The 57,671-nt window shown below is 38.6% G+C and carries 40 protein-coding genes, 1 pseudogene and 1 riboswitch (1 of these 42 running past the window's edge); of the genes and pseudogenes, 6 read left to right on the top strand and 35 right to left on the bottom strand.

Features of this window, described 5'->3' with window-relative positions:
* Window positions 1-4: the start of an S-layer homology domain-containing protein gene (locus tag JCM10596_RS10990; RefSeq protein WP_025027180.1), read on the bottom strand. The gene continues 3,785 nt to the left of window position 1, outside the view; only the first 4 of its 3,789 coding nucleotides appear in the window; it begins with the start codon at window positions 2-4; the stop codon falls past the left edge of the window.
* Between the two features lie 140 nt (window positions 5-144).
* Window positions 145-3,624, bottom strand: a complete 3,480-nt coding sequence (locus tag JCM10596_RS10985) for a copper amine oxidase N-terminal domain-containing protein (RefSeq protein WP_025027179.1) — start codon at window positions 3,622-3,624, stop codon at window positions 145-147.
* Window positions 3,625-3,884: 260 nt separating this feature from the next.
* Window positions 3,885-3,974, top strand: a riboswitch (cyclic di-GMP riboswitch).
* Between the two features lie 113 nt (window positions 3,975-4,087).
* Here JCM10596_RS10985 and JCM10596_RS10980 point away from each other — a divergent pair.
* Window positions 4,088-4,759, top strand: coding sequence for a GumC domain-containing protein (locus tag JCM10596_RS10980; RefSeq protein WP_025027178.1), 672 nt, complete (start codon window positions 4,088-4,090; stop codon window positions 4,757-4,759).
* A gap of 241 nt (window positions 4,760-5,000) precedes the next feature.
* Entirely contained in the window at window positions 5,001-6,479 is a 1,479-nt protein-coding gene (locus JCM10596_RS27805; protein WP_159102345.1) for a stalk domain-containing protein, read from the top strand.
* Window positions 6,480-6,564: 85 nt separating this feature from the next.
* Here the strand turns inward: JCM10596_RS27805 and JCM10596_RS25030 are convergent, their stop codons facing one another.
* The 3 genes from JCM10596_RS25030 to JCM10596_RS10960 all read right to left on the bottom strand — a co-directional run bounded on the left by JCM10596_RS25030 (window position 6,565) and on the right by JCM10596_RS10960 (window position 14,684).
* Window positions 6,565-8,769 (bottom strand): FAD-dependent oxidoreductase, encoded by a 2,205-nt coding sequence (locus JCM10596_RS25030; protein ID WP_025027176.1) that lies wholly within the window; start codon window positions 8,767-8,769, stop codon window positions 6,565-6,567.
* 160 nt (window positions 8,770-8,929) lie between these two features.
* The gene (locus JCM10596_RS10965) at window positions 8,930-11,077 is read right to left on the bottom strand and encodes a stalk domain-containing protein (RefSeq protein ID WP_025027175.1); all 2,148 of its coding nucleotides are present in this window, start codon (window positions 11,075-11,077) and stop codon (window positions 8,930-8,932) included.
* A gap of 187 nt (window positions 11,078-11,264) precedes the next feature.
* Window positions 11,265-14,684: a copper amine oxidase N-terminal domain-containing protein gene (locus tag JCM10596_RS10960; protein WP_025027174.1), complete on the bottom strand. Its 3,420-nt coding sequence runs from the start codon at window positions 14,682-14,684 to the stop codon at window positions 11,265-11,267.
* A gap of 341 nt (window positions 14,685-15,025) precedes the next feature.
* Between JCM10596_RS10960 and JCM10596_RS10955 the strand changes: the two genes are divergently transcribed.
* Window positions 15,026-15,835: a hypothetical protein gene (locus tag JCM10596_RS10955; RefSeq protein WP_025027173.1), complete on the top strand. Its 810-nt coding sequence runs from the start codon at window positions 15,026-15,028 to the stop codon at window positions 15,833-15,835.
* Window positions 15,836-16,073: 238 nt separating this feature from the next.
* Here the strand turns inward: JCM10596_RS10955 and JCM10596_RS10950 are convergent, their stop codons facing one another.
* A complete protein-coding gene (locus JCM10596_RS10950; protein WP_025027172.1) occupies window positions 16,074-19,067 on the bottom strand; it encodes an S-layer homology domain-containing protein in 2,994 nt (997 codons plus the stop codon).
* A gap of 565 nt (window positions 19,068-19,632) precedes the next feature.
* Between JCM10596_RS10950 and JCM10596_RS10945 the strand changes: the two genes are divergently transcribed.
* Complete coding sequence (locus tag JCM10596_RS10945) at window positions 19,633-20,286, top strand: YigZ family protein (protein WP_025027171.1); 654 nt, start codon at window positions 19,633-19,635, stop codon at window positions 20,284-20,286.
* On the opposite strand, the gene JCM10596_RS10940 is transcribed toward JCM10596_RS10945, so the two are convergent.
* The 8 genes and pseudogenes from JCM10596_RS10940 to JCM10596_RS25025 all read right to left on the bottom strand — a co-directional run bounded on the left by JCM10596_RS10940 (window position 20,283) and on the right by JCM10596_RS25025 (window position 28,361).
* On the bottom strand, window positions 20,283-21,005 hold the full coding sequence (locus tag JCM10596_RS10940; RefSeq protein WP_051541273.1) for a WecB/TagA/CpsF family glycosyltransferase: 723 nt from the start codon (window positions 21,003-21,005) through the stop codon (window positions 20,283-20,285). The genes JCM10596_RS10945 and JCM10596_RS10940 overlap by 4 nt on opposite strands.
* Before the next feature lie 14 nt (window positions 21,006-21,019).
* The gene (csaB, locus tag JCM10596_RS10935) at window positions 21,020-22,126 is read right to left on the bottom strand and encodes a polysaccharide pyruvyl transferase CsaB (RefSeq protein ID WP_025027169.1); all 1,107 of its coding nucleotides are present in this window, start codon (window positions 22,124-22,126) and stop codon (window positions 21,020-21,022) included.
* On the bottom strand, window positions 22,123-23,265 hold the full coding sequence (locus JCM10596_RS10930; RefSeq protein WP_025027168.1) for a glycosyltransferase family 4 protein: 1,143 nt from the start codon (window positions 23,263-23,265) through the stop codon (window positions 22,123-22,125). The genes csaB and JCM10596_RS10930 overlap by 4 nt, the downstream gene beginning before the upstream one ends.
* The gene (locus tag JCM10596_RS10925) at window positions 23,262-23,615 is read right to left on the bottom strand and encodes an O-antigen ligase family protein (protein WP_025027167.1); all 354 of its coding nucleotides are present in this window, start codon (window positions 23,613-23,615) and stop codon (window positions 23,262-23,264) included. Before JCM10596_RS10925 ends, JCM10596_RS10930 begins: the two co-directional genes overlap by 4 nt.
* A 2-nt stretch (window positions 23,616-23,617) precedes the next feature.
* Window positions 23,618-24,487, bottom strand: coding sequence for an O-antigen ligase family protein (locus JCM10596_RS10920; RefSeq protein ID WP_025027166.1), 870 nt, complete (start codon window positions 24,485-24,487; stop codon window positions 23,618-23,620).
* Window positions 24,488-24,513: 26 nt separating this feature from the next.
* Window positions 24,514-26,070: a murein biosynthesis integral membrane protein MurJ gene (gene murJ / locus JCM10596_RS10915; RefSeq protein ID WP_025027165.1), complete on the bottom strand. Its 1,557-nt coding sequence runs from the start codon at window positions 26,068-26,070 to the stop codon at window positions 24,514-24,516.
* Entirely contained in the window at window positions 26,054-27,244 is a 1,191-nt protein-coding gene (locus JCM10596_RS10910; RefSeq protein WP_051541272.1) for a glycosyltransferase, read from the bottom strand. The genes murJ and JCM10596_RS10910 overlap by 17 nt, the downstream gene beginning before the upstream one ends.
* A gap of 26 nt (window positions 27,245-27,270) precedes the next feature.
* Window positions 27,271-28,361: pseudogene (locus JCM10596_RS25025) on the bottom strand (glycosyltransferase family 4 protein).
* 236 nt (window positions 28,362-28,597) lie between these two features.
* Here JCM10596_RS25025 and JCM10596_RS10900 point away from each other — a divergent pair.
* On the top strand, window positions 28,598-29,446 hold the full coding sequence (locus JCM10596_RS10900; RefSeq protein WP_025027163.1) for a hypothetical protein: 849 nt from the start codon (window positions 28,598-28,600) through the stop codon (window positions 29,444-29,446).
* A gap of 185 nt (window positions 29,447-29,631) precedes the next feature.
* On the opposite strand, the gene JCM10596_RS25020 is transcribed toward JCM10596_RS10900, so the two are convergent.
* From JCM10596_RS25020 to JCM10596_RS10845, 11 genes are all read right to left on the bottom strand, one after another.
* A complete protein-coding gene (locus tag JCM10596_RS25020; protein ID WP_199900136.1) occupies window positions 29,632-30,477 on the bottom strand; it encodes an NAD-dependent epimerase/dehydratase family protein in 846 nt (281 codons plus the stop codon).
* Between the two features lie 43 nt (window positions 30,478-30,520).
* Window positions 30,521-31,627: an S-layer homology domain-containing protein gene (locus tag JCM10596_RS10890; RefSeq protein WP_025027162.1), complete on the bottom strand. Its 1,107-nt coding sequence runs from the start codon at window positions 31,625-31,627 to the stop codon at window positions 30,521-30,523.
* 74 nt (window positions 31,628-31,701) lie between these two features.
* A complete protein-coding gene (locus JCM10596_RS25015) occupies window positions 31,702-32,715 on the bottom strand; it encodes an LCP family protein (protein ID WP_025027161.1) in 1,014 nt (337 codons plus the stop codon).
* 272 nt (window positions 32,716-32,987) lie between these two features.
* The gene (locus tag JCM10596_RS10880) at window positions 32,988-34,436 is read right to left on the bottom strand and encodes an S-layer homology domain-containing protein (protein ID WP_025027160.1); all 1,449 of its coding nucleotides are present in this window, start codon (window positions 34,434-34,436) and stop codon (window positions 32,988-32,990) included.
* Window positions 34,433-37,594, bottom strand: a complete 3,162-nt coding sequence (locus JCM10596_RS10875) for an Fn3-like domain-containing protein (protein ID WP_304502751.1) — start codon at window positions 37,592-37,594, stop codon at window positions 34,433-34,435. Before JCM10596_RS10875 ends, JCM10596_RS10880 begins: the two co-directional genes overlap by 4 nt.
* Window positions 37,576-38,991, bottom strand: a complete 1,416-nt coding sequence (locus JCM10596_RS10870; protein ID WP_025027158.1) for a S8 family serine peptidase — start codon at window positions 38,989-38,991, stop codon at window positions 37,576-37,578. Before JCM10596_RS10870 ends, JCM10596_RS10875 begins: the two co-directional genes overlap by 19 nt.
* Window positions 38,992-39,303: 312 nt before the next feature.
* Window positions 39,304-42,198 carry an Ig-like domain-containing protein gene (locus tag JCM10596_RS27800; RefSeq protein ID WP_025027157.1) on the bottom strand — a complete coding sequence of 965 codons (2,895 nt, stop codon included), beginning with the start codon at window positions 42,196-42,198 and terminating at the stop codon, window positions 39,304-39,306.
* Window positions 42,199-42,334: 136 nt separating this feature from the next.
* Window positions 42,335-45,106: an Ig-like domain-containing protein gene (locus JCM10596_RS27795; RefSeq protein ID WP_025027156.1), complete on the bottom strand. Its 2,772-nt coding sequence runs from the start codon at window positions 45,104-45,106 to the stop codon at window positions 42,335-42,337.
* 163 nt (window positions 45,107-45,269) lie between these two features.
* Window positions 45,270-46,079, bottom strand: a complete 810-nt coding sequence (locus JCM10596_RS10855; protein ID WP_159102344.1) for an S-layer homology domain-containing protein — start codon at window positions 46,077-46,079, stop codon at window positions 45,270-45,272.
* 8 nt (window positions 46,080-46,087) lie between these two features.
* A complete protein-coding gene (locus JCM10596_RS10850; protein WP_148302568.1) occupies window positions 46,088-46,501 on the bottom strand; it encodes a hypothetical protein in 414 nt (137 codons plus the stop codon).
* A gap of 42 nt (window positions 46,502-46,543) precedes the next feature.
* The gene (locus JCM10596_RS10845) at window positions 46,544-47,239 is read right to left on the bottom strand and encodes a hypothetical protein (RefSeq protein ID WP_025027153.1); all 696 of its coding nucleotides are present in this window, start codon (window positions 47,237-47,239) and stop codon (window positions 46,544-46,546) included.
* A 217-nt stretch (window positions 47,240-47,456) separates the two neighbouring features.
* Here JCM10596_RS10845 and JCM10596_RS10840 point away from each other — a divergent pair, with 217 nt between their 5' ends.
* Window positions 47,457-48,134, top strand: coding sequence for a hypothetical protein (locus JCM10596_RS10840; protein WP_025027152.1), 678 nt, complete (start codon window positions 47,457-47,459; stop codon window positions 48,132-48,134).
* A gap of 111 nt (window positions 48,135-48,245) precedes the next feature.
* Here JCM10596_RS10840 and JCM10596_RS24995 read toward each other — a convergent pair whose 3' ends face one another.
* Genes JCM10596_RS24995 through JCM10596_RS10790 form a run of 10 tightly spaced genes read right to left on the bottom strand, consistent with a single transcriptional unit; the run spans window position 48,246 to window position 57,488 of the window.
* Window positions 48,246-48,731: a VanZ family protein gene (locus JCM10596_RS24995; RefSeq protein WP_025027151.1), complete on the bottom strand. Its 486-nt coding sequence runs from the start codon at window positions 48,729-48,731 to the stop codon at window positions 48,246-48,248.
* Window positions 48,732-48,779: 48 nt separating this feature from the next.
* Window positions 48,780-49,934 (bottom strand): DegT/DnrJ/EryC1/StrS family aminotransferase, encoded by a 1,155-nt coding sequence (locus JCM10596_RS10830; protein ID WP_025027150.1) that lies wholly within the window; start codon window positions 49,932-49,934, stop codon window positions 48,780-48,782.
* A complete protein-coding gene (locus tag JCM10596_RS10825; protein WP_025027149.1) occupies window positions 49,931-50,584 on the bottom strand; it encodes an acetyltransferase in 654 nt (217 codons plus the stop codon). Before JCM10596_RS10825 ends, JCM10596_RS10830 begins: the two co-directional genes overlap by 4 nt.
* The gene (locus JCM10596_RS10820) at window positions 50,584-51,177 is read right to left on the bottom strand and encodes a sugar transferase (protein ID WP_025027148.1); all 594 of its coding nucleotides are present in this window, start codon (window positions 51,175-51,177) and stop codon (window positions 50,584-50,586) included. The genes JCM10596_RS10825 and JCM10596_RS10820 overlap by 1 nt, the downstream gene beginning before the upstream one ends.
* Before the next feature lie 35 nt (window positions 51,178-51,212).
* Window positions 51,213-52,541 carry a UDP-glucose 6-dehydrogenase TuaD gene (gene tuaD, locus JCM10596_RS10815; RefSeq protein WP_025027147.1) on the bottom strand — a complete coding sequence of 443 codons (1,329 nt, stop codon included), beginning with the start codon at window positions 52,539-52,541 and terminating at the stop codon, window positions 51,213-51,215.
* A 5-nt stretch (window positions 52,542-52,546) separates the two neighbouring features.
* A complete protein-coding gene (galU, locus tag JCM10596_RS10810) occupies window positions 52,547-53,437 on the bottom strand; it encodes a UTP--glucose-1-phosphate uridylyltransferase GalU (RefSeq protein ID WP_025027146.1) in 891 nt (296 codons plus the stop codon).
* 27 nt (window positions 53,438-53,464) lie between these two features.
* Window positions 53,465-54,484, bottom strand: a complete 1,020-nt coding sequence (locus tag JCM10596_RS10805) for an NAD-dependent epimerase (RefSeq protein ID WP_025027145.1) — start codon at window positions 54,482-54,484, stop codon at window positions 53,465-53,467.
* A 26-nt stretch (window positions 54,485-54,510) separates the two neighbouring features.
* A complete protein-coding gene (locus JCM10596_RS10800; RefSeq protein ID WP_025027144.1) occupies window positions 54,511-55,656 on the bottom strand; it encodes a glycosyltransferase family 4 protein in 1,146 nt (381 codons plus the stop codon).
* 35 nt (window positions 55,657-55,691) lie between these two features.
* The gene (locus tag JCM10596_RS10795; protein ID WP_025027143.1) at window positions 55,692-56,876 is read right to left on the bottom strand and encodes a glycosyltransferase; all 1,185 of its coding nucleotides are present in this window, start codon (window positions 56,874-56,876) and stop codon (window positions 55,692-55,694) included.
* A gap of 15 nt (window positions 56,877-56,891) precedes the next feature.
* Window positions 56,892-57,488, bottom strand: coding sequence for an acyltransferase (locus tag JCM10596_RS10790; protein ID WP_025027142.1), 597 nt, complete (start codon window positions 57,486-57,488; stop codon window positions 56,892-56,894).
* Window positions 57,489-57,671: the final 183 nt, after the last annotated feature.

Genomic DNA, 57,671 nt, shown 5'->3' with positions numbered 1-57,671 from the left:
TCATGTTGCAAATCCTCTCCTTTTTTATGATGCTTGTCTTATTTTTAATATCGGTAATCATCTCCTTCATTTCCATTGAAGAGAAGGAGATATTTTGAAAATGCTTCAGTGTAACTTTTCCCAATCTCAAACTGATGAGTTAAACTACCTTTCTTTCAACTCAATGGTTTGGGTTGACCCGTCCCAAGCAACATACATCCCTAACTGTTCGGAAACAAAGCGTAGTGGTACCATGGTTCTTCCATTGATGACTTTGGCAGGTGCAGCCAATCGAATCGCTCCTTGAGATGTGTAGACCATATCGCTATCGAGCAGTAGGGCAATAAATTTATCTTCCATTTGAATATCAATTCGTTTTTGATCGGATCGATAATTGACTGTCGCCCCAATCGTTTCAGAGATAAATCGAATAGGAACCAATGTAGTCCCATTTATTAATGTTGGGGCAGCATCTAGAGCTATCGCTTGATTATTTACAAAAGCGGTCGTCTGGTTAATCGTTAATTGAATCGTCTTTCGCCCAAAATCAGGACCTCCTGGATTGATTGGATTAGGGGTAGGATTTCCTATTCCTGAACCCTGATCAACATTTCCTGAGCCAGCTATTCTGTACTCAATATCATTAGATGAAATTCGAGTCCTTTGTTTTGACGTGGCTAATAAGAATTTATACTTCCCTGTAATTGGCGGGCTTAATAATTGCTTTGGATCATCAATCGTAATCAATACCTCTTGATTGATTCCCACATTCACATTTTGTGGCAAGGTGAACGAAAAATCTGTTCCAGAAACCTGAATCGAATTCTTTCCAACCAAAGCCCCGCCTACGCTAATGCTGACATTTTCTTTGAAAGTATCCTGTTGCAAGGTTGTTGGAGCAATAATACTAATCCAATCGCTTCCTCCCAACAAAAAGTCATTACTATTGTTTGTATAGCGTAATGTGTAATAGTAAATCTTATTGTGTTGATCGTATGTTGGTACAATCAACAGGGACTGGTTCGTCTGATTAACGATGTTATAATTCACATAACCTGAAGTGGTGTTTTTCGTACTCCAAGCGTACATCAAGTAGGAACCGTTTAAGGAAGGGTTTCTAATCTGTGCTGTAGTGTCAATTGTGATCGTCATCGCTTGACCTGCTCCAACATTCACATTACTCGGCATTCTAAAGGTCATAATATTATTTTGAATTCTGACGACCCCTGTATCTACAGCCACATTATTGACCTTAATCAGCTCTCTGCTAATAAAAGTAGGCATCTGTACATTTGAATGAAAGAGAATTGAGATATCATCCGTCCCACCTACTAAGCTTTCATTCGAAGCTGTTGTATACGTAATCGTATATTGGCTAGCCGCATTTGCTTCATATGATGAAAGCTGTAGATTGATTCGATTCCCTACAATCGCCCCAGGATTCCCTGTTCCTGGATTCGTAGGCGGATTCGTTATGGCTGCTCCTGTCGTCGAGTAAGAATGACTGTTCACATAAGATTGATCTTTGGCTGTTCGAACCTTTAGCTGATGACTCCCCGCAGATGGATTCCGTATCCCAGCCGTAGCTTGAATGATCAAGCCTACGCTAGAGCTATGATCTAAGACCATCCCCTGGGCAAGATAGACTTTCACACTTCTTCCAGATACTGAAACACTCTTTGCTTGTGTTCCATTAACAAAAATATGAGAAGGAGAGATTGAACCTGGGACAAAGGTTCCATTAGGGAATAAAAGTTCAATATGATGTTCGATTCCTCCCTCCACCTTGCCTCCCTCTAGTTTCCCGATATCACTTAACTTAAAGACAATGGAGTATTGTCCATTTTGATTAAATTGATTGGGACTTAAAGAAACACTTGGTGTATCGACTTGCTTACCAATCGTATACGTATTCTTAACCAATGCCTGATCCCGTGAAGTAGAAACAAATAGAGAATATTCGCCCGGAGTGCTTGGATTTCTAATTCCTGACGAAGGAAGAATCTTCACGGTCACATCCTGCTTGCCCGAGCTGTTGACTGGGATTTGCAGACTTGAAGGGAGTTGAATCGATAGTTGATTATTGGACACCGATACATTCGTACTTAATGCCTTATCATTAATCAAAATATGTTGACTACCTATAGAAGAGGATGGAAATTGTGTTCCCTGTGGGAGAGAAACAAAGATTCGGTCCTGTCCTCCAATCAAACCTCCACTTGTACTTGTGGAAAATTGAATGAAATACTCTGCCGCTTTCCCTACCCCACTTTCTAGCACTTGAACGGTTAACGGAGAAATGGCATTCCCTGTCAACGCATAGACCGGAGAAGGTCGATAAGCTAGTTCCTGAGATGATCTCACCTCAAGCTGATAATTTCCTGTCAGCTGAGGATTGGTAATCCCTAATCTTGAATCAAGGATAAAGCTAACATATTCATTAGCACCTATCGTCTGTGGGACAAGAATCGTGATCGTTCTCTGACTCGCGTTTAATGTGAGTAAAGAAGTAGAGCCGCACTTGCCACTAATCGCCTCCCCATTCATATAGACATAATTGGCATTTAGACTGGAGGGGAAAACCGTTCCAACAGGAAAGCGAATCGTAATACTATCTGTACAGCTCATTAAAGGATTTATACTGTTCGTTAAACCAACCGTATATTGTGCAGGTTGAGCCACTACATTCGGGCTCACCCAAGCCTCTAAACTTTTTAGAGATGTTTCAATGGTATAGCTCGTGGACATATTTTTTTCTGAGTCTCTTGAAGTTGAAACGAATAGCGTATAGTTTCCTGACGAAGCAGGGTGAATGATCCCAGCTTCTTTTAAGATAGAAAGACGAACTTCTTCTCCTTCAGTCACTTGAGTTGGTACTCTTACGGTGAGCACATTCCCATTTACAGTTGCTGTAGTACTGATATTTTGTTCATTCACCTTAATTAGATGTGATGCTATGGTGTTTGAAGTGAACGTCGTTCCAGTGGGAAATTCAATATAGATCTCATCTGACGCACCATTTTTATTTAATGCGCCTTCAGCACTTACTCTAAATCGAATGAAGTACGCGCCTGTTTCTCCTACAATATTGGGAGCAACGGTTATTTCAGGAATACTGACCATCGAATTTAGAATGGCTATTTCATTCGTTACGACCCACTGAGTATCCTTGGAAGTTCTTACTTCAAGAACATAGGTACCAGAGGTGTTGGGATTGCGAATTCCAGCCTCCTGAGCAATCTCTACCTTAACAAAACCGTTGCTAGGAATCGTTATCCCTTGTGGCAGAGGGATTTGTATAGTCTTATCGCTATTTCCATCCGTTGTAATGGCGATTGATGCACCTGTGGAAAGAGTCACATCATTGACCTTGATTCTATTGCCTGCTATCGTATTTGGCACTTGAATGGCTGCTGGAAACTTTAGAAAAATAGAGTCTCCCTGAGCCAATTGAGAGCCTGCTAAAGCAGAGGTTCTAAACGTAACCTGATAAGCCGCAGGATTCTTTTCATGGTTATCTGTTATGGCGACAAGTGCTTGGGATACTTGGGTAGCTCCTACACTATGATTGATTGGTATCATCGCCCCTATTAGAGAAACGATCATTATGACTATGATCCATCTGTGTTGCTTTAATACATTCATTTAAGTAACCCTCCCAAGTTTAGTTCTTATGTTTTGACCTTGTTTTATTCCAGTGTGATCTCTGGTTTATCCTACAGTTTCCTTCTATTTCCTTTCGCTTCTATCGCCTATATATACCTACTGTCACAATATATATCGGCATTTCCAACCTTTTCTTAATAGCCTCTTTTAATATGGTATAAATTTCATAGTACTCTTGTTATATATTAGACTATCGACCTATGGTAAAGTTGCGACTCATTTGCTATAATTTCTACAAATATCGACAAAGGCAAACCTATTGAAAAATAGGGACGCAAAACTAGAGGGGCTACATCAACATCCAGTTGATATGCCAGCCAGTTGCCAAAATAGTAGGATTTTGCTATTTCAGGCTACCCCTCTTTTTATGCGGGTGGCTTTTTTATGGTTTCTAACCTGAAAAGCCAACTGCAAAAAAAAAATGATTCTAGGAGGGTACCACATGATTTTACATTGGAAAAAAGCCGTTTTAACAGCACTAGCACTCGCTCTCATTCTCTCGAATCCTGTGTATGCTCAGGGAGAAAGACCTGAACATGCTGGAAAGCAAGAAAAGCAAGAGCAAAAGAATGAGAAAAAAGCACAAGAAAGACCTGACAAGAAAGAGAACGAAAGAGAAAGAGCAAAAGAAAAGCAAGAAGCAAAGAAAAATAACGCTCTAGGTAAGCTAGTTGAACGAAAAATGCTTCAGCTTGAAAAAAGAGTAGACCTAGTAGAAAAGAGAGTAGAGCGTATCTTAACCGCGATCGAAAAAACGGATGAAAGAAGTCGAAAATCCGAGAATGGGCTTAAAAACAGCCTAAAAGGTCAAATCAAAGCACATCTAAACATGTTAAACGCGATAAATAACCAGCTTTCCGCTCTTGAAAAAAGATTGGATGTGGCAGAGCTGGATGAGCTTGTAACCAAAATACAAGAGTTAAAAGAAACCCTTACGATTGCACTAGCTTCCATTGATGCTTCTATTGAAAAAGAAAGTTCCAAAGATAGCGGAATTGCTGAAGAAGAAACAGAAGAAGATGTGGAAAACACAGACGAAGAAAAGAATGAAGAAGAGAACGGAGAAGAAACCGAAGATACAGATTCTGATTCAACAGAAGAATCTACAGTCTAAGCAATTCACCTGAAATTAGGAATTGATTTTGTCTACAGGAGCCTCTATATAGGCTCCTTTGTTCTATTCATTTTGTTTTCTTTTTCTAACTCCCTAGGTTATTTTGTCTATTTTTGTCGATATATTTACCTTTAGAAGGTACAAGCTTTTGGCAGGATTACACCTAGCTTTAGCGAATAGTGTAAGGATGCTTAAAAATATAGCACCAAAGACAACATTGAAAAAACAAAGGAGTTTTATTATGCAAAAAAAACATCTTATTCTTGTCCTGCTGATGTGCCTTCTTCTGGCAATGCCTATGAACGCACTTGCTGCAGAAAGCACTATCAAGGTTTCAGTAAATGGACAAATGCTTCAATTAGATGCTCCCCCATTCATTGAAAACGGAAGAACCCTCGTTCCTCTAAGAGGAATTTTTGAAGCCATTGATGCTAAGGTTTCATGGGATAGTGGAACGAAGACAGTTACAGCATTACGTGATGATGTAACAATCAAAATCCAATTAGGTAATGCCAATGCAAGCAAAAATGGACAGCAGATCAAGTTAGATACACCTGCTAAAGCGATAGATGGACGTACATTTGTTCCTTTGCGTTTTATCGGTGAATCATTTGGCGCCCAAGTATTATGGGATTCAGCCACTCGATCCATCACGATTACAGATCAAAAGAAGAAATTATCTCTACAAGAAGTAGCTGAACAAAAAAAGGCAGTAGTCAAATTAAATGTATACGACAAACGTAATGAACTCATTAGCACAGGCAGCGGATTTATTGTTGAATCCAATGGAAAAATCATGACAAACTACCACGTAATTGATACAGCACACTCTGTAGAAGTAATCACGAACAATAACCGAAAATACAAAGCTTCTGGTGTGTTAAGCTATGATGTAGGCAGAGATATTGCTGTTCTTCAATTAGAAAAAGCCTCTTCTCTTCCCGTCTTAAAATTAGGAGATTCTGATAAAGTAAAGGTTGGAGAGGATGCCGTTGCCATTGGAAGTCCTCTTGGGATTCAAAATACGGTTTCTAACGGGATCATTAGTAACCATATGAAGTATGAAGATGGATATACTTATCTTCAAACATCTGCAGCGGTTTCACCTGGTAGCAGTGGTGGTAGCTTATTAAATATGCAGGGAGAAGTCATTGGAGTGATTGTTGCTCAATTTTTAGGACAGAATCTTAACTTAGCGATTCCTATTAACGAAGTAAAATCGCACTTAGCTTCCACAACCATTACTTCCTTTGCCGACGTGATTAAGGCTGAGTATCCTGCCTTAGAGTTAAGTAAGTATGCCAAGTACCTAGGGGAATACTTTCATGGTTTCCCAGTTCCATTTGATGGTCCTCGTCCTTCAATACACACGTTTAGTTCGATTTATGTAAAAGAATCGACTGACCAAAAGGATCTAGCTATTGTTCTTGCCATGAACCTTACTGAATATCAAAACTTTGTGCGAGATGTTAAAAAAGGATTTGAGGATGACTTTGGATTCTGGCTCTATTTAATCCTTAATGATGCAGAATTACGCTATCCTAATAAAAACATTACCGTTTCGCTTGCTGTAGAAGGAGAATTTACTCAAGAAATGATCTCTTTCTTCGGCTCTAATAACATTTATACTAGCGAAAATAATAAACAAATTGTACACCTAATTGAACTAAAGCTAGAACAAAACAAAGACCTTGAAGGCTTCTGGTACTATGAATTCTAGAAAAAAATAGTATAGGTAATTGAAAAATAGACCGACTCACATGTCATAACGACACTGAGCCGGTCTATTTTAATTGATAGTAGGTTTACTTCTTTCGAACTGGAATTTCAACCAGCTTATCCTCTAATGTGATTTGAACTACCTTTTTCTCCTTTATATACACTACCTTCGCTTCCAGCGCATCGGCAACGGCACGAATAGGAATATAACTCACTCCTTGAGCAATGGTTGGAGCCGCATCCAGTTCTATTTGTTGACCATTGATAACCGCTTTTTTAGAATGGACTTTCAGAAGCATCTTGTTTTTCTTGTTGTCCACTTCAATAATATTGCTATCCTTATCCCACTCTACCTGTGCTCCAAGCTGTTCACTTACAAATCTAGTTGGGACCATTGTCCTACCATTATAGACATCAATATATCCCACTTTAGGATTCCCCAAATCATAAGCATGTTCGAAACGCCCTTCGTTCAATAGCTTGAGAAGATGGGCAGTCATATGGAAAATTTCAGCCCTTGTTAAATCACGGTTTGTCGGCACTCTTTTGACGATCGTCGTATCCACCAATTGGTGTTTCTGTGCTTCTTGCCATACATTCGAATCTGCTGGGTAACCAAAGAAACGCAAATAATATTCCGCCGCCTGATCTCTCGTAATGTTCGTTGCTCTTGTGTCCAGTTGAACAGACTCTGTCCAGGGATTCATATTCCTGCTCAAGCCTTTATATTTTTCTGCATCTTTACGTATGACTAGACCAGACAACAATCGTAAGAACTCTCGCTGGTGCATCGCTTGTTTTACTTGCAGGTTATTGTTATATCCACCAGCAAGTAAGCCATAGGGCAAGAGAGAGCGTACTGCTGGGTAGAACCATTCACCTTTATAGGGATAGGAAAGAGAAAAGGAGTATAAGTGAGCTCCTTGAGCCTTTAGAATGCTCTGTAGCTCTTTGATCGCCTCTCTATCCTTGGATAAGGCTCTAAAACTTCTATTCTTTTCAATAGATAACACTGCGGCAGCCCCAGCCGCTTCAGCTGCGGTCATCCCAATCGGAACAGTTCTAGCACTTCCAGCCGCAAGAGAGGTATAACCGCTTGCCTTACTCGCCACTAGAAGATTCTCTACTTGGAGCGGAACCAGACTTCGGAATGGAATTGCATATTGGATGGGGGCTGTGACCACTACGCCAAATCCACTAGGATCTGTCGCTTGAACATCAACAGGATAAGCCCCTAACCCAATGGAGTCCCATTGATCCTTATTTTCCCAAACATCCACGATAGATAATTGATACTCTGCTTTAATATGTCTTGTTTCCCGAATGTATAACTCTGTTGGATACCCTGCAATCTCTGCTTTTTCAAATCCAGGAAGTTCTTTTTGTAAGAATGTCAAAAAGCTCTGTGTTTCTCTCTTTCCACGTTCAATTCCTTCTTCAATAGAAGCAGGATCTGTTCCATCTACTCCAAAGATTTGCAGGGCATTGATCGTCACAATTCCATTGCTCTGGATACCCAGATTCAAGCCTCTTACACGGGTATTCTCTTCACTAGGCTTATAGACATTAGGAACCTCTGCAAAGCCCCAGGCAATCCCTCTGCCGACTTTGGCTCCACCTAATACACCTGATCTAGCGGATTTTTTCATGGCTTCCCAGTCTACGTTTTTCAGTAATATGACAAGAGTCACTGCCATTTGACGATCCTTTAAGCCCATATCTTCCTGTCCTAAGAAATAGGGGACTCCCGCTTTCGCCGCAAAATCAGCCTCAGCGGTGGTATCGATAAATCGTTTGGCATAGTATGTTCTTTCACCTTTTGGTGTGGACAGAACCACCCCAACCACCTTGTTCTTCTCTTTTTTTATCTCCTTCACTGTTGTGTTTAAAAGGAGAGTTATGTTTTTTTCCTTCGTTACTAACTCATGAAACTTTCTTTTTCCCAGCTCAATATCAAAATTACCCTGCCTTCCGATCATTTTAAACCATTCAGCAAAGATCCCTTGATTGGCTAGCCTTTTATCCTTATCATAACCTAAGTCTAACTGGTTTAGATAACCATAGGTAAGCAAACCTCCTAAGCCATCCCTATGCTCTACCAATAATGTTTTTGCTCCATTTCTAGCTGCTGAAACAGAAGCAGCTACACCCTCTGGCTCGCCTCCAATGACGATCACATCAAAGTCATAGGTTATGGGCTTCACACTTTCTGTTTTTGCTTCAAGAGAAACAGGTTGTCCAGTCATCATTATTGCTGCAATTAATAGAATTTGTAACATCTTCCGTATCATTCACTCTCTCCTCCAAATTTATAGAGCCCCACTCTACATTCTCCTTAAATTCGACATTAATTACCAAATTCCTCTAAGTTATATCGTGAATCCTAGACATTTTTGGCAAAATAAAACCTGTTACCTATCTCAGTAACAGGTCCCTTCCTATTCGTTACGGTTACTCTAAGGAGTAGACGACATTCGGTTCCAAATTGATGATTCTCTTCGCTCTATCTAATATGATCATTTGGTTTTCTTGCTCTCCATTTACAATCACTCGTTGACCTGTTTCATTAAGGAATAGATCCTTAGGTGCTTGATTGAGTATCACCAGCTGATCCTTAAGATCAATCATAAAATATTTTTGGTTTTCATCTAAATCCTGAGTATGAATCCCCCATTCAAGCTGTGTTGCACCCGTCAGCCAATGGAAAGCTCCTAACGCATAATGATGCGCATTCCCGTTATGCTCAAATTGGAGTGGGGTGGCTAAAAACAAACTGCCTAAACTCAGTGATATTTGATCAAAGGTGTTATAGACCTTCTCAAATGATAAGTCCGTTTCATAATGCATCCATTGCCCTTTTTGTAAATACTCATGCTTTGTTTGTAGTAATTGCTCGATGGCAGGAGCATAGGTCTTTTCTCTTAGAAGAAGACTTTTGGTTACCATTAAATCTCGATACGTAATATACACATAATCCTGTGCGTAATATTCGCCTCGATTATTTAACGCATAGTACAAATCCCCTTCTGGAGTGATCCAATTCTCCTTCGAGTATTCAATCCCTTGCAACATAAGCTTAGTATGATGTGTATAGTCAGAAATATTCATAAGATCAGATAGAAGAAGTAAATAGTTTACTTCATGCAAGACATGATTCAGTGATACCAGAGGCTTCCCATGCTGGATTTCTGAATAATAATCAGGGTAAAATCTTCCTTCCCCAAGCTCATAATACTGCTTTTCCTGATCATTTATCTTGAAATAGTTCGTAAAATTCTTTGCTTTTTCTAAAGCTTTGTCACTACCATATAACTCGTAGTAATCTAACAAGAAGATCGAAGCATCGGCTGACATACGAGTATCAATAAAGTTTTCCCCTAGACCAAAGGCTCGGTTTAAATAAGCAACATTAGGCTCTGTTCTCCAGAAACCATCCTCCCCTTGCTGCACCATTAAGGTAAAGGCAGCATTATCTAAAGCTATTTTGATTAGCGGATGAGGGTTTTGCTTGTACATATCCATTAGGAGCTGCGGAGTAGAGGCTTGGAGATTGTAAAAGAACAATCCATTTTCCCATTCCTGTAAATAAGGCTCTGGAACCCCCCGATTAGCCCCTTGTGGAGTAAGCCACCAGACCGAACGGTGTTTTGTTTTACTGCTATTCCACACATCAAGGTGGGCATGCTGGGTGAAAGTCAAATCCTCGCGAGATGCAAAGAAAAACCAGTCAAATGACTTCCCTGCTCTTAGTTCCTTTGTGAAGGTGGAATGAGATGGAACAACCTCGTTTAATTGTCTCATGTACCCTCGGTTTTCGTGGATAAATAGATTTCCCCAGTAATATTTCTTTTCCTCAGCTGTTCGCACTTCAAGCTCCACAGAAGCCTTGCCTGGAGTATATCCTTCAGTAAAGACGGCTACATTCCCTTCAGGCAACTCTCGAACAGTTAGAATCAGATGAGCTAATTTTGTTGGCTGCTGCCAAAATATTGCATATTTCTTTTCAACCATGTTGTCTAGCTTTTGCTCACCAAGAAAGGTGATATCCTTGATCTTACCTTCAATATACATAGAAAGAACGGTATCGTTATGAGTGTATGTCACCTTGTCCCCTTCTAAGGCAAGGTTATGGTAAGAGATCATTTTGGCAATGGATTGTGCAGGGTCTAAGCGAACCTTTTGAAAGATATGCACTTCACGGCTTTTAGGCTCCCAATCCACTTCTTTGCCAAACAATTCGACAAGCTGCTTTAACGGATAATACGTGTGACCATCACGATTCAGAATGGAAATCTCTCGCCACAGGCCTTCTTTTAGAATACGGTTCCGTTTCAAGTCAACGACCATCTTTTGCTTATATTTTGTTCTTAACTCGATCTGCTGTTCTGCTGAGCGATAATCAAGAGTTCCGTCTAAAGTAGTGACTAAAGAACGGAGAGAAACATAGGTTGTTCCTTGCTCAAGAATAAATGGTATATCGATCGCTGCGCCATCTACCACAACGAGAATAGGCTTGTTTGTTGAATGTACAACACCTGGAATTGTGATAATAAGACAAGATATGAGTGCTATGAGAAGAGGTAGTATCGCTTTCTTCATAACTTCTTCTCTCCCTTCAGATTTGGTACAAATTATATCATACCATAGATCGCTGTCGATAGGGCACAAAGTTTTGTCGACTATTAACATTTTACCAAAAAGAAAGAGCAACCTTGTGATTGCTCCATCCTATTTGTTTATTTTGTGCAAACATCCTTTATTCCTTTACTAGTAAGCAAGCTCTACACTATACCTCTGTAAATCTTACTTCCACGTTATTACCTACAGATGCAATTCCAGCAGCATTACCACTGGTAAAAGCATTTCCTGTGAAGGAGATAGTAAGATTAGAAATACTATGAGCTGCTGTATGAGCAATGGCATTTCCAGTCAGTGAAATCTGTAGCTGGATGGCACTTAGTCTTAGAACATTAACCGAAAGACCCGCCGGTACATTTGCCACTGTATAATGTGTTCCTTCTGTTAGACCATTAACAAACTGATCCCCTGCAAGACTCACCGTCACTACGGTATTAATGGATCCATCATTGGCAGCCGACTCATTAAAAAGCCCAGACCATGTCAACTGTTTATTCCCTAATGAGATTTCATTTGATCCTGAGGATAAGGCATTAATTGTCGCATTAGAGCCATCTGCAATAGATAAGACAAAGACTCTATACGAAACACCTGACTGAATCGTGTTTCCTCTCGTATCTCTCGCTGTTGCGGAGAGGGTCGTTGTAATATTAGATCCCGTCTTACCCACTATCGTATAGTTTGATGCGGATACAGCATTTGCTGCAGCAAGGTTAAAGCTACTTGCATCACTTGAACGAACGACCATAATGGCATAGTAAGATATATTAGATTCTGTCGCTGCCTTGTTAAAGCTGACCTGCAAATCTCGTCCATCTCCATTGTTATCGACATCAGCTACCGTCACATTGGTGACTGCATCAACACTTGGGTTGGATAAGGTAATCGTTGCTGAAGCTGCGGACAGAGCATTGCTATCTTCGCTTCCAGCTGTAGATACAGCTAAAACAAAAACTCGGTAGGCTACTCCACTTGTTATAAGATCTCCATGAACATCTCGAGTAGTCGAGGTAAGCGTTCTTGTCGGATTTGATCCTGTTTTTGCCACTGACGTATATCTGTTTGTTGCCACAGCATTTGCTGAAGATAGGCTAAAGGAGTCAGCTTGGTTCGCTTTGACCACCATGATTCTGTATTCTTGTACTTTAGTTTCATCCGTTGAGCGTGTAAAGCTGACCTGTAAATCTCGTCCATCTCCAAAATCAGCCACATCTGTCGCCCGAACATTTGTCGCAGGAGGAGTCGTAATATTTTTCGTTAACGTAAGAGCAGGTGAAGCTGTAGATAAGGCATTATTGCTATTGTTTCCTCCACTTGAAACAGCCAACACATACGCTTTGTAGGCAACACCTGGACGAATGACCTCCCCTTGTATATCTCTTGTGCTAGAGGAAAGGGTTCTAGTGATATTTGATCCTGTTTTCGAAACAGAAGTATAATTACTTGAGCTTACAGAATTTGCTGATGATACAGTAAATCCATCTGCTTGAGCTGATTTGACAATCATTATACGATATTCAGATACCTTGTTTTCATCAGATGATCTGTTAAAGGTAACTTGAATATCTCTTCCATCCCCATGATCACTAATATCAGCAAGTCTTACATTTGTTGCTGGTTTCACTTCAAAATTATTATTCAAGGTTACAGAGGATGATGCAGAAGAGAGTGAATTTAAGTAAGCATTCGCTTGATCTCCTACAGAGAGAACGAAGACTCTATAAGCCACATTCGTGGTAATAAGGTTTCCATTCACATCCCTTGTATTGGAGGATAAAGTCGTCTTAATGTTTTTCCCTGTTTTAGTCACGACCGTATAATTAGATGAAGATACTTTATTGGCATCATCTAATCTGAAATTACTGGCATCATTCGCTCTAACCACCATAATTCGATAATGGGTAACGCGATATTCATTACTCGGAATGTTAAAGCTAACTTGTAGATCTCTGCCATCTCCATGATCCGCTACGTCAGCTACACTTAAACTGCTAACTGTAATTTGTGTAGGGTTGCTTGTTAGCTTAAATTCTGATGATGCAGAAGAGAGTGTGTTGCCGTATCCATTAGAAGCATCTCCGAAGGATAAAACAAAAACTCTATAGTTGACTCCTGCTTGAATATTTCTTCCACCCGTATCTTTTGCACTTGAACCTAAGATTTCCTTGATGTTTGATCCTGTTTTGCTGATTCGAGTGTAGTTAGAGGAGCTTACTTCTAACGCTTTCGCCAAATCAAAAGATGAAACATCTCCAGAACGAACGACATAGACGCGATAATGATGCAGCTGATTCTCATTGTTTACCTTGGTAAAGCTGACCTCCACATCTCGTCCGTCTCCGTAATCACTTACGTCTGTCACTCTGAGATTGGTTACAGCCGGTACATTTTGCTTGTGAGATAAGGTAATCACTGCCGAAGCTTCAGATAGTGAATTGCCATACTTTGAAGAACTATCCGCGATTGTCATAACAAACACTCTATAGGCAATCCCGTTCGTTATGCTGTTCCCGCTCACATCTCTAGCGGATGAAGATAAGGTCGTTGAAATGTTAGAACCCGTTTTATTCACTGTTGTATAATTGGATGAATTGACCGCATTCGCATCTGAAAGTGTAAAGTTCTTCGCTTGACTCTCTCTGACCACCAGGATACGGTACTGAGAAACATGATTCTCATCCTGTGCCTTGTTAAAGCTAACCTGTAAATCACGACCATTCCCATAGTCTGCAACATCCGTTGCTCTTACATTTGTCGCTGTAGGTACACCAGCATTGTTTAATTTGAGCGATGCTGAAGGTTGAGATAAGCTATGATGGCTTGCTTTAGCATTTGTACTTACGGTTAAGACATACGCTGTATATAATTGATCTGGCTTAATAAGATCTCCATCCGTATCTCTAGTTGAAGAGGATAAGGTTCTTTGAATATTTCTACCCTCTTTCCCTACAACCGTATAATTTGAAGAGCTCACTTGATTCGCTGTGTCTACGGTGAAATGATATGCTTTTTCTGTCTTCACTAACATGATTCGATAATGATCTACTTTTGATTCATCAGCTACCTTGGTAAATCCTACTAGTAAATCACGTCCGTCGCCATGGTCGGCAACATCGTTTATGTATACATTTGTTACGGCTTCAACCTTCGTCGAAACAGTCACAAGCTTATTCGCTGAATCGTATTGTACATCTTCTCCCAAAGCTTCACTGACAAAGCGTACAGGCACCAATGTTCTGCCCTTTATGATTTGCGCTTCCACGTCTAATTGCACCGCTACCCCATTAATGGTTGCTGACTTAGATCCGAGCTGTAAGGTAACTGTTGTATTTCCTTTTTTCGCTGTAACTATTTTTGTCGCCTGATTGTAATCGACATAAGCATTTAAGGCTTCAAAAATAGCTCTTAATGGAACTAGCGTACGTCCATTAATAATCACTGGATTTTGATCCATTACTAGTTCCCTTCCATCTACTGTCACCTTTATCGCAGTAGAAGCAAGGGCTTGAAGTGGTAAAAGACTTAGTACCAAGCACATACTAAGCAAGACAATTGATAATCGTTTCATTTGTTCTAAATCCTCCCCCGTACTAACTATCAATTAGTACTCAATCTCTTAAGTTTATTGGTGATATGTACCAATATTTTATACTATTTTCCTATCGAATGATATAGAAAAATGGCAATTCTTCATAACATTTATGACGTTTTGTCGAGGGGAAAAGTTTCAAGTACAGAGCAGGGGGATATGATTCTTTTTTCTTACATTTTAGCGTAACAAAAACTTAGAAGTATAATTCACTTTTAGGTTTTTTTAATAAATATGAGAAATAAAGGAGGATATTAGAATTATATGTCAAATATATATGCTTGAAGTTTATTTTAAATAAAAAGGAGAGGATTTTTAGTATGAAAGTATGGAAAAGTTTGATTTGTGTGTTGCTTCTTAGTTTTATGATTGTTGGGAGTGTTTCTGCTACCGCTGGACAGGTAGAAGCCATTATCTCGGACTATTACTCAGGTGTAGATTCATCAGCTGGACATTACTATGTTCAATTAACTGGAATAACTATAGAAAGAGAGGCTATACCTGAAATTGAGAAAACAATGCTAATTCTAAGTGTATTGAAAAACGGTGTGGTAGTTCAGGATGAGCGAAAAACATCATATGAGATGTTTACTTGGAACACATTGAGACATATTCATCACAATCGTTATAATGTATTTGATCTAGTTGTTTTTGGCGCAGGGTTCTATAAGGATGGTTCAATGAGCACAGACATGAAAGCTGTTTATGACCATTCTCTAAGTACAAACAGCGTAGGAGAATCAGCCAATGTAACAGATCAAAATTCACTATCTAAGATTGTAAGTTTACAAAATGAAATCACCGATGAATTCGTTAGAGGTTTTGAGCTTAATTTAGAGGGTTTTTCAAAACTTGAATTTTTAAAATCCTTAAATGGCAAAGAGAAAACTGAATTGAATCATTCTTTAGAGCTTTTGCTATTTGATGTGATGAAAGAACAGAAAATTGGTGATGCTGCACCAGTGATTTTCATAAATGAAGATAAAGGAACAGGATATATCCTCCACAAACTCAACGATGGAATGAACAACCTTTTTGTTATTGAGCAGAATAAAAATGGTGAATGGGAATTGGACTCTAAGGATCAAAAAGCTGGGAACATGATTCCAGAGAAGTATTACAAAGATTAAGAAATTACGCAAACTAAGTTTATTGATCGGACATAAGACAAGTTTACCTTGTCTTATGTCTTTTTTTGTTTTCCATCTACGTCAGTTTGCCTTATGTAACAACATTATCTTACTCTCTTCAGCCAGAGACTAATCAATTTACAACGATTTAATAAAATATCATAATAGGCTATACCATTAATTTTTATAATAAAAAAACCCCCTCAAATGAGGGAGTTTTTTTATTAATTATAAGTGACTATTCAACAACAACGTTAAATCTTTTTGTCACTCCGCTAGCAGTTACAGTCATAGTGAATGTATCTTTAACTTCAGTGTTTCCTTTAAATGATACGCCAGCAGATTTAGAACCATTACCATTAACATTATCAAAGTTTACGCCATTTCTTCTGTAGCTAGAGATAACCACACCAGCATCAGCTAAACCAATGTTAATAGCAGGATTTGCACCTGGAACTCCAGCAGTAACATCAACACCATATTGGTCTTCGAACTTCAACACATCATATAACTTGCTAATATCGCTACCAAGGTGAGTTTGCTTGATACGAATAACATCACCATCTACTTCAAAGTTAGCAGTTTTAGCATTAGTTTTGATCGCAGCTACTTTAGGAGTTTCATTAGAAACAACAACTTCAGAAACAACGTCTTTAGTACCACCGTGAGTTTCAACAATAGCAGTTACTGTAACTTTTAATTCCTTAGTATCTTTGTTGAAATCTGCAGAATCAAATTCGTTAGCTACTGCTAATTTAGTTTTAGATCCATTTGCTGCTACTTTAGTATTTGTACTTTGTACAAAGTACATTGACGTAGGGATAACAACTTTAGTTCCGTTTGTAAGCTCTCCATACACTTCAAAGTTTACATTGTACTTTTCGTCAATGCTGTTGTACATTTTCTTGATATCAGCAACTTTGTAAGTTGTAACTTCTTTCTCTTCTACAGTTTGCATTCTGAAATTTTTAGCATTGATCTCTTTACGAGGATCAGCATCTACAGCACGTTTCACTAATGCTACCTTTAATTGTCTTACACCAATGCCTGATTTAGCAGTTACAGTTACTTTGTGGTCTTTATTCTCGAATGTAGTATCACCGCTTAATTCAATTACATTACTATCTGTAACACTTACTTCGATGTCATAACCAGCAGCAAAGACTTTCTCTGCATCCATTTTTCTTCCATGTTGGTCTTCTACTACAACTTTGTCTGCTTTAAGCTCATAAGTTGCTCCTTCTACAAAATGATCTTTAAGATCAGTGATAGAAAGGATAGTAGTAGGAACTGCCTTCTTTTCTACTTTAATAGTAACACTTGAAGTAGCACCTGTTTTCAAACCAACAACATTTACAGAGTAAATTCCTTCAGTAGAAGCAGGGAATTGAATATAAGCTTCATCTTTAAGAGTATCGTTTTCTAATGTAACAGCAGTTGCATTGTTTGTAGTGATGCTAATGTTTCCGTTTAATTCAGAGAATTTCTTTAATTGCTTACCATTTTGATCGAAAGCTTCGAATGGAATTCTAGCTTTTTCGTTCTCAGCTACAACTTTTTCTGGTTGGAACAATTTGATTGATTTTACTTCACTAGCTTTTTCTACTTTTACATCGAAAGTAGCGATTTTACCAGTGTTAGTAGATACAATACGGATTTGAGCTGTTCCATCCATAGCCCCATTATTGATAGGTAATAATTGAATACCTAATTTGTCGTTATCAGGACCATGATTTTCAGTAGCGAAATCCTTAGCAGGAATATTTGCAACTGATGGGTTTGAAGTAGTTACGTGTACACTCTTATTGAAGTCTGCAGCTTTTCTGATTTTATTACCATATTGGTCTTCAGCTTCAAGTAATAAAACGAAATCAGACATTCTTGAAGTAGTAGTTAATGTTTCTTTTTTAGCATTGTAAAGCTCAATAATTGTCACTTTATCAACAGCTGATGCTGGAGCTAATTCAACTGTTTGTTGTGCAAATGTTGCAGAGCTAGAATCTAATACAGTTACATTAATTTTTTGAGTAAGTGTTACATTTGTGTTTAATAATGAACCGATTGTTGCTTTACCTTTACCATCATCACTAATAGTACCGATAGAAGCAGTCCATCTTAGGTTTCCAGCAATTGGTCTGCTTGTTACATCTTCATTGTATTGGTTTGTTACAGTATACGTTACAAACGCTTCAGTAATTTTGTTTAAAGTAGCAGATTCTGTACTTACAGTTACAGGAGCTTTATCAGAGCTAAACTCGATTTTTGCAACTTTCTCGTCTTGACCTTTGAAAGTCTTAACGAAAGCTTCGTCGCTTAGTCCTGAAATTGTTACAGTGTACTCAGCATCAACAACGTTAGAAGCTAACTCAAGAGTAGCAACTTTTTTGTCATCAGAGTAAGTTGTTTTAGCAACTGTTAAAGTAGCAGCGCCACGTTTCACTTCGTATTTTGCTTTTTCAGTGTCAACAGCTTTGTTGAACTCAACAGAAACTTTCTTAGCTCCAGAAGCTTTCACTTCTTTTACATCTAAAACAGCAGGTACTGGAGGTACGATGCTTTTTTCGATTTCAAATGCAGCTTCAACTAATAATGAACGCTTAGCAGCTACAGTGTAGTCTGCAGAAGCTTCGAATAATCCAGCTTCAACTACAGCAGCAACAGCAGCAGTAGCCCAAGCAGAAGTTTTACCTTCTACAGTAGCGTTAGCTTTAACTGGTAGCTTAAGTGCACGAGTTAATACCATTGCTAATTCTTGAACTGTGAAGTTGTCGTTTGGACGGAATCCAACAGTTCCATCAGCTTTAGGTCCACCGATCATTAGACCAGCTTTCACTACAGCTTGGATGTACCCTTGTACATAGAATTCAGAAGCTGTTGGCTCGTTGAATCCAGGTACAGTAGCACCAGGTTGTAATTCTAAGTCATATAGGTTAGCTAATACTTTTGCTAATTGGCCACGAGTCATTTCTTTATCGAAACCAGCTTCTCCAGTTGCTAAACCTTCCATAATTCCCGCTTCTTTAAGCGCCTCAAACTTTTGCTCTAATGTTAATTCTGCTTGAGCTTCTGCTTCATTAGCAGCAGCGATTGCAGGTAAGAACATAGAGAATACTAGTGCGAATACTAATAAGATATTTAATCTTTTCTTCATAACCTTTGTTTCTCCTCCTCGGAAATCTCTTTTTTGTGTGTTTGTGTTTTGTAACTTATTGCTATAGCTCTGTTCTCTCATCGGCATGCACCCCCTTCCTTGAGTTGAGCAAATCTTAACTTATATAATTTTAGATCTACAGAGATAAAATGAATTATCTTTGTAGAAACTTGTAAACAATGAGAGATAAAAAAGTGATACTTGCAATAATTACCTTTACTAGTATACAACCAATCTTGTAAAACGTAAAGGGGAAAAATACCAAATACAGTGTACCATATATTCTACTATAAGTTAATAGAATTCGAAAAGTTTTTTTATAGACGAAATAAAAAATTTGTATTTTTTTGTCACGCTTTCCGATGGTCACATATATTTAACGTTGGCCAGAAATAAAAGTTGCGGATTTCTCAAAAAAAGTTGAAACTTTTTTCATTTTATTTGTATCCGCCATTTATCTGCTGACAACTATGAGTATACGTCATCTGTCGCTTTTTTGTCATTACTAACAATTTTCCAGCTTGCCATATACTTTCCTCTTGATTTCTTATGTATTTACACAATGGTTTTCCCGCTTAGTTAAAACATGCACATTCGGGATTTATTTGAGATAATCAGAACATAGTATGCACAAGGAGTGGTCGTTATGTCTGAAATCTATAAAACCATTGCTGGTTCAGCGGAACATGAGATCATTATTGAACGTTCCCGCTTCATTTCTTATGTAGACCGAGTACAATCAGAGGAAAAAGCACAAGACTTTATCCATTATATCAAAAAGAAGCACTGGGATGCTACTCATAACTGTTCTGCTTATCTTATTGGCGAGCAGGATGAGATTCAAAAGGCGAATGATGATGGAGAACCAAGCGGTACAGCAGGTAAACCCATGCTTGAGATACTGAAGAAGCTTCAGCTCAAAAACACCGTGGTCGTTGTCACAAGGTACTTTGGTGGAATTAAATTAGGCGCTGGTGGATTGATTCGTGCCTATGGTCGAGCAGCGAAGGAAGGTATCTATGCCGCAGGGATTATAGAGAGGGTTCTGCATCGTGAAATCATCATTACGATGGATTATACGTGGCATGGCAAAGTGTTAAATGAAGTGACGAACAAAGAATATGATGTGGCAGATACTCAATTTATGGAGAATGTGATCATGACTCTCTTGATTCCCACAGGGAACGAAGAGCAGGTCGTCAATGAACTTACCAACCTCACCAATGCTCAGGTCCAGATCCAATTGGGCAAGGAGCTCTATTGTGAACGTCCATATAAGGAAAGTGCTCAAGAAGATTAACGATTCTTGAGCACTTTTAGCATAAATTTAGGCAGGTTCATCATTCTTCCTGCTCTTGTTGGTTGTTTCAATAAACGATGGAGCCATTCGATCCCCAGCTTTTGCATCCAGACAGGGGCACGTTTGACATTTCCAGTAAGGACATCTAATGTCCCTCCTACTCCCATAACCAACCGTACAGGAAGCTCATCGAGGTATTTAGCGATCCACTTCTCCTGACCAGGACTCCCTAGAGCAACAAAGAGATAATCTGGAGCTGCTTCTTGAATAGCACTTAAAACCTTCGCTGTATCCTTCTCATAGCCATGCAGACGTCCTGCAATCCGGATGTCTGGATAGCGCTGCTTTAAGACCTCTTCCGCCTTCTCATTTACTTCAGGGGATGCCCCATAGAGAAAAAGGCTTTTCTGATCCTGATGCGCTACCTTGACCATCTCTTCAAATAATCCTACTCCTGTCACACGAGGAATCGAAGGTAAGCCTAATAATTTAGCGGCAATCACCAGTCCAATCCCATCTGCGATCAAGAGTGTAGCTTTTTCTTCAATAATAGTGGATAATTCCTCATCCTCTAGGCTTTTCATTATCTTTTCTGGGTTCTGAGCAATAATAAATTGCTTCTCTCCCTGTTCTGTTTTTTCCCTTAGATACTGAATGGTTTGTTCCATATTAATAATATGGATCGGCTTATCTAATATTCTTACCTTTTTTATCTCCATATATGAACCCCTACTTATTCCATCAATTGTTTGGCAATTTGAGCATTTTTCAGTGCTTCCTGCTTCATGGCATCTACTGGCTGTTTCATCTTTTCACGGATGGATTCTAGTTGACTTGTCCAATGCACCATTCTCTGAACAAAAGCTTCAGAATGAGTGGGTATTTGTTCGAGTGGCCAGCTATAGGCATCAATATCTGCTCTCTCCATGAAGCGCAGAACTTTAGGATCGTAGACAATACCGAAGGAAGGAAGACAAGAAAGAGCTCCGAGAATAATGGCATGTAGACGCATGGCAATCACACCATCCATTTCTTTCAGCATAGCTGCCAATTGCTCGGGGGTATATCTTCCTTCAATGACATGGACATTTTCACCTTGAATTTGTTCTTTGACCTGTCTGCTGATTTCTTCGTCTTCGCCATATTGGAAAGGAATAAGGATCAGCTCTGCATCTAATGTATCTTTCACTTGTTGTAAGGCTGTAATTAATTGAGGCAGATAACGCTCATCCTCTTTCCATGGTCGGAGAGAGATAGCAATTTTGCACTTTCCACCTAGCTGAATCCCTTCCTTAGCTAATAGCATTTTCCCATCGCTTTCGATTTTAATCGCTAAGGCTGGGTCCGCCGTAATGGTCATAGGAGGACGTGTCACGCCAATCTCTTCTAACAACTCGAAGGATGGGGTATCCCTTAAGGTAATGTGCTTCACACGATTGGATACAAGACGAACAAGACGGCGAGCAAAGGAGGTTCTCAGCGGTCCCATTCCCTGGGCATAATACATCACTGGAGTTCCTGCCACCAGTGCGACTACGACCCTACTCAGCCAGTAAGGAACAACACGCCTTGTATAATCCTGTAGAAGTCCTCCTCCTCCCAGAATAAATAAGTCACTTTTTTTCATTTCCTTATAAATTGCTGAGATGCCATCCCATTTACGTCCAATATAGATACTCTTTACATTGTGCATCTCGCGTGTTTCTTCTGGGGTTCGACTAAGGACAGTAATATCTGTTATTCCTTCCCGATGCAAGGAATGGATAATACCTGTAAGAATTGCCTCGTCTCCCGTATTACGAGCCCCATAATATCCTGCGACTAAGACTCGCTTACTCATGATTTGCCCCCCTTCCCACTTGAGGAATCCTCAGAGAATTGAGTCACTTTATTATAAATTTGAATTGTATTCTGAATAAATGTTTCTCCGGTAAAATGCTTCATTAGTGTTTCATACCCCTGTTCTCCTAAACGCTCTTTCAATTCTGGCTGACGTATGATTTCCTGAATACGAGCAGCAAATTGCTCTACATCCCCTGCAGGTACGGTATATCCGTTTTTCGCCATGTCTATCACTTCTGGCATCCCCCCTACCTTGGAAACCACGACAGGTGTTCGACCTGCCATCGATTCTAAGAGAGTAATCGGTAATCCTTCCATATTAGAGGTGAGAATAAAGACATCTGCCTGCGTAAGCAAGGAATAAATATCGTTTCTAAATCCAAGGAAATGGACACGATCCGCAATTCCAAGCGTGCGTGCTTGTTCTTCAAGCTCTTGGCGCAATGGACCATCTCCTACAATAACACCACAAAAATCAAGTTGTTTATATAGCGTTGCCCAAATTTGCAAAAGCAACGCCTGATTTTTCACTGCCTCCAAGCGACCTATGGTCATTAAGATAGGAAGCTTCTCATCGATCCCTAGTTCTGCTCGTAAGGAGGAGGTTGGCGCTTCAAAAGCAAAAGACGGTGAAAGCCCGTTATAGACGACATCAATTCGCTCAGGCGGAATGCCATCCTGCTCCAGCTCCTGCTTTAGCGAACCAGCTACTGCAATAAAGTGATCGGTGAAAGGACGAGTCAGCTTCTCAATTCGATGATAAAAAAGCTTCTTTAATGGATGAGAATAATCATGATAGATCGAGCTGTGGACAGTAGTGACGACCGGAATATTAATCTTTCTTGCAGCTAGCCTGCCGACAAAATTAGCACGAACTCCATGAGTATGCACGACATCAAAGCCGCGTTCTAGAATGTATTTCTTAAGCTGGGCAATCACCTTGATATCAAAAAGGCTTTTCATCGGAAAGACGGTGACCGGAATGGACTTCTTTCTGGCTGAATCTGCTACAACATCCTCTAGAAAGCAAGCAATCTCGACGTCAAATCCCCTTGCCCTCAATTCCTCTGTTAATGTAAGCAGATAGTTTCTTGATCCACCCTTTTCTCCTCCACCTATCACTTGTAAAATCTTCATGTCTGCTTAGACCCTTTCCTCTGTTGTTTCCATAGCTGGGCAAATAATAACCCAATAAAGGCATAGAAGAATACTGCTACCGTTAAGGCTTCCCAAATACTTGCCGTCACATTTTGAATGAACATAACAATGACTACACCGCAAATTCCGATCAAATAAGCCTGATCACGATCACGCTCAACCTTCTTGGACAGACGATAGGCATAGAAGAATACCATAAAGAGAAGGACGATAAAAGCAATTAGACCCAACAGTCCAATTTCAGCTCCCATCTTCAAATAATGATTATCTACCCATGTTGAAAAAGGAATATGATGACGCTGCGGCACTGAATCTCCAAACGTCCCCATCCCTACCCCGAAATAGGGTTTTCGTATATTTTATCTATGGCTTCCTGCCAAAACGAGATTCTCCCATACTCACTGCTCATCTTATAGTAATTTTTATCAAATAGCTTCATAAAGCGCGAAGTAACAGCTGCTGGCATGACAAAAGGAGCAATTGCTCCAAGGACTGGAAGGGCTAAAAGCCATTTCTTATTCCAAACCCAAATATAGAATATCCCCATCGCTACAAAAGCAATCCAAGCCCCCCGGGAGAAGGTGAGCATCAATGCCACCATAATAGGAAGAGAGGCTACGAGGTAAATCAGCTTTAGTTTTTTATCTTTCAGAAAAAGGACAAGAGCTGTCGTAAAGGCAAGCATCATGTTCAGATAGCCTGCTAAGGCGTTCGGATTACTCATAATTGAAATAATACGGAAATTATCCTTATCCTTGGTATGTTCCCAACGAGTAGATTCTACTTTAAAAGCATACTCATACATACCGTAGAAGGAAATAAGCACAGTACTGACAATTAAAAGGTTCATAAATTGATCCACTCTTCTTTCCTCCTCAAGGGTATACATGGTCAAGAGGATAAAGAACATCGATTGGAAAACCACACGCATGGCATCGATACTGACTGCAAGTGGAACAACATGAATAACAATAGAGCCAACGCAGAAAAACAAGAAAGCATAAAAGGGCCAACGAATCCCTGTGGGAATCACAAGAGCTCTCGACTCATGACGCTTGTATAACCAAACAAAAAAGAGGATCACCACAATAAACATTTCGTCCCACAAGCTACTGACAAATCCAGGCAGGTAGGAACGAAAGAACACATCTAACCAAGGAAACAGGACAAGAACCCATAATAGACGATGTAATAAATTCATAATAACCTCCAAATAATAACTACAGACTAGGCACGCTTTTTTAACAGCTTTTGAATGCGTTCCTTTAACCAGCTTACTTCATCAGTTTCAAGCTGGAAGGTTAAATAGAGATAGATAGCTCCTGCAATAGCAAAGCTAATGATTGTTCGAGCATAGAGGTGAACTCCTGTAGGATTAGACCAAAAATAAGCTAAACCGTAGTAGAGCGCTAATGCTGTTAAGGTAAAGACCAATGTATTGAAGAGGATGCGCCACCAAGCCTTGCTATTTTTCTCAGACTGGAACGCCCCGATTCTTTTTCTAAGAAGATGGCGTAAGCGGATATAAGCGACAATCGAAGCAATCGAAGTGGAGCCAGCTATTCCGATCATGCCAAGCTTAGGAACAAGAAGCAACATAAGACCAATATTAATCGCCACCATAATAACACTATTAATAACAGGTGTCCACGTATCCTTTAGTGAATAAAAAGCACGAGTCATAACATCTCTCATGGCAAAAGGGAAGAGCATAAAAGCATAAAACATGAGAGCTAGGCTAGTCTGCCGAGTCGATGCGGCATCAAATTCACCACGCTGAAACAAGATAGCAATAATCGGCTCGGCTAATACAAGAAAGCCCCCCATCACCGGCAGAAGTAAAATTCCCAATAGACGATAAGAATTAGCTAATAAATGATTCGTTCCTGAGAAATCATTTTTGGAAAGCTTATCGGCAATCATAGGGAACAACGGCAGAACCATTGAGCCTACAAACAAGCTCAATGGAAGCTGAATGATCGTATTCGCGTAGTTTAACGCTGCTATCGCTTCATCCCCAACTGAAGAGCCCAATGACCTATCAACTAACGTATTCAATTGAAATACCGTTATGCTGATAAAAATAGGGAAAAGAAGAATCCCTACCTGCTTCATATCCTCATTAAAAACGAATTGAGGTCGAAGAGAAATCTTCTTCTTTAAGATAAAAGAAAGGGCAAAGACAAGATGAGCGAGAAACCCTGCTGCCATTCCCACCATTAAGCTTACAATTCCATAAGACTGAGCAAAGAACAAAGCCGCTACAATGACGCCAGTACTGTAAAAGATCGGTCCTAAGCTTGGAATAAAATAGTAACGGTAGGCGTTTAAAATCGAAGTAATTAAGCTAATTAAGCCAATGACAATGAGAAACGGAACAATAATCTGTAGCATCTTCAGGACTAACGCTCTTCCATCAGCGTCATAGCCGTGAACGTATATATTGACCAGCGGCTCCAAAAAGAGATAAAGTACAACAGAAAGGATGATTGTAACAATAGAGGTCACGCTTAAAACCGTTCCGATCATCTGTTGATTCCGTAATTCCTCCCCTTGATTCCTTAACCGAATGATCATCGGGATAAGTGCCGCAGATAAGGCCCCTCCTGTTATCGTTAGAATCAGAGTAGGGATAGTAAATGCAGCCGAAAAAGCAGAAGCTTCCAAACTTGTACCATAGTAGTAAGCAATGACCTGTTGTCGAACAAATCCTATTAATCGGCTGACGATAGTCACTGACAATAGTAAAAAGGCAACACCTACGATCTTATCGCTTCGTGACATACTCTCTTTTCTCCTTTGGTTGACCTTCCTGAATCAAAGCAACGATTTGCTCCCAGCGAGCGTCCCATGAGTTTGTCCGTCCTACTTCTTGGCGTTTAGTAATTTGCTCTGTTGTGTGGGACTCAGGCTGTATCGTTTTTTCGATCGCTGATAGTAGCTCTTCTTTCGTCGAGCCTATCTCCACCACCTCGCGATAGCTCAGCACCTCAGGCAAAGGAGTCGATACGACAGGCTTACCAGCCGAAAGGTATTCGTACAATTTAACTGGATTGACACTCTCGGTTAACTTATTGATTCGAAAGGGAATTAAGGTTGTATCGAAATACTGAATATACTGAGGTAAATCCTGATACGCTTTTGTTCCAAGCATATGTACATTCGGCAGTTTTTTCAATTCTTCAACCTGCGTTGCCACAGGACCGATAAAGACAAAGGATAAATGGGTCATTTCTCTAGCTACTTCAGTTATCAAGGGAATATTGATCCAATCGCTAATCCCTCCATAAAAACCTACTATAGGTCTTGAGATTTCCTGTAGCTCCTGCGGAAGTGGAAAAGTCCCCTCTTGACTGGCTGCTTCAAAATGCTCATATTCCGCACCATTCGGTACCAAATGAAAATTTGAGCTCCAGCCTTGACGATCCTCCATCAACTGCCTTGCTGTTGAAAACGAAACATCAGCTCTTGCCATAAGCTCCTTTTCCATCTGATGGACCACATCCGCATTGATCAATCCAGTGAAAGCAGCATGGTCATCTACACAGTCGTAAATGACCTTTCTAACTGAAAGAGCAGGAAGCATGTCCACTATATTGGGCAGAAACGTAAAAAGATCAATCTCACTTGCCTTAAAGCGAGAAAGAGCTTTTTTAATCGAACGAGAAATAAGCCACTGATTGAATTTATTGACCCAACGGTATTTATTACCGAATGGCAAGGTTGGAGGAGGAGCTAATAAGTAAATACCTTCCTCCGTTTTTCTCAATCCTTTGCGCCAGCATTTCCAACGTTCCAGCATTTTTTTATTTTTTAAGGGTGCTATCAAGGTTGCAGGCGGTTCAACATAAATCACTCTCCAGCCTGAACGTGCACTTCTTCTCATAAAATGATGGGGACGGTGTTGTATACCGTCCCATTCTGCAGCAGATATTGTCAGCATAATTGGTTGTTCCATTTGTGAAGCCCCCTTGAAATCCGCAACTATCCTTTGATATGTGGTTTATTATTACCTAGATCAATAATCCAATGTGTAAGACCTAAGAGCATTTTGGTCATCGGTTTTTTGGTTTCTCCAACGATTCCAGTCCATTCTACTCCCAGCATGACAAGAACCATGAGGACGAATAAGACAATAGCTCCAATCCAGATCGTCGCTTGGGATAAGAAGATAGCTGCAAGACTGAACAACATCGTAATCCCATAGATGATTAAGACCGTCGCTCGATGAGAGAAGCCTAAGCTAATAATACAATGGTGTAAGTGTTTCTTATCCGGTGCTGTAATAGAAAGCCCCGAACGATAACGACGTACGATAGCAAATAAGGTATCGAAAATAGGCACACCTAATATCAGAATAGGAATAACATATGATACAACGGTAATGTTTTTAAAGCCTAAAATAGATAAGCTAGCCAGGAAAAATCCTAGGTAGAGAGAACCTGAGTCCCCCATAAAAATCTTCGCTGGATAAAAGTTATAAAACAAGAAGCCAAGAGTTGCGCCAAGTAACAAGAGTGAAATTGTAGCTACAGTCACATTCCCCATCATTAACGACATGATAAAAATACTAGATAAGGCAATTGAGGATACCCCAGAAGCAACCCATCCAAGCCGTCAATAAGATTCAAGGCATTCGTAATCCCTACAATCCAGAGAATCGAGATAACCCAGCTCCATTTCCCAAAGTAAATGGCTTCGTCCATAAATGGAATGTTAATAAAATCTATTCGGATGCCACCATAGACAACAATCATAGCGGCTAAGATTTGACCTAATAGCTTTGCTTTCGCAGACATCGGCTTCATGTCATCTAACACACCAATAATGACAATCACTACGCTTCCCAGAAGCATCCAGTACATAGGGTAGAAGCCTGTATTGGTAAAGATAAATAATCCAATCGTAGTAGCTAGAAAAATAGCCAGACCGCCTAAGCGCGGCATAATACGAGTATGTACCTTTCTCGCATCAGGTTTATCAACAGCTCCAATATAGATCGCAAGTTTCTTAACGAACGGTGTCGCACAAAGTGATATTACAAGTGGTACCAAAAAAATATATAACCAAGTCATAGTCTATCTCCTTTTTAGCTTTAGAATTAAATTCCATTAAGCTTTACCTAGAGGACAAGTTTATTTTGCAGGTTGCTATCATAATCAAGCGAAATTGTGAAATTAACTTATTTTAGAAAATAAACTAGAATTAATCCACTGTTCATTGTATTATAGGAGTCGTACCTATTACAAGCTATTTTTTATCACCATCTGTCATTTAATGTCATTTTCTTGTTAGAAAGGAACTAATATGTATGAACAAAAAGTGGACTTTCATTTCAATTATAGCTGTTATTCTAGCCTTATACGTCGGAATGGCACTAAAAACAGAGCATCCAGCCGAACAATTATTTAGAGAAGTCACAGACGAAATGAATAAAGCTCATGTCATTTCCTTTAAATCTGGATTTGGCATTAATCTCTATGAGAATGAGCAAGCCTTACTTGAACAAGAGCTTTCAGGAAAAGCTACAGCCAAAGAACAGTGGCAAATTAAACGAAGCGGCACTTATGATGCCTGGAGTAAATACCTTCATTACAAAAATCTGACTCGCTATGAGAATCAAATGGAAAGTACAGAAGAGTCGGAAAAGAAAACTTCTCTTTCCTTCGAAACAAGTGGAAATATGCTTTTGCTTCCGATTAAAGAAGCTTATTTTAAAAATGGTATGTCTTTCGAGCAAAACAGAGCGACGGGAGAATGGAGCTATCAAGAAAGATACTCGTATAACTTGATTGAATTGCTTCCTTTCAATGCAGAGGTCATGAATCGTTATGCCAAATATTATAAATTTACAAATCGTATGCATTTTGTCGTTTTTTTCTATTCGATAGATCCTAATTATTTAACACGAACCTTCCCAGATATTTTAGAAACAGAAGGGCATACCTTCCCCATCCGCTTTAAAGAGGGGACGCTCAAAGTCGTTGTCTACCCAGATACCAACCTTCCGCGCAGAATTTTTGCAACATATTTAATTGAAAATCTAGACACTGGCGAAATTTATGAATACAATGTCGATACGTATTATAGTGCTAATGAAAGCTATCCTGAACACGAAGAACCGGCGATCCCTGACACGGTTCTCCAATATAGACGTTAATACGCAAAAAAGAGTTGCAAAACCAGCTGCAACTCTTTTTTGATTCCTACTATTGATCGTTTACTATCTACTTCATCAATTTCTATCGATTACCTATCCTCTATCTACTACCTATTGTTTCTAAGTCGTAGATTTTTAAATCGTTTGACGCAGTCCATCCAGCAGGGAGGTACTTGCCTTCCACCCTAATGCCTTATAAGCCGCTGTAGGATCAAGGGTGCTATGAACGATATCTCCCTTGCGTTCAGCTGCATACTGAGCTGTACTGCCAGACCTGTTACTTGATTGAGAGCCTCCAAAAGGTCAAGCACAGAAACGACTTCACCAGAGCTGATATTGACCGTTATCTGTTCCCCTTTGTCCATGGCAACAAGATTCGCTTCGGCGACATCCTGAACGTAAACAAAATCACGAGTATGCTGACCATCGCCAAAGATAACAGGGGTTTCCTTCTTCTTTAATTTATCGACAAAGATGGAAACAACCCCACCTTCTCCATCAGCCGTTTGTCTTGGACCATAGATGTTGGCATAACGGAAAACCGTGTAGTCAATGCCATACATTCGATGATATAACGCAATATAATGCTCTGCCATCCATTTAGACATTCCATACGGTGAGATCGGCTTGATCGGATGACCCTCATCAATAGGTAAAGAGATAGGCTCGCCGTAAACAGCCGCAGACGAAGAATAAATGATTTTTCTTGATCCTACCTTTTTCATTTGTTCTAAAATATTAATGGTTCCCCCAATATTGACCGATTGATCATACATGGGATCAAGAATGGAAGGCGGAACAACAGATTGTGCTGCTAAATGCAACACAATTTCTGGCTGTTCTTTTTCAAAAATAGTTTCTAGGTCTTTTGAGCGAATATCCACCTGATAAAAGGTCGTGCCTGGGTGGATATATTTGATACTTGTTGGACCCAAGTTATCAACAACAGCTACTTCATGCTTCAGCTCTACCAACCTATCTACAATATGTGAGCCAATAAAACCGGCTCCTCCTGTCACTAACACTCTCATGTAGACACCTCATATTTTTTCCTTGGTTATTTTTACTTACTTATTATTGCGTAGACATTTTTCTAAAGTAAATTTGTACATACGAATCAAGATTCCCTGGAGTGATATACAGCTCCCAATTTTCCAGCTCTGTACTGACTGCTTTACGCTGGGTTCTTACTTGCTCGATCAGATCAGCAATTTGATTGTCAACCGGAACTCCTAATTCACTCAGCAGCCCTTCCGCCAATGGGTGATGACGCTCTTGATCAGCAGCGTAATGGACCAACTGGTTATCTGAAGAGGTTGCGCTGCGATAGGTTAGAAAGAGGATTCCTTCTCCTTCTGTACTAAAGCCCACTTCTCTTGACCAAGCTGAAAAGTAAATATCATATCCTTGTTCTTTTCCATACTCCATTAAAGGCGTCATTTTATCCTTAAATTCAGATTGTATCACCGGTTCAGGCGATGCAGTCAAAGGTCTCTTTTGTAGTTCTGTCACCCCATATTCAACGAGGGTTTTCATCACTTTTAGTGCCTCCGCTCTAGTAACTTGTCCCAAACCATAGCCATCTAAGGTGCTGGAATGCTTCCCTTCAACAATACCTAGGTCAAGCAGATTCTGTATGGCTCCATCGTGAGAAAGGTTATAACCTAAGGCACTGGACACAATGACCGCTAAATCGACACGACTAATAAGCTGATTTCGGGAGCCGCGTCCCCACACTTCCCAATTGTAGAGCCTGGCTTGATCATAATATTTAACAGCCCAATCTCCGGGTGCGATCTCTTCTTCTAGCCCTTCACTTCCATTTTCAATTTGTATTTCTTCTTCGCTTTCAACTTCGCTTTTCCCTTCGCTATCTCCTTCAACTTCCAAAGAAGGATCAAATTCCTGATCTGGGAGATCTCCGTATGTACGAAACAGCATCGCCAATAGCTCTGCTTCCGTCACTTTTTTATCAGGATGCACGGTTCCATCGGCATATCCTGTAATAATCCCTTCTTCCAGACCCCAATGGATATATTCATAGGCCCAATGATCTGGTGGGAGATCCTTATATTCTGACTGATTTCCTATGTCTGTTAGGAAGTAACCTGCACTTCCAATCCCTATAACTAGTACAACAGCTGCTAATACTTGAATCATTCGATTCTGTAATAAATTCATTCATACCCTCTCCCGATGAAAATAAAGTACCCTCTCATTGTATATCAGAGGGCACTTTTTATCCATAATCTTCATTATCCATTATTATTGCTTTTTTCATCTGAATCTGATTCTGGTTGTTTTTCTCGTTCGTCAGCAAGTGTTGCATGGCGGTCTAAGAAGCTTCCAATCAGTGTTTGGATACGCTCAATCTCCTCTTCAGGGACATCTTCGTACCATACACCACCAAGACGCAATGCGTTTCCTTGAATTGAAGTTGTTTCTAGGTTCGACATGTTAAAGCTTACAAACGTTCGAATAAGTTTGTCCAATTCTTTAGCAGTTAATGAGGTGGAAATATTGTCACCCATTATTTTTTGAATCTCAAATATCTTCATTAAAGACTGGAAGGATAAGAGCTTGTTTCCTAGCTCCTTCAACACCATTTGCTGGCGTTCCATTCGCTGATAATCACTGGTGTAATATCTTGGTCCTCGATTGTCTAATCGGGCACGTACAAAGTCTAGCGCGTTCTTTCCGTCTAAGACCTGTTGTCCTTTGCTTAAGCGGATGTGAGTCCCATCTGAATACGCATCATAAATAATGGAGCGATCCACGTAGACATCTACACCCCCAACCAAATCGACTAATTCCTTAAATCCATTGAAGTCAATCGCCACATGACCATATATACTAACTCCTAACCATTCCTCAATGGTTTGAATAGTAAGTTCATGTCCCCCTAAGGGATAGGCATGATTGATCTTCTCTTTATTCTTTCGACCTGGAATTTGTACATAGCTATCTCTAGGAATCGAGATTAAGCTAACTTTGACCTGTTCAGGGTCAACAAGAGCCAGCATTAACGTATCTGGACGACCTGCATCGTGTAATTCTGGACGTTCATCAATCCCATATAAAAGCAGGATAAATGGGTCCATTCTTTCTTCGACTACGGAGATTTTGTCTTCCACTTGAGGCTGATTGGAATCATCATTGGTTACGCTATTAATCATCTGCAAGTATACATAATAAAGCACACCTGCGCCCATCAGACTTACTATCATAAATGTTACTAATCCACGAAGGATGAGTTGTTTTCGTTTCATTATTTGTCATTCTCCTCAAATACTAGGTCACAAAATGTTTAAAAACGTCGAAGCCTTCCTTATACAATATACTAGGAATTAGAGTGGACATCAATGTAAAAATTTTAATCCGTTTTATTTCTTGAGGAGAAAACGTCATATAACGTTCACTTTTTCGAGATGTTTTATGTATAAAAACCCCTTTAAGGAGGAGAAGCTGATCGCCTCTGCCTCTTAAAGGGGAAAAAATGTTTTTTTATCATGAGCTATTTGACATAGTATATTCCTTCTACTTACTTTTTATAGCTCTCATTAAAGATTCGATATATCACAACAGCAGCTTCAGCGCGAGTTGTTTGTTCTTGAGAAGCGAAACGATCGGCACTTCTACCCGTCATGATCCCTGAATCCACAACAACCGCAATATCTTTTGCTGCCCAAGTTGGGAAAGAAGAACGGTCAGCAAATTTAGCTAAAGCGTCAGTGGATGCCTGATCAACTCCAAGATTCTTCAATGCTCTACCGATAATCACAGCCATTTCAGCTCTTGTGATTTGATCTCCAGGAGCAAAGCTGGATGCTGTTTTACCAGTAACTAATCCATTAGAAACCGCCGCTTGGACGGCATCGTAGTACCAGCTTCCTGCTTTCACATCATCAAAGGAAACCGCCGTACCTTCCGAAGCTGTCAGACCAAGAGTACGAACAAGAAGAGCTGTAAATTCTGCTCTTGTTACTTGATCTCGAGGAGCAAACGCAGCTTCTGTTTTTCCTGTAATAATATTCTTTGAAGCTAGAACCTCTATCTCATTAGCTGCCCATGGATAGTTGCCACTATTAACATCTGTAAATGTTTTATCTTTTGCCATAACCATGTAGCGGCTAAAGCTAGAAAGCTCTACTACTAGGTTTTGACCGACAACTCGACCTCCAACAAAGGTCACAGAACCATTGTCATTTACTTTAAATAAACTTAGTTTCTCTTTGTTTAGATCACCAGTAGCTAGACCCGTGATCGGAATCACGATGCTTACTGGCTGAGCAAAGCTCGGATTCTTGACGATCTCCCCATTTTCATTAAGAATATGGAAATCGTAGTAGGCACCAAATGCTTTGACATCTTGATCTAATTTCAATTGCTCGACAACTTTTTGTGTTTCCTCAGCTGTTGCCATAGTGACTTGAGCTGAAGCTTTTTCTAATGTAAGGGCTTGAGCTGGAATTTGAACAACCACTCCATTCCCTAACTTCACTTCTGTTACTCCTTCTTGGTTAAGCGGTTGTGTTGCTTGTTCAGCCACTTTCTCCTTGTCTGGAGTTCCTTGTGGTGGTTGCTCTGGAGTCACGATAGGTCCTGATCCGCCGCCAGATGATGGTGGTGAAACAACACCTCCGCCTCCGCCTCCGCCTGTTTGTCTTGTTACCTTAAGTAGAACTTCTATTTCATTCCCTGCTCCATCCTTGGCTAGAATCTTAAACTCATTCAAGCCGTTGTTCAATTCAACTTCACTACGGAACGTTTGCTTATCAATAATGCTTTCATTTGCATTTAGCATATTTGGATTGGAAGCAATCACTTGATTTCCATTGATCCATAGATTGGCTCCTGTATACGTATCTTCTACGGTTCCTGAGATGGCTTGCTTCGCATTTGTGGTACTTACTGACCCTTCATAACGGAGAACTTCGCCCTTCTCATTCTTCACTTCTTGTAGGGATACCGTTGGCGAGCTTAGCTTCACCGTTGGAGCTGTATAGTCAATGACAATCTTACGGTGGTGGTAGCTTCATTTCCTGCAGTATCAGAGAATTTCAGCTCAAGGTTATTAAATCCTTGATCTACAACAGGCAACGTCTTAGAAATATAGTACGCAGCTCCCATACGTACAGGTTGAACCGATACTTCTTCTCCACCCGGCACCTTCAACGTGACTGAAGTTGGGTCTAAATCTAGGTCAAATGTCCAAGCTTCGATTTCAACTTCCTTCGTTTTATTTTGGTAAAACGCTTCTGGTTTGTTGAATGTCCATAATGGAGCAGAAAGATCTCTTTCCATTGTGAAGTAAAGCACTCCTACTTGATCAGCGCCAGAGTAAGCAACGACAGATAGATTGAGGACATCTCCATCCGCATACTCAGATAAATCAAGTTCTGTACTTGTTGCTCCAAGCTCTAGTTCAACAGCTTCTCCATTGATTACAAGGCTTAGGCTATCCATCTCTGTTTCGATCCTATCTGGCTGATCATAATTCCAAGCAATGGTTACCATATCCTGATTTGTTCGAACATATTTAGGACTATCAGCATATCCTAGTACCCCTGTTAAGAACACATGTAGAGGAGCCGTAACGGTATCTAATACCTGATCACCTTGGTAAGCCTCTACTACTAGTGTATATTTTCCTTCCGTAAATGCTGTTAGATCTAGATCGACTGTATAAGAAGCTTTGTTTAGTTCAGTCGTGAATTCCTCGCCTACCTGCTCGCCTTCAGCATTCTTCACTTTGAAGCTCACTCTTTCTACTTCTTCTCCCGCAGAGAGAACGATAGGAAGCTGGTCTACATCTTCAGCATAATACACTTCTTGATCAAATCTTACATCAAATTGCTTCTTGTGATTAATCGTTACTTCTTGTTTTCCTACTAGACGATCCTCTCCATCAAATGCTTGAAGAGTTACTGCCTGCGTTCCTTTAGGAACCTCATAGGTATACGTATATTGACCAGGAGCAGCAATCTCCACTTCTTCATTCATCGGGGAAAGCATGACTTTCTTCACTCGTTCAGAAGTCACTCCGTATTTCAATTCAACAAACGTTGTTGCCTCATTAGAGAAGAGATTCAGGGTTTTGTCATGTAATAGACTTAGTAAATTAATTCCCTTCACTTCCACATCGAAGCTAGTCATGACAGAACCACCTTGGTCAAGAGCTTCTAGTTTGACCATGTGATCTCCATAGGTTAGTGGCAGTGTGTATTTACCAGAGGTATTGTTTTCAACTGTTACAGCTTCTTGATCACCTGTTGTAAAACGAACATGAGTCGTTTCATCTGTTGAAGACCAAGCAAAGGTAACCGTTCCCTCTAACGGGTTAACAGTATGAGAATTTAACATGAATGGAAGTGTTTCACCAGCATTGGCAAGCGCCATATTTCCAGCATGATCCCATGCTACGACCTCTACATAGTGAGCATTCTCTGGTAAAGAGGTGCTTCCCACATATTCTTGATTTGCTTTTTCAAAATTAACCCAGCTTTCACCAATATGTTTGGCATTCGCATCATAAACAACGGCATAGTAACCCCATATACCAGTACCCGCATCTGTTCCTTTGACTTTCAGCTCAGGAGCGCCATTATTCTGAGTGATAGTTGCCTGCACTTCAGGAGCCACTGTGTCTATTTTCACAGGGTATTTAAATTCTTGTGTTTTCTTCCCTACACCATAAGCTTGAGCAACAACTTGAATATAATATTGCCCATCTTCAACAGCCTTTCCATTCACTGTTCCATCCCAAGAGGTGTAGGCAGCAGAGAATGGGGTACTGGAATGCTTGCGCAAATGATTGGCTTTACTTAAGGAGCGCAATTGCTTTCCTTTGGCATCTAAAATATTCATGTCTAGCTTTTCTGCATTCCTTAATAATGAAAGGATTGGTTGAGCATGGTTTTGACTTTTATCCTTTGGATTGAAGCCAACGCCATCCTCTACATATTTCTTATCTCTGGTGTATCCAAGACGAATATTAGATACTGTTTCTCCTGATCGAACAGCATAGTGTAAGCCACTAATTCCATAATAGGATGAAGATTCTGACCAATGAGGGTCTACTACTGGAGATGTATTCCAATCACCGTAGAATCCAAAGTATGGAACAACAAGATCTGGAGCCGCAGAAGCTTCATCGGCTTTAAAATAAACCCATCCTTCTACAAATTGATGCTGCGTTAATTTATCTGGTAAATTCACCGTTACATTAACAGAAGCACTGCTTTTAGCAGGAATTGTAATACTATTCTTATTGAAAGTAACCGAAGCTCCGACAAGCTCTTCAAGAGTTAGGTTATTATACATCACTCCATCCTTCTCATAAGTAGCATCATGATACACATCACCGCTTAAGGTGTAGGTAACATCTTCAGAGCTAATATTTTTTGCATTTAGCTTAAATGTTGCTTTCTTGCCTTTGATTTCTTTCAAAGCAACACCAAATTCGTTCTTGTCGTCAGTAACAAAAACATTGGTTTGTACCGCTTTGTCTACTTGAATTCTACCCGCTCCTTGATGACGCACAGAATAAGGCGTTTCTGAGTCAGGGTTAATCAGTACTTTAGAGGTATTAGATAAAGCCACTTTTACATCATTTGGAGTATAGTCAGCGTGACGGTTATCCTTTTTAAAGGATTCAATGACCAATGCCGCTGCCCCTGCTACATGTGGAGCTGCCATTGACGTTCCGCTTTTTCCGCCGTATTCATTGGCAAATACAGTAGAATAGATATTTCCTCCAGGAGCTGTTAGAGTCGGCTTGAAGTTAAGACCTGGCTCTGGTCCCCATGAAGTGAAGTCAGTCATTGTATCAGCTGCCAACGGGCTAATCACTGGCTGATCACTAAATGTTGCACTAAGACTTGAGTCCGCAATATGCTCAAGAATAGCTCTTCCGTGCGTACCAAGAATGAACGCTGCCGGAATATTCTCTGTCCCGTTAAATCCACCCATGCTTACATATCCAGCATTTCCTGGTGAGTTAAAGACGATCGCAGCAGCTGCACCATGATCAGCCGCATTTTGAACCTTTTCAGCAAATGGATATTCTCCACGCTGGATTAAGGCTACTTTTCCAGCTACGTCTTTTCCTTTAAAATCATCTGGACCTCCTAGGCTACATAGACAAATTCTAGGGTTTGACCAGCTAAAGTCCCTGTATGAGGCAATCCACTAGCCACCATGATTGGCATTTCTTTTAGGTTTGTAATTCCTTCTTTTGGACTACTAATGGCTTCGCTTAATACAATTCCTTCAAAGATAGCTGCAGCATTCACAGAAGCGGCTACACTAATGGTTGAAGAAGAGATACTTGGCGAACCTACCATTGCATAATCCTGGTTGGAGGCAAATGGCTTAGTTGGAGTTGAAAATCCACTATTACCTGCTGAAACAGAGAAGACAACTCCTTGTTTCGTCGCATTTTCAATGGCTATAATTTGTGGATGATCTGGCGTAAACGCTCCTGCAGGAGAACCCAGACTCATATTAATAACATGAGCTCCATTCTCTACTGAATGCTCAATCGCAGCAATAATTTCATCCGTCAGTGTTGATCCACGAGCTGGATCATTAGAGAATACTTTTTCTGCTAAGATGCTTACTTCTGGAGCAACACCACGAAATGTCTTTCCATCGGTAACCGAGGAAGGATCATCTCCACCAACCGTTCCTGCTACATGGACTCCGTGCTGACTTGAAGTCCGATCAATAATATCGTTATTTCCATCCGCATGGTTCCAGCCGCCAATGACTCTGGTTCCCCCGTAGCCTTGACCATTTCCCGTTACTGGAGAATAATTAATATCTCCCCCTAATTTCATGGTTTCTTTTCCAGTTCCACCAAAGGCAGGGTGATGATAATTAACTCCCGAATCAATAACGGAAACAATCATACCCTTTCCTTTAAATTCACTATTCCACACTTCTTCTGAACCAATAAGAGGGGCGCTAAAGTACATATCTGGCTTTGCTGTTGTATCTGGATAGTACTCTTGAGAAATCCAGACTTCTTCGACTCCTGCTAATTTTTTGATTCTTTCGATTTCTCCGAAGGTAACTTCACCACTTACAGCGTTAATGACATGCTGAAATTGATGCTTGGCTTCAAAATCAACGCGTTGTGTTTTTAGTTGATTCATCAATGCCTCTTGATTTTTCTCAATCTTTTCTTGCTTCGCGCTTACTTCATTCGCGGACATGCTTTCTAAACTGATTCCTTTGTGATTAAGCTCTTCAACCACAGAATGCTCATTTAGTTTAATAATAACTCGTACTTTTTCATCTGGTGCATAGGTTTTGTCTAATTCTGTTGAATCAAGATTGAACCTCTCTGCATTTTCCTTTACTTGTTCTTCATAGGAAAGGGTATGTAATAACTCATTTCTAGCTTGCTCTGCTCTCTCTATAGCATCTGCTCTCCTATCTTGATCTGCTTGTGGCACAGCCCCAACTGCGCTAGCAAGTGAAGATAAGATAAGAGCGATCACTAGAATCATACTGATAAACCTAGATTGATATTTCGACAACTTTTTTTCCTCCCTTTTTTTCTTTCAATTCACTTAAAACCTACTATACTACCAACTTTTAAGATGAGTCCTGATTTCACCCTCCCTTCCCTCATCCTTCCATAATACTTTCGATATCCTAAATAATATTCCTTTAAAAATCATTCGTTAAATACCGACTTTATTCGACAACATTTTCGGATTCGGAAATATTCGATAGGGATAACATGTGTGTTTCGAAGGAAAATTGGACACAAAAAATAATCCCCACCTACCAGATGGGGACTATTCTTCTAAATTGATTTAATTTTTGATTTACTCATATTCAAACGATTAATTAAAATTCACGACCATTCTTCGCTTCCTTTGCCACTGCCAGACCATCATAGCGACAAGCCCTAGCAATAAGGCAAATAAGGCAGGATGGAAGAAGAGATAGGCTACAGCAATTGCTGGAAGCAGTAATGTCCTTACTACAAATTTAAGAATCTCACTATCGGCAATAAATTGAGCGATAGGCGGAGAATGCTTGTAGTAGAATTCTACAAACTTCTTCCCTAATCCATTGGTTAATAGGAACTGATCACGGAAGTTTCTTAATAGCGTAACTGATGGTGTGAATTTTGTACCATAAGCGGCTGTAGCAATGAAACATTCGTCAATCGGTTGCTCACCACCTGGTGGTTGTTCTTCTCCCGGTGGTGGCTCCTCTCCTCCAGGCGGTTGTTCTTCTCCCGGTGGTGGCTCTTCTCCTCCGGGTGGTTGTTCTGTCGATTTCACAATTACTTCGACTTCGTCACTTGTACGTCCCTCTTCGTCTGTTACTGTCACGGTTAATTTTGTTCCGGCTGGTTGCTTTGGAATTTCTACACTAAATTGTCCATCTTCTCCTGCGGTTGCTGTTGCGAATAACCATCCTTTAACAACTTTAACTATCACAGTCATTCTAGGATCGGTAGTTCCTGTTAGGGTGGTGTCACCATCTGTAATTTCGTTGATTGTAGGTTTTGGAGGAAATATTTGAGATTCAGTTACTACTACTTCTGTTTCACTTTCATATTCAGTGCCATTATTCACAACCACTTTTAATTTTGTCCCTGGTAATTGTTTTTCTATTTCAACACTGAATATTCCATCCTCGCTTACAGTTGCTGATCCTAAAAATCCATATTGACCATTTACAATTATTCTAGCTCTAGGCTCCGCTGTACCTGTTACTAAAGTATGACGTTCTGTAATTTCATTTACTTCTGGTTTTTCTGGGGTAATTTCGCCATAACCTGGGACATATATTTTGCAACTTGCCTGCATGTTTCCATCTTGTGTAGTTACAGTTACTATAGCTGTACCTGTAGTTTGTGCGGTAATTGCGCCTGTCTGATCAACTGACACTATACTTGGATCACTGCTCGACCATATTAGCTTTTGATTTGTTGCATTCGACGGCGTGACAGTAGCTTTCAGTTCATGAGGATAACCAAAATGGACTGGCATTACCTTCCTAGACAGACTTACGCCAGTAACAGGAATTAAACTAATATTTGTATCTATTTGTACTATAGATCCCCCTATAACTCCATACAGCTTATTTTTATTTTCTTTCCAACTAATCTTAAAGTTCTGCGTATAAAGCTTTAGAGGTTGATTAGAGTCCTTATTCATATAATAGTAATCGTACTTATCTCTATTTTCATTATATATTCTTAAAATTATATCTCCATGTACATTAAGAGATATAATTTTTGTTGATTTTCCAGAAAACGTTAATTGTTTTTCTGTGTCATGAAACTTCAGAAAGGCCTGGCTTGTTCCATTAATATTTCTACTATAAGCAATATATTCCCCATTTTTAGTGTAATCAATAATTCCATTTGGACTCGTCACAATAGCTTCTTCAATTCCATTTTCATTTAATATTAAATAATTTTCATCCCCTTTGTACTTAATATATAAGATTCCTTGTTCTCCAAATTTAGGAATTCTATAATTATATGTTTCGTCGGTTGATACTTTACTTGTTATTCCTTGATGATACTTATAAATAGAGTTCTCTGTAAATGAAGCGTAAACAACTTCACCGTTGGAGGTCAAATCATTTTGATGATTCCCTTCCACATTGCTCACAAAATCAATTTGATTAGTTACTAGATCTTTAAAGTACAATTCATTACTTACAGTAGATCGATCCAGTACTGGTTTTATATCACCGTTCCAAATCAGGTAGTTTCCTTGTACCTTCATTGAATCTTCTAATTTTAATCTTCCTAGATAAAGCAAGCTCTTATTCCTGTATTCGTATAGACTGTTGTATCTGTAATAATGCTCTTTATCTTGAACAGAAATAATTGCACCAGATTCTGTTAAATGCCCCGCAACTACAGAATTCTTTTTATTTGAATAAATAAGTTCCTCCTCCGAATTATCTAAATCCACAATAAAAACATCATTAATAAAAGACTTATACAAGATTTTATTATCCTTATAATCTAATATTTCCCCATCTAGATGGTATTCCTGTTTTAGAAAAGGACTGTCGTCTACATACACTTTTCTATGTTCCTCTAGTTTGCCTCCTGTTTCATTTGAAACTTCAAAATATAAATCTAAAATTTCTCCATTATGAAGTTTAAGATTAATGTCATAAAGACCATTTATTCTATTCATTCCTTCGGCAATTTTATAACGTCTATCCCATTCTGGATTAATTCCATAAACTATTATTTTGCATTCTTCACCTTCTAAGTCACTTGCTTCTACATCGATTGTTAATCGACCATTTGTTAGATCGAAGTGTCCCGGATTATTTATTGTTAACCTTGGTGGTTGAGAGTATTTAAAGTTCGTTTGTTTAGTTGTAAAGTTTCCATAAACATCTTTTACTGTTATTTCAAGAGTCTTCATTCCACGGGATAAACCGCTAAGATCTAATGTAGCCAGCCAACCAGGGTAGTAATACCCTCTGTCCAAATACGCTTTTTCACTATATTGTAATCCTATTTCTTTATCGTCAACCTTTGCTATTACCTCACTTATTTGATAAAGAGAGTTCGGTCTTGAAATAGCAATTTCTACTTGCTCATCGTGTACTGAATTTAAGCTTGGTTTTATAATAGTAAAAGAAATACTTGCATTTGCATTTTCCGCACTAGCTATAGGAAAAATACCTACTATAATTAAAATACCAGTAATAATAGATATTATTCTTTTCTTGTAACTTATCGAGTTCATAATACACTCCCTTTGTACCCTTCCTCATTTTCTGTGTAACTCACAATCTTCAGCTTCGCCGTAGACTTTCACAGAAATTGACGATGAATTTTTTTATATAAAGATTGATTTTTTTCTTTGCACTCATTCATTTTTATTACATAAAAACTAACTTTCTCTTTCTTTGCCACTGCCAGACCATCATACCAGCAAGCCCTAGCAATAAGATAAATAGGTAAGGGTGGAAGAAGAGGTAGGCTACAGCAATTGCTGGAAGCAATAAAGTCCTAACTGTAAATTTAAGAATCTCACTATCGGCAATAAATTGAGCGATAGGCGGAGAATGCTTGTAGTAGAATTCTACAAACTTCTTCCCTAATCCATTGGTTAGTAAGAACTGGTCACGGAAGTTTCTTAATAGCGTAACAGATGGTGTGAATTTCGTGCCATAAGCGGCTGTAGCAATGAAACATTCGTCAATCGGTTGCTCACCACCTGGTGGTTGTTCTGTTGATTTCACAATCACTTCAACTGCCTCACTTGTACGTCCCTCTTCGTCTGTTACTGTCACGGTTAATTTTGTTCCGGCTGGTTGCTTTGGAATCTCCACACTAAATTGTCCATCTGCTCCTGCTGTTGCTGTGGCTAAAACCGTTTCACCTGCCTTAACGGTTACGGTCATCCCTGCCCCTGTTGTTCCAGTTAGTACAGTATCTTCATGAGTAACTTCGTTGATCATTGGTTTTGAAGGTACCTCTTGCATTTTTTTTACCCTTACTTCTATTATTTCGGTTCTATTACCATCAGTAGCTGTCAAGATTAAGATAGTTCCAGCAGGTTGCTTTTCTATCTGAATACTGTACATACCATCATCTTCTACTGTTGCAGTTCCTAATATATTCTCTTCCAATTTTAAGGTTATTTGAGCCCCTGGTACCGATTTTCCCGTTACTATAGTGTCTTCTTCAGTTACATCGTTAATTTTAGGAAAAAGAGGAGAAAAAGATGTAACTGTAACCAAACAGTCTGCAGTTTTATTTCCATCTACAGTCGTTACAATGATAGTCGATGAACCCACTCTTTTTGTCTTAATTTTTCCTTTTTCGTCAACAGTAACTACATCTGGGTTACTGCTTAACCATACTACCTTTTGATCCGTTGCATCTGAAGGAATTACACTAGCAGTCAGTTGAACCTCATCTCCTAATTCTAAATCTAGCCATTCCTCAGAAAGAGTAACACCTCGTACAGGTATAGGCGTAGGAATTGTTGCAATTTTTAATACCACTCCACCTAAAACTGAATAAAGCTCCTCATTTAACCAAAAAATATTTGAAGATATACCATAAACCCTAATTGAGGAATCAGAATTATGATTAAAAAGATAATGCCCCCAGCCATCAATATATGAACTTGCTATAACATCACCATTAATCCTTAAAAAATCTACTGATGCCCCTAATCCTGAGTAGGTTAATTGTTGCGTTGTTCCAGCCTTCCACAAAAATACTTGCCTGGTTCCATTTATCGGTCGAGAAAATGCAACATATTCGCCGTTTATTAAATAATTATCAAACCTCTGCGTCGATGTAGAAAGCACTGTTTCTTCTTCATCTGCTTGAAGTATTAAAGAATATGTATTGTCATTTTTTCTATAACTTGTATAGATTATAGCTGACCCACTTATCTTTGGATTGCTATATACATATCCTCCTGTCGACACCTTACTTAAATTTCCATTATAGTATTTATAAATTTGGTTATCTTCTGAGGATGTATATACTACTTCACCATTTTCGGTAAGATCAAATTCATTATATTGGACTCTTTCGGTTATCAAACTAAGATGTTCACTTTCAAGATCTTTTATATACAATTTATTACCAATAGGTTCTTTTTCTGCTTCTATGGGTTTAATATCTCCTTTCCAAATAGCAAAATCCCCTTCTACTTTTAATGAACTATCCAAATCTGTTCTTCCTAAATATGTTGTGTTATTGTCTTTATATTCATATATGCGGTAGTTTCTATTACTATAGTCATTACTTTTACTTACAATAACAGCACCGAATAAAGTGATATATGCTTGTGTCGCTACATTAGCTTCATCATCAAAGATTAGTTGCTCCTCTGAATTCTCTAAATCCCTCATTATAACTTGGTTTCTAGTTGTTTTGTACAATATTTTATTGTCTTTAAAATCCAATATTTCCCCATCTACTTGCCATTCTTTATTTAAACTACCTTCAACGGTATATATCGTTCTACTTTCTTCATACTTACCACCCGTTTCATTGGTGACCTCAAATAGCAAAAATAAAGTTTTTTTATCAAATAGCTCTGGATCAATGTCTACCTCAGTATCAATTCGGTTTATTCCTTCACTTATTCGCCTGCGGTTATCAAAGTACTGCTCGTCACTAATGTAAACTTTTATCGTTGCCGATTCTTCTTCTATGGCTTCCACATCTATTTTTAAACGTCCATTGACCACATCAAAGTTAGAGGGTGAGTTTATCTTTAAACTAGGCTGTTTAGAATAATAAAAACTAGTTTCTCTAGAAAACTTATTTCCGTAAACATCCTCAGCTGTAATTTCTAATGTTTTTAGTCCCCGTGTTATATCATTTAAACTTAAGGTTCCAACCCATCCCGAGTGTTTATTATCATACGCGTGTTCATCATATGTAAGTTCTGTTTCTATCCCTTCGACCCTAGCCGTAATATGGTTTATTTGATATGTAGAAATAGGATTTGATATAACTATTTTCAATTCGTTATAGTGAGAAGAATTTACTTTTGGGGAAATAATAGAAAAATTAATTTTTGCATGCATATTTTGAGCGTTGACCATGGGAAACATACCAAGAATAAGAAAGATAATAACAACTATTCCAATGAATTTTTTCTTTTTAAGTAGATATTTCAAAAATTATTTCTCCTTTAAGTTAAGTATTTTCTAGTTTTAAGTGTATAAAAGTGGTAAGATTTGATCTTGTTGCAAAAAAAAAAGCAGAGCAAATGACGTTAAGTCATGTTGCTCTGCCTTAGTGTAATAACGTACAAGTTATCTATGAGGATTGCTTACTAAATTATTTAATAAATAGATCAAAGAATCTCTTCATGATCACAGCTGCTTGCGCACGATTTGCTTTCTCTTCTGGTCTGAACGTTCCATCTGGATAGCCTTGAATTAGACCATTATTTGTTGCTAAAGCAATATCTCCTCTAGCCCAAATGTCAATCTTGTCTGCATCAGTGAAAGCAGAAAGGATAACATCTACATCCGCTTCCCCAGCTAGACCTGCTAATTTTAATGCTCTTGCGGAAATGATCGCCATTTCTTTACGAGTGATCTTTTGATTAGGTTTAGCCGTTCCATCATGGTAACCAGTGATTAAACCATGCTCTACCGCTGCTAGTAAATCTTGTGTGTACCAAGCCTTCGTGCTGATATCAGAGAAGCTTAGGTTCTTAGTTCCTGATGACTTTAATTCTAATAGACGCACAAGAAGAGTCATGTATTCAGCACGAGTAATGTCTGCTGCATAGTCATAGTTACCATCTGGACGTCCCTTTACAATACATTTAGATCCTAAGATCTCAACGGAAACTCTCGCATATCCATTTCCTGCTGCTGGTGTTTCAAACTTCTTATCATTTAAAGCCAAGATATATTGACCGCCTTCGTATACTTTAGCAATCACTTCACCATTAACAAAACGGCTTGGTACATATTCAAGAGTAACGGTATTTCCAGTTTTCACAACTTGCCATAAGCTGATTTTCTCTTGATTTAGACCTTGAGCTAATTTTGAAGTATCTGCCTTGAAGACAACCTTTTCTCTTTCTTTAAGCATTGGTACTTTTTCACCAGCTGCATTTTCAATGTCTAAGTTCATTAAAGAACTTACATAATGCATATCTGCAAAGCAGGATTGTTAAATACTAAGCTTTCGATTACTTTCTTCGTATCTTCTTCAGAAGCATTGTTAATTTTAATTGAATTTCCACTACCTAATGGGATGTCTTGATCTGGAATTTCAACTACTGGTGTAGAAGGGGCTATAGGACCTACTCCACCACCGCCGCCACCTGGGTTACCAGGGTTGACTGGAGTTCCAGAAGAGTTAACAGTAATTTTTTGTTGAGCAATAACCAAGTCACCAAAGATAACCGCTTGAATTACTGTTGTTCCAGTTGCATTAGCCTTTAATTTATTAGAGCTAAAGCTAGCTACAGATGTATTACTGGAAACCCATTTAACTGGTATAGGTATTTCCCTAAATGTTACACTATAATCTACTTCCTCTTTTTCTGTCAAAGTTGCTTTCCCATTTAATTTTATTTCAACACCCCGTGCCATTCACACTGTAAACGAATTTTTTGCTTCTTTATTAGAATCAACTTTAGCTTCTAAGCGATCGCGAACATCTCCCAGTAGTTCTTCAACAGTCAAACCTGTACCCGTAGTAAGAGCTTTAGAAAATTCAGGATGTTCTTTCTTTGTTTCTTGAATCGCTTTATTTAATATATTTTGGTAAGGTTGCTGCGAACCGGATATCATCCCAGAAATTGCTGCTTCATTAAGTTTCTCAGAAAATGTAAACATAAACTCAAACATCTTCTCTACAGTCCGTTCAGTTCCAAAAACAGTATCAAAATCATCTTTATAATCTGTTCTAAATTTAGCAATATCTGCTTTAAGAGAAACGCTTGGTCCATAAATAATACTTGCAATTCCCTTCGAAATTTCTACCGTCTTTCCAACTCCTATCTGGGCATCAACTTTGGCAATAGTTGCACTTCCCAAAATTTGAGTCCAGTCATCAGCTGTCAGATCATTTAACTTATCTCTTGCATCACTAATAGCTTTTCTCTCATCGGCATTTAACATCCCATGGATTTCTATTAAAAAATCCGCTACGGCATCCACCTTATGTTGATTCGCTGATACATATGTACTTGAACTTCCAAAACTTGCTGGTAACGCTACTGAAAAACCTGACACTATCATACTTGTTGATAGTATTGAAGCTACTAACTTTTTCTTAAAATTCACTTTTTTGCACCTCCGCAAATTTTTATATATCGGCTGTTTAGCATTATATTATTATACTACAATTTTACTAATTTAAAAGCAATATTTTGTCATTAAAAAATTTTTTTTACTCAAAAGGTAGTTCTTTAGACCCACAAACCATTGTTTAATGGTCAATCTTTCATTTTTCATGTATAATAGGTAATTATTTACTCATCCAAATAACGGAGGACGATGTATGAAAAAAGTAATTTTTATTATTTTAGGAGGACTGTTATCCCTTATTCTGATTGCAGGGATATGGGGCTATAACTATTTTTTAGCACCTGATCCAGAGATTGAAGCAGAGTTAGTCAATGAATTACCAGAAGGTTTTTTCGATGTTAGTATTCTAGAAGAACTGACCAAGCTAGAAGAAGATTTCGATTCAATAGATGGTGATTCTGTAGAAACTTCGACTTCTAATACAGAAGGGAAGAATTCCCCAACCAATAACACTTCATCAAATTCAGATTCAAGCTCAAGCAACAGTTCACCTAGCAACTCTAAAGACAGCAAAAAAGAAATTACTGTCCAGTCAATTGAAGCAAAATACAAACCGAGGTTTGAAAGGTTAGAAAGTATTGCACAAGAAAAGCTAGAAGCCTTAGTAGCCAACGCCGCTAAGGAATACACTACTAAGCAAAAGGATGGAAAGCTAGATACGACTGCTTTAGCAAAAAAATATTTACAAGGGGCTAATATGTTAGAGAACTCGATTGATGCCACCTTCGATATTATTTTAAATCAGATGTCCCATGAGCTAACTGAAAATAATCTTCCAACTGATCTTGTTAAAAAGGCTGAGCAAGAATACAAAGCTGCAATCGCTAGTAAAAAGTCAGAGCTGTACTCCAATTTGCAAGGCAAGTTCTAAGCGCCCACCGGTTACCTATCTTCACCTTATAGAAACAAAACATGAACCTATAAATCATGTTCACATATTGTGATACTTAATGATTTATAGGTTTTTCGTTATTATTCTCTGCTATTTTTGCTGCCTTTCTTTCCAAGCACTCACTAGGATAACTATCATAAGCCCTAAACATGCCCCAATCAGATCAATCATCATGTCCTTCACAGAGCCTGTTCGAGATGAAGACATAAATTGATTCCATTCATCTAGAGCTGCAATCAAGAGAGTCGCTCCTAATGTGACTCCTACTCTCTTCCACTGATTAGCAAGCCTTATTTTTAATGCTATAAATAGACAAATGGCTAAGATAGCATAAACAACTACATGCGCTGTTTTCCGAAAAATAAATTCAATGAAATGAAAGGGGTCTTTTTGAGCATTTATTTTTCTATTGTTATATTTGAATTGAATATCCGGTAATCGTTCTTTCAATTCTTCTTTAGTAAAATGCTCTTTAAGAAAAGGTTTAATGCTTTGGGTATGATAATCCTGAGAAGATAGGGTGGCAATAAGGATGATCCAAATAATGAGCGGTATTAAGTAGCTTAATTTTTTCATCTGTTACTTCTCCTTATGCCTTCTATACCTACAATGTGAGTATTCGTATTATTTATTCACAAGTAATGAGTGAAGCTTCTCAATTACTCTAGTTTGATCCTCTAGAGTTAAATTAGAACCAGACGGTAAGCATATCCCTGTTTCAAATAACTGATCTGAAACACTTTTCTTTTCTTCATGTGCAAAGTATTTATAGTTCTTGAACAAAGGCTGTAAATGCATTGGCTTCCAAACAGGACGTGCCTCAATATTATCTGCTGATAAGGTATCTATGACATTATGAATATGAATCCCACATTTTTTTTCGTCCATTGTTAATGTGGTTAACCATCGATTATGTTTGCCGAATGGCGCTTCTGGCATAAATTCAATTCCCTCAATCGGAGAAAACGCTTCATAATACCGCTCAAAAACAGCTCTTCTAGCCTTCACTCTATCCTCTAGCACTTGAAGTTGTGCTCTTCCAATTCCCGCTAATACGTTGCTTAATCTGTAATTGTAACCTATTTCGCTATGTTGGTAATGCCTAGCAGGGTCACGTGATTGCGTAGCCCAAAAACGAGCTTTTTCTAAGGCTTCAAGATCATCAGAAACCAACATACCTCCACCTGATGTCGTAATGATCTTATTACCATTAAAGGAGTATATTCCAAACCTGCCTAAGGTACCACTAGCCTTCTGCTTATAAGATGCACCTAACGATTCAGCTGCATCCTCTATCACCGGTACTTTATAATGGTTGCATATTTTTAGAATAGGATCCATATCAGCACTTTGACCATACAGATTAACAACAACTACAGCTTTTGGTAGTTTTCCTTCTTTAATTGCATCCTCAAATGCCCTTTCAAGAGCCTTTGGTGACATATTCCAACTTTCTGGCTCAGAATCAATAAAAACAGGGGAAGCTTTCTCATACAATATAGGATTCGCACTAGCTGAAAAAGTTAATGATGAACAAAAAACGATATCATTTTCCTTCACGTCTAGAAGCTTTAGCGCAAGATGAATAGCCGCTGTACCAGAAGATAAGGCAACTGCTCCTTGACTTCCTACGTATTTGGCAAGCTCGGCTTCAAAATGGTCTACATTAGGTCCAAGAGGAGCAATCCAATTAGATTCAAACGCTTCATTAATATATTGTTGTTCTAACCCACTCATATGAGGTGAAGAAAGATAGATTCTCTCTTTATTCTCTCTCATTCATTATTACCTTCTTTCACATCAAGGTTTTTGACGACTTTTGCTGGTATACCTACTGCTACAACCGAATTAGGAATGTTTTCAATGACTGTAGCTCCCGCTCCAATAACACTCCATGATCCTATCTTAACTCCAGGTATGACATTTGCACCTATTCCTAAGTGAGCCCCTTCCATAACGTTCACATTACCCGCCAAACCAGCTTTAGGTGAAATATGTACATACGAATCGACTACATTATCATGCTCTATAACGGCAGCACTATTAATAATACAGTGATTACCAATTACAGAATTTGCATTAATAACGGCATTAGGCATAACAACGGTACCAAAGCTAATCTCTACATTTGAGCCTACGATCGCTGATGGATGTATAAGTGTAGCATAGTATTCAGCAGGTATAGAAAGTTCTGTAAATATTCTTTTTCGAATAACATTACTTCCTATTGCTATAACAAGAAAAATGTCTTCACCATTATATTTAATTTCTTTCACTAAGGAAGTAGGCCCATACTTAATCCCATCTATCTCATTTACTTTCTCAAATTTATTGTCCACTAACGCCATAATTGAATAGCCTAACGCATTGATGATATCTTGAACAACACGACTGTGTCCTCCTGCACCAATCAAAACAATTTTCTTCACTACGAAATACTTCCTTTGAATTTATCCATTGTCACATGCCCCTTCTGGCTAATCCCCTCTGATTTGAACACCTTCAAGACAGTTAAAAACAATATTTTAATATCTAGCCAAAAGCTTCTATTGTCGACATACCATACATCATATTTAAATTTCTCTTCCCAAGTAATCGCATTCCTTCCGTTTACTTGTGCCCAGCCAGTAATCCCAGGTTTGACATCATGACGTCTTGCTTGTTCTGGAGTGTATAGAGATAGGTATTCCATTAATAATGGACGTGGTCCAACAAGACTTAACTCCCCTTTTACAACATTGAACAGCTGCGGAAGTTCATCAAGGCTCAGCTTTCTTAGTAACTTACCAAATCGAGTCAACCTTATATCATCTGATAATAAATTTCCCAACTCATCTCTAGCATCCGTCATTGTTCTAAATTTATAAATTTTAAAGGGGCGTCCGTGAAGACCTGGTCTTTCTTGTTTAAAAAGTATGGGTGAACCTAGTTTTAGACGCACAAGAAGAGCCACCACACAAATAATGGGTAAAAGAAGAACTAAAGCGACTACTCCAACAGTAATATCAAAGATGTTCTTCAACTTTATTCACCTTCCTTTTACAAAATACACAACCTTTACACATTTACTAACTGTTTGGGAACTTCTTGACGACCAATTGAAATGTACTGAATATTATAGCTCTTCATTTCTTCAAGTTCAAAGCAATTACGTCCATCAATGATAATTGGTTGTTTCAGGAGCTGTTTCACTTTCTCAACATCCATTTCTAAAACTTCTTTCCACTCTGTTAATACTAAGCATAGATCACTGCCTTTTAACACCTCATATAGATCAGTTGAGTATTCTAGTTGATCTCCCAATTCCTTCTTCGCCTCTGAGATAGCAATCGGATCAAAACCTTTCACTTTCGCGCCTTTTCTCACTAGTTCAGGAATGATTGTCAGAGCAGGAGCGTATCTCATATCATCTGTATTGGGTTTAAATGCTAAGCCAAGGACAGCGATTGTTTTTCCGCTTAAATCCTTCCCAAATACATTCTCCACTTTCTCAATCATACGAAGACGCTGTAAGTCATTTGTTTCAATAACAGATTTTAAAAGCTTAAAGTCATAATTAACTTCATCGGCAATATGAACCAAAGCTTGAGTGTCCTTAGGGAAGCAAGAACCTCCATAACCAATACCTGCTTGCAGGAACTTAGAACCGATACGGCTATCTAATCCCATTCCTTCCGCTACTTTCGTTACATCTGCTCCCACTCTTTCACATACGTTAGCAATATCATTAATGAAAGAAATTTTTGTTGCTAAGAAAGCATTAGCTGCGTATTTAATCATTTCTGCACTTTCTAAATCTGTTTTTAAAATATTGGTTTTGAATGGCGCATGTAGCTCAGCAATAATGTCCGCTGCTTTCTCACTTGTCGCTCCAATAACGGCTCTTTCCATATTCATGCAATCGTAGATCGCAGAACCTTCTCTCAGGAATTCAGGGTTAGAAACCACATCAAATTCGATTGTATTGTTAACGTGCTCACTAATAATAGAACGAACGAGTTCGCCTGTCCCCACTGGCACCGTACTTTTATTCACAACTACTTTATAATCATTTAAATTCTCACCAATAGTGTTGGCAACTGCTTTTACATATCGTAAATCCGCTTCTCCTGTTTCAGACATAGGAGTTCCTACAGCAATATAAATAATATCTGAGCTTTGAATTGCTGTATTAATTTCCGTTGTGAAAGATAGTCTACCAGCTTCAACATTACTGGCAACTAACTCTTCTAAGCCAGGCTCATAGATAGGAATTTCCCCTGCTTTTAATCTATCAATCTTGCCTTGATCTACGTCGCAACAAATAACTTGATTACCAATCTCAGCGAAGCAAGTACCAGAAACTAAGCCTACATACCCTGTACCAACAACAGCTAATTTTTTCATTTCTCTTACCCCTTTACCACTAATTCTTTATCAAAAACTTCCTGAAGATAGGCTAACACATCGGCTCGTAGATCTTCTCTTTGCAAAGCAAAATCTACTGTCGCTTTGACAAAACCAAACTTATCTCCCACATCATAGCGAATTCCATCAAAATTATAGGCTAGGACAGCCTGAGATTCATTTAAACGCTTGATGGCATCCGTTAACTGAATTTCTCCACCGGCTCCAGGTTTTTGGTTATCTAAAATATCAAAAATCTCAGGTCTTAGAACATATCTTCCCATAATAGCAAAGTTGGAAGGAGCTTCTTCAAGCTTAGGCTTTTCGATTAAGGTTTCAACATTGATGACGTTAGGCTCAATTGGTTGGCCTTTTGGGGCAATAACACCATATTTGGAAACATCCTCATCTGCTACCTCTTGAACGCCCACGACCGAAGAGTGGTAGCGGTTAAAGACTTCCATCAACTGTTTTAAACACGGCTTTTCTGACTGCACGATGTCATCACCTAATAACACGGCAAAAGGCTCATTCCCTATAAATTTTCTTGCGCACCAAATGGCATGCCCAAGTCCTTTAGGCTCTTTTTGGCGAATATAGTGGATATTAGCCATTTCAGAAATGGCCCTAATTTCTTTTAATAGACTCATTTTTTTCTTTTCTTCTAAGGTTTCTTCAAGCTCAAAGGATTTATCAAAGTGATCCTCGATCGCTCTTTTATTTCTGCCACTGACAATAATAATATCTTCGATTCCAGATTCCACTGCTTCTTCAATAATGTATTGAATAGTGGGTTTGTCAACAATAGGAAGCATTTCTTTAGGCTGTGCTTTGGTTGCCGGTAAGAACCGAGTACCTAATCCAGCAGCAGGAATAATCGCTTTTTTCACTTGCATTTTGCTCACTCCTTTTAATTTTGAATTTTATGCTTTTATATCAACTTTATAGTAGCTTTTATACCATTTCACAAATTTCTCTAAACCAACTTCAATAGGTGTAGATGGATTGAAACCCACCGCCTCTTGTAAATCTGAGATGTCGGCAAAAGTAGCTTCTACATCTCCAGATTGCATAGGAAGATATTCCATGTTTGCTTTCTTCCCTATCAACTCTTCTAGAGTATTAATAAATTTCATTAATTCTACAGGTTGATTATTTCCTATATTATATATTTTGTATGGCGCATAGCTAGAACCTGGATCTGCCGCATGACGATTCCATTCTGCATTTGGCTGAGGGATCTTATCGGTCAAGCGTACAATTCCTTCGACAATATCATCAATATAGGTAAAGTCACGTTTCATTTTGCCATGATTAAAGACTTTGATCGGCTTTCCTTCGATGATGTCTTTTGTAAATGAATAGTACGCCATATCTGGGCGGCCCCAAGGACCATACACAGTGAAAAAGCGTAAGCCTGTTGTTGGAATGCCATATAAATGACTATATGTATGAGCCATTAATTCATTAGACTTTTTCGTTGCAGCGTATAAGCTGACAGGATGGCTCACGTTATCATGCTCTGAGAAAGGCATCTTCGTGTTTGCCCCATAAACAGAACTAGATGACGCATAGATTAAATGCTTTACGTCAAAATGCCTGCAGCCCTCTAGGATATTGGTAAAACCAACAATATTGGAATCAATATAAGCTCTAGGGTTCTGCAAGCTATATCGAACACCCGCTTGCGCCGCAAGGTTTATCACTGTATGAAAGCTATGTTTCTCAAATAACTCATTGATCGAAGCCGTGTCACTTAGATCCATTTTATAGTACGTGAAGCCTGATTTTCCTTTGAGTTCCTCTAATCTGCCTTCTTTTAGTTTCGGATCGTAATAATCATTCTCATTATCAATCCCGACAACGGTAAAATCTTGTTCCAATAATCGTTGTGTCAGGTGATATCCAACAAAACCTGCTGCACCTGTGACTAAAATTTTCATTATTAGTACCTCCTAAAGTTCACTATTTAATTTAACCCACCTAGTTTTCTATATATTAAATCTACCCTTTCAATGACTTTTTGTTCTGTAAATTCATCTTCTATCCTTTTTCTCGAATTCAAACCCATTTGCTTACACAATTCATCATCGTTTAACAATTTCTCAAGACTACTAGCTAATTTACTCACATCTTTATACTCGACTAAATACCCTGTTTTAGTATCTATCACTAATTCATTTGTTCCAATAACGTCGCTCGCCACTATAGGCTTTTTAAAACTCATTGATTCCATAATAATTCTAGGAATTCCTTCCTTTTGTGATGTAAGAACAACAATATTAGCTAATTTAATATAGGGATGAATATTTTTTTTAAACCCTATTAACTTTACTCTATCTTGTAAATTTAATTCAGTAATCTTTTGCTCTATATGATTCTCAAGTGGGCCATTCCCAGCAAGCAAGCATACAAAATCATGAATATTTTTCTTATTTAGGAGATCTATTGCATGCACTAAAAATTCTGGGTCCTTAATCGGCTCTAATCTTGCTCCCATTAAAATAACCTTAGTATTTTCCCCAATACCTAGCCCTTTACGAATTTCTAGTAAATCCTTTTCACTTATGGCATTGTATTTATCATCTAAGTGATCTAAATCAACACCATTTCCTTCATAATATAGGTGTTTTTTCGGTGAAAGTTCTTTAATATTTTCTAGATCAAACTTATTTTGTGAGCCTATTGCATCACAAAAATAAGAACCTAATTTCTCCAGATTTTTATAAAGTATGTACTTCATTTTTGTTTGTCCATCATAAAATGGTAACCCATGACTGGTGTGGATAATCAAGGGGATGCCAGCTAATCTCGCTGCAATCCTCCCTATTATGCCAGCTTTAGCAGTATGTGTATGGACGATTTCATATTTCTCTTTTTTAAATAACTTATACATACTATAAATTGACACTACATCATCTTTTATATTTATAGCGCGATTCATATTAATATATCTAAAGATTAAGTGGGGGTAGCTTTCTAAACTTTTCTCATCTAATCCTTCTTTTGATGAAACAACATGAATAATGTAACCCTTTTTACTTAATAACTGTAACTTATCATTGAGTATTTTGTGACTAACCGCCGCTGTACAAATATGTGCAATTTTCTTCATTCATTCGATCCCTCCCTACTCAAAATTTTATAGAATCACCTATTACTTTTTAAAGTGGAAGCAAATCCTCTTAACTCTTCGAGAAATAGCCTTCTTCTATTATCAAGAACTTCTTTTGTGTAGTCTTTAGCAGTTAAAAAGTTTTTCCTTGATTGTTCTTCTCTCCAGTTTATATCTAACGAACACTCTATTAAGTTAGCTAATTTTTTATAATCATTCGGACTGTGCAAGCATTGTTCTTCCAGTAGTTCCGGAATCCCTGCTACTGTCGAACCTAGTGCTGGTAACCCCCTGCTCATCGCTTCAATTAATGCTCTAGGGAGCCCCTCTTGACGCGAAGGATGTATGTATAAATCTAGATTATCTAGCCAATTAAAGACAGCATCGCCGCCAGGTAATACACCATCAAATCTAACATTCTGTAATACATCTAAATTTGAAGCTAAATTTAGCCAAAGGTCCTTACTACCATCTCCTAAAATACGAAGCTCTATGTTTGGCACGATATTTCTTATTAATTGGATAGCTTTTAATGCTGTATCAATTCCTTTATAATTTGAGTTTAATGAACCAATCAAACCTATTGTATATTTATCTGAAACTTCTCTTTGCAGTCTTTGGACTAAAACTTCCTCTGGTACATTAGGTAATTCCACATTGGAACAATTTATTTGATATCCATAAGAAGGATATTTGCTTTGTAAAAATTTCTTTGTAACATACAATGAAAACTTTGATTTTTTTACAATTTCTCTAGTTCTCCAATACAATATAGGAGCATATATTTTTCCTTGAATATTTCCATAATTCCATAGGGCATCCCAAGCATGCGCTACAACTTCCACTGCCCAAGGCTTATTTACTTTTAGCGCAATCTTTGCAGCTAACAACCCTAACTCACTGGGAACTCTTGCTATTACTGCGTCATTCTCTAAAATAATTTCTTTCATTTTTTTGATTACCTGTTGCCTTTTCGTTACAATGTTTTTGGGGTTGCTTAGTGATGGCATTTCGACAAAGGATACATTCAATCCACTCGAAAGGTTTAATTTTGATACATCATCAAGATTAGTTAGTTTTTTTGCCCGAGCAACTACTGTTATTTGCTCAAAAACGGATAAGTAACGCTCCCAAACAGAATAGGGTAGCTTTCCACTCGTATAATAGCAACCTTCACCATCTGTATAGAAAACATGATCATGAACAAACACTAATTTCATCTTTAAAACCTCTTCTCATATATCTTTAATCTTTTTAGCCGGTACGCCGCCAACTATAGTATTTGAACATACATTCTTTGTAACCACTGCCCCTGCTGCTACGATTGATCTAGAACTTATCTCAACTCCAGAGAGGATTCTACATCCACAGCCTATCCACACATCATCTTGTATTTTTACTGCGCTATAGTTTACAGGATTATCTCTAATAGATAGCATTTTGTCATGCCATGAATGATCAAATGTCATAATAGATGATTGATGTGCAATTGAAACCTCGTTTCCGATGAATAGACCACCACTTGCATCTATATAGCAATTCATATGAATACTTACATTATCCCCTATGTCTATCTTTTCCCAACCTTTAATAGTAACATTAGGACCGACAAAAACATTACTACCACAAGATTTAACTCTTGCTCTTAGTATACAATACCTCATTCCTAATCCTGCGTAATTAGGTAATATATTACTAAAACTCCAGATTGGAGAAAGAAATGGTTTGGGCAATATTTTAAATATGGCTTCTAATAAATTAATAATATATTTAAATCTTGTAAACTTATCCCTTCCTCTATTCACCTTTTGACCATCTACTTGAATTGACAAAATAAATCATTCACCTTTCTTTTAAGTTTTCAGTCTAGACCATTTTCCATTTGTAATACTACGCCCAAAATTGTTAATTATTTTATCTAATATGAATACAAAGTAAACTAATCCTACCATCCAGACTACTTGCATCTGAACAGATGTTGCAATAATATTATTCAGTTCAAATATTATACAAGC

The organism is Caldalkalibacillus mannanilyticus JCM 10596 (assembly GCF_000615945.1).
In the GTDB taxonomy this organism is placed as follows: Bacteria; Bacillota; Bacilli; order Caldalkalibacillales; family JCM-10596; genus Bacillus_AT; species Bacillus_AT mannanilyticus.
Note: the sequence above shows the minus strand (reverse complement) of the source record. Positions and strands in the feature narration are given on the sequence as shown.

Bases quoted from the DNA above. Each gene is read 5' to 3' on its own strand.
- JCM10596_RS10920 (WP_025027166.1), bottom strand. From the start codon at position 24,487: ATGAATTTATTACATCGTCTATTATGGGTTCTTGTCCTGTTTCCTTGG.
- JCM10596_RS10985 (WP_025027179.1), bottom strand. From the start codon at position 3,624: ATGAATGTATTAAAGCAACACAGATGGATCATAGTCATAATGATCGTT.
- JCM10596_RS10940 (WP_051541273.1), bottom strand. From the start codon at position 21,005: ATGGAGATAAAAAAGGTAAGAATATTAGATAAGCCGATCCATATTATT.
- tuaD (WP_025027147.1), bottom strand. From the start codon at position 52,541: ATGAAAAAATTAGCTGTTGTTGGTACAGGGTATGTAGGCTTAGTTTCT.
- JCM10596_RS10805 (WP_025027145.1), bottom strand. From the start codon at position 54,484: ATGAAAATTTTAGTCACAGGTGCAGCAGGTTTTGTTGGATATCACCTG.
- JCM10596_RS10795 (WP_025027143.1), bottom strand. From the start codon at position 56,876: ATGAAATTAGTGTTTGTTCATGATCATGTTTTCTATACAGATGGTGAA.
- JCM10596_RS10910 (WP_051541272.1), bottom strand. From the start codon at position 27,244: ATGGAACAACCAATTATGCTGACAATATCTGCTGCAGAATGGGACGGT.
- JCM10596_RS10980 (WP_025027178.1), top strand. From the start codon at position 4,088: ATGATTTTACATTGGAAAAAAGCCGTTTTAACAGCACTAGCACTCGCT.
- JCM10596_RS10955 (WP_025027173.1), top strand. From the start codon at position 15,026: ATGAAAGTATGGAAAAGTTTGATTTGTGTGTTGCTTCTTAGTTTTATG.
- JCM10596_RS10890 (WP_025027162.1), bottom strand. From the start codon at position 31,627: ATGAATTTATTACAGAATCGAATGATTCAAGTATTAGCAGCTGTTGTA.
- JCM10596_RS10960 (WP_025027174.1), bottom strand. From the start codon at position 14,684: ATGAAACGATTATCAATTGTCTTGCTTAGTATGTGCTTGGTACTAAGT.
- JCM10596_RS24995 (WP_025027151.1), bottom strand. From the start codon at position 48,731: ATGAAAAAATTAAGCTACTTAATACCGCTCATTATTTGGATCATCCTT.
- JCM10596_RS10925 (WP_025027167.1), bottom strand. From the start codon at position 23,615: ATGGGGACGTTTGGAGATTCAGTGCCGCAGCGTCATCATATTCCTTTT.
- JCM10596_RS27800 (WP_025027157.1), bottom strand. From the start codon at position 42,198: ATGAACTCGATAAGTTACAAGAAAAGAATAATATCTATTATTACTGGT.
- JCM10596_RS10965 (WP_025027175.1), bottom strand. From the start codon at position 11,077: ATGAAGAAAGCGATACTACCTCTTCTCATAGCACTCATATCTTGTCTT.
- JCM10596_RS10930 (WP_025027168.1), bottom strand. From the start codon at position 23,265: ATGAAGATTTTACAAGTGATAGGTGGAGGAGAAAAGGGTGGATCAAGA.
- galU (WP_025027146.1), bottom strand. From the start codon at position 53,437: ATGCAAGTGAAAAAAGCGATTATTCCTGCTGCTGGATTAGGTACTCGG.
- JCM10596_RS10900 (WP_025027163.1), top strand. From the start codon at position 28,598: ATGAACAAAAAGTGGACTTTCATTTCAATTATAGCTGTTATTCTAGCC.
- JCM10596_RS10840 (WP_025027152.1), top strand. From the start codon at position 47,457: ATGAAAAAAGTAATTTTTATTATTTTAGGAGGACTGTTATCCCTTATT.
- JCM10596_RS10800 (WP_025027144.1), bottom strand. From the start codon at position 55,656: ATGAAGAAAATTGCACATATTTGTACAGCGGCGGTTAGTCACAAAATA.
- csaB (WP_025027169.1), bottom strand. From the start codon at position 22,126: ATGAGTAAGCGAGTCTTAGTCGCAGGATATTATGGGGCTCGTAATACG.
- murJ (WP_025027165.1), bottom strand. From the start codon at position 26,070: ATGTCACGAAGCGATAAGATCGTAGGTGTTGCCTTTTTACTATTGTCA.
- JCM10596_RS10950 (WP_025027172.1), bottom strand. From the start codon at position 19,067: ATGAGAGAACAGAGCTATAGCAATAAGTTACAAAACACAAACACACAA.
- JCM10596_RS27805 (WP_159102345.1), top strand. From the start codon at position 5,001: ATGCAAAAAAAACATCTTATTCTTGTCCTGCTGATGTGCCTTCTTCTG.
- JCM10596_RS25020 (WP_199900136.1), bottom strand. From the start codon at position 30,477: ATGAGAGTGTTAGTGACAGGAGGAGCCGGTTTTATTGGCTCACATATT.
- JCM10596_RS25015 (WP_025027161.1), bottom strand. From the start codon at position 32,715: ATGAAACGAAAACAACTCATCCTTCGTGGATTAGTAACATTTATGATA.
- JCM10596_RS10945 (WP_025027171.1), top strand. From the start codon at position 19,633: ATGTCTGAAATCTATAAAACCATTGCTGGTTCAGCGGAACATGAGATC.
- JCM10596_RS25030 (WP_025027176.1), bottom strand. From the start codon at position 8,769: ATGATACGGAAGATGTTACAAATTCTATTAATTGCAGCAATAATGATG.
- JCM10596_RS10830 (WP_025027150.1), bottom strand. From the start codon at position 49,934: ATGAGAGAGAATAAAGAGAGAATCTATCTTTCTTCACCTCATATGAGT.
- JCM10596_RS10855 (WP_159102344.1), bottom strand. From the start codon at position 46,079: ATGAACTTAGACATTGAAAATGCAGCTGGTGAAAAAGTACCAATGCTT.